The following is a 57671-nucleotide window of genomic DNA, read 5'->3' as shown; positions in this document are numbered from 1 at the left end:
AATGAATCGATGAAAAAGTCTAAATTTGCCTATTCAATGATGGCCGTGGTGTTGAGTTCTGCGCTGGTTGGCGGTAACGCCCTGGCTGAAACCATGACAAGCAAGACTGAGAACGCTGCGGACTCCGCAGGCGCGAAAATCGATAGTTCAGTCAACAAAGTCAGCAACTACATGGGCGACAGCGCCGTCACGGCGAAAGTGAAAAGCGCGCTGGTAGATAACGATGCGATCAAAAGCACCGATATCTCTGTCGACACCACCAACGGTGTGGTCACGCTGAGCGGCTTTGTCGGCAGCCAGGCTGAAGCCGACCAGGCCGTCGCCGCCGCCAAGAAAGTGGAAGGCGTGACCTCCGTCAGCGATAAGCTGCACGTGCGTGACGCAAAAGAGCAGTCTGCGAAAGCCTATGCAGGTGATTCCGCCACCACCGGCGAAGTCAAAGCCAAACTGCTGGCCGATGACATTGTCCCGTCCCGTAACGTGAAAGTGATCACCACCGAAGGCGTGGTACAGCTGACCGGTACGGTTGAGAACCAGGCCCAGTCTGAGCGCGCAGAAAGTGTTGCCAAGGCGGTTGACGGTGTGAAATCCGTTAAAAACGACCTGCAGATCAAACCATAAGCTCTGCTGAACTGATGATGTAACGGCTGCCTTGGTTGCAGGGCAGCCGGTAGCGTGACCAAAACCACAAGAAAATGTGCGCCCGGCAGCAGGAAAAGTGCGCGAAAGTCAGGCAGGATTCTGATTTAACGCTATCTTTTTTAATAAGGTTTCGCGTTCTGGCGACGAAACTTTGTGCTGTGCAAGGGCATCTCAAATTTTAATAAGGTAAGGAGAGATTTTATGTTTCGATGGGGCATTATCTTTTTAGTCATCGCACTGATTGCCGCAGCACTGGGCTTTGGTGGACTGGCAGGTACTGCGGCATGGGCTGCGAAAATCGTCTTCGTTGTCGGCATCATCCTGTTCCTGGTCAGCCTGTTTACCGGTCGCCGGCGCTCATAGCGACGCTGTAAAACACCTTTAACCTCTTGCCGTAACGAGTAAATCAGGCCAGGACGCAACGATTTATTCACCAATGTCATACAAGATGATTACGGCAAGAGCGAATACCGGGTATGCTCAACCCAGGATGGGGACGACCAGGTAACGGGGTAAAGGTTGGGATACAGAATACCGATCACGCTGGGGAACATTGAACCCCTGGCGTATAAACCCTACCAGCCGGGTAAAATCGCGCTGGTATGCGAAGGGGGCGGGCAACGCGGAATATTCACAGCCGGTGTGCTGGATGAATTTCAACGTGCCCGCTTCAATCCGTTTGACCTGCTGATCGGCACTTCTGCCGGTGCACAAAACCTCTCTGCGTTTGTCTGCCAACAACCCGGCTATGCCCGGCGTGTGATCTCCCGCTACACCACCGCTCCCCAGTTTTTTAACCCTTTGCGCTTTGTGCGCGGCGGGCACCTGATCGATCTCGACTGGCTGGTGGACGTGACGGGCCAACAGATGCCGCTGGCGCTGGAAGCGGCGGAAAGCTATCTCGGCAATGACCGGGAATTCCTGATGTGCGCCTGCCGCAGTGATGATTACAGCCCCACCTATTTCTCACCGACCCGTGAAAACTGGCTGTCGGTGCTGAAGGCCTCCAGCGCCATTCCCGGTTTCTACCGGATGGGCGTCGAGCTGGACGGCATCAGCTACCAGGATGGCGGCATCAGTGATGCGATCCCGGTGGAAGAGGCGTACCGGCGCGGTGCCGACACCATTATTGTTGTCCGCACTGTGCCGTCGCAGATGTTCTACGCGCCGCAGTGGATGAAGCGCATGGAGCAGTGGCTGAGTGAAAGCAGCCTGCAACAACTGGTGCATATGATGCAGCACCATGAAAAAAGCTACCGGCGCATCCAGCAATTTATTGAGAACCCGCCGGGCAACCTGCGCATCTTTGAAATTTACCCACCCAAACCGCTGGCCAGCCGGGCGCTGGGCAGTCGGCTGTCGGCGCTGAACCGCGATTATCACCTCGGGCGGCGGTGCGGGCGCTACTTCCTGGCGACCGTGGCGCACTGGCTGCTGCCGCGTGACGAACAGCCGGATCTGGCGGTGCAGGTACCGGCCGCCACGGTTCTTCCGGAAGAACCGGCGAATACGCCGCTGATCACCGATTCCCCGCTGGTGTCGGCCGTGAGTGATGCGGTCAGCGGCCTGCTGGTGGATGCGCCGCCGGTGGCAGAGAATGAAGAACCGGATGATGAGGAGCAGGCGGGATGAGCACAGCGCGTTACTTTATTGACACCCATTGCCACTTCGATTTCCCGCCGTTTGCCGATGACGCGGCCGCCAGCGTGGCCCGTGCCGCTGACCGGCATGTCCGGCAGATTATCGTCCCGGCGGTGACCGCGGATCGCTTTGACCGCGTGCTGGCGCTGGCGAACCAGCATGATGCCCTGTTCGCCGCGCTGGGGCTGCATCCGTTATTTATCCAACAGCATGATGATGCGGCGCTCTCCCGCCTGGCACAGAGCCTGAAGCAGCCGCACCCGAAGGTGGTGGCAATCGGTGAGGTCGGGCTGGATCTCTATATGGAGAACCCGCATTTTGAGCGGCAGAAAGCGCTGCTGGTGGATCAGCTCTCCCTGGCGAAACAGGCCAACCTGCCGGTGATCCTGCACTCCCGCCGCACCCATGATCAGCTGTTTTCCCTGCTGCGCAAGCAGGCGCTGCCCGCCACGGGGGTGGTGCATGGCTTTGCCGGCAGCCTCGCGCAGGCGCAGGCGTTTGTGAAACTCGGCTACGCGATTGGCGTCGGCGGCACCATTACCTATGAGCGGGCGCAAAAAACCCGCAACACCATCGCGGCGCTGCCGCTCTCCTGCCTGCTGCTGGAAACCGATGCGCCGGATATGCCGCTGGCCGGTTATCAGGGCCAGCCCAACCGGCCGGAGCGCGCTGCCCTGGTGTTTGAGGTGCTCTGCCAGTTGCGCCCGGAGCCGCCGGAAACCCTCGCCGCCGCCCTGAACGCCAATACCCGCCGGGTGTTTAACCTGCCGCTGCTGCCGGGCTAAAAACACCCCCTGCCCGAATCTGAAAATCAATGTGAAAATAATCACATTTACCGGGCAGTTATCCGGTTCACCTTGCGCAATCTTCAATGATTTTGGGCTGTGGCGCGGAAATCCGTTCTCTTCTTAATGTGACTATTATAACATCACGGCCAGAGAGCATGGCCGCCTGACCCGATCAGCGGCCTTCACACGCCGGGCCACTCTACCTGGTGTAAACTTATCATCATGGTCACTTTCTGAGCATAAAACGATTATCCTGTGACTCCTGTCACAGTTAATCTAAACGCGTTACAATTGGCTTTAAGATTTTGTGAATCAGAACACATAAGCGTCCCCTGTGCTCATGGTTCAATAGCCAGTACCGGCCCGGTGTTTGCCGGCTCGCGCGGTGAGAAGGAATTCAACCGTGGCCCGCTTTCAGGCAGGCTGCGGCCTCTTCATGGAACCAAGCCCGCTCGCCAACCTGTGGAACGCGTTGCCCATGAAACCTCAGAAGTGATCGTGGCCATCAGCAACGAAAATGTTGGAGAGTCATATGACTGATTTAACCGCCGCAGCGCAACGTGCGCTGAGCCTCATGGATTTAACCACCCTGAATGAAGACGATACCGATGAGAAGGTGATCGCGCTGTGCCGCCAGGCGAAAAGCCCGGCCGGTAACACCGCCGCCATCTGCATCTATCCGCGTTTCATCCCGGTGGCCCGCAAGGCCCTGCGTGAGCAGGGTACCCCGGAGATCCGCATCGCGACCGTCACCAACTTCCCGCACGGGAATGATGATATCGACATCGCGCTGGCAGAAACCCGCGCCGCTATCGCCTACGGGGCGGACGAAGTGGATGTGGTCTTCCCGTACCGCGCGCTGATGGCCGGCAATGAGCAGGTCGGCTTTGAGCTGGTGAAAGTGTGCAAAGAAGCCTGCGCCGCCGCCAATGTGCTGCTGAAAGTGATCATCGAAACCGGTGAGCTGAAGCAGGACGCGCTGATCCGCAAGGCGTCTGAGATCGCCATCAACGCCGGGGCTGACTTCATCAAAACCTCGACCGGCAAAGTGCCGGTGAATGCCACGCCGGAAAGCGCGGCGCTGATGATTCAGGTGATCCACGATCTGGGCGTGGGCGACCGCGTCGGCTTTAAACCCGCCGGCGGCGTGCGCACCGCAGAGGATGCCGCCGAGTTCCTGGCGATTGCTGACCGCATCATGGGTGAAACCTGGGCCGATGCGCGCCACTTCCGTTTCGGCGCCTCCAGCCTGCTGGCCAGCCTGCTCACCACGCTCGGCCACGCCACCGCGAAAAGCAACGGCGGCTATTGATCTGAATAATGCCGCGCCGGCCATACCGGTGCGGCCCTGTTATTTACTGCGTCATGCAGGGGGACACCTTGTTTCTGGCACAAGAAATTATTCGAAAAAAACGGGACGGCCAGCCGCTGACGGCAGAAGAGATTCGTTTCTTCGTCAACGGCATTCGCGACAACCAGGTTTCAGAAGGGCAGATCGCCGCGCTGGCGATGACGATCTACTTCCATGACATGAACATGGCAGAACGCGTGGCGCTGACGATGGCGATGCGTGATTCCGGCACCGTGCTGAACTGGGCGGAGCTGGGGCTGAACGGCCCGGTGGTGGACAAACACTCCACCGGCGGCGTGGGCGATGTGACGTCGCTGATGCTCGGCCCGATGGTGGCCGCCTGCGGCGGCTACGTGCCGATGATCTCCGGGCGCGGCCTCGGCCACACCGGCGGCACGCTGGACAAGCTGGAAGCGATCCCGGGGTTTGACATCTTCCCGGACGACCAGCGTTTCCGCGCCATCATCAAAGAGGTCGGTGTGGCGATTATCGGCCAGACCAACTCACTGGCCCCGGCGGACAAACGCTTCTATGCGACGCGTGACATCACCGCGACCGTGGACTCGATTCCGCTGATCACCGCGTCGATTCTGGCGAAAAAACTGGCCGAAGGGTTGGATGCGCTGGTGATGGATGTCAAAGTGGGGTCCGGCGCGTTTATGCCGACTTATGAAGCGTCAGAAAATCTGGCGCAGGCGATTGTCGGCGTGGCGAACGGGGCAGGTTGCCAGACCACCGCGCTGCTGACGGACATGAACCAGGTGCTGGCCTCCAGCGCCGGGAACGCCGTCGAAGTGCGCGAAGCGGTGCGCTTCCTGACCGGCGATTACCGTAATCCGCGCCTGTATGAGGTCACGATGGCCCTGTGCGTGGAAATGTTACTGTCGGGCGGGCTGGCGAAAGATGATGCCGATGCCCGCGCGAAATTGCAGGCCGTGCTGGACAATGGCGCGGCCGCAGAAATCTTTGGCCGGATGGTGGCAGCCCAGCGCGGCCCCACCGATTTTATTGAGCACTATGACCGTTACCTGCCGGCGGCAACGCTGAGCAAGCCGGTGTATGCGATGGAAAACGGCATCATCAGCGCGATGGATACCCGCGCGCTGGGCATGGCCGTGGTCGCGCTGGGTGGCGGACGCCGCCGGGCCAGTGACACCATTGACTACAGCGTGGGCCTCACCGGCATGGCGCGCCTGGGCGACCGGGTTGACACCCGGCAGCCGCTGGCGATGATCCATGCTGCCAGTGAAGAGGCGTGGGAACAGGCCGCGGCCGCTGTGCGCGCTGCCGTGACGCTGAGTGAACACGCCCCCGGGGCGACGCCGGTGGTCTGCCAACGTATCCGGGCATAATGGTCATCCTTTAGCACCCTCTGTGGCCCGGCTGTCAGCCCGCCGCAAAACGCGTGAATACGCAGGAGAGCAGAATGAAACGTACTTTTATCATGGTTTTAGACTCTTTCGGCATCGGCTACAGTGCTGATGCGGAGAAATTTGGCGACAAAGGTTCCGACACGCTGGGCCACATCGCTGAAGCCTGTGCGCGCGGCGACGCCGACGTCGGCCGCAAAGGGCCGCTGACCCTGCCGAACCTGAGCCGCCTGGGCCTCGGCAAGGCGGCCGAAGCCTCCACCGGGACGTTCCCGGCAGGGCTGGATGAGAAAGCAGATATCATCGGTGCGTATGCCTACGCCAGCGAACTCTCCTCCGGCAAGGACACGCCGTCCGGCCACTGGGAGATCGCCGGGGTGCCGGTCCTGTTTGACTGGGGCTACTTCAGCGACACCGAAAACAGCTTCCCGCAGGAACTGCTGGACAAACTGGTGGAGCGTGCCAACCTGCCGGGCTACCTCGGTAACTGCCACTCTTCCGGCACCGTGATCCTCGACCAGCTCGGTGAAGAGCACATGAAAACCGGCAAGCCGATTTTCTACACCTCCGCGGACTCCGTGTTCCAGATCGCCTGCCACGAAGAGACGTTCGGGCTGGAGAGACTGTATGAGCTGTGTGAAATTGCCCGTGAAGAACTGACCGAGGGCGGCTACAACATCGGCCGCGTGATTGCGCGCCCGTTCATCGGCAACAAGCCGGGCGAATTCCAGCGTACCGGCAACCGCCACGACCTGGCCGTCGAGCCGCCGTCCCCGACCATCCTGAAAAAGCTGGTGGACGAGAAGGGCGGTAACGTGGTGTCAGTGGGTAAAATCGCGGACATCTATGCGCAGGTCGGCATCACCAAAAAAGTGAAAGCCACCGGGCTGGACGCGCTGTTTGACGCCACCGTGGCAGAGATGAAGCAGGCGGGCGACAACACCATCGTCTTCACCAACTTCGTTGATTTCGACTCCTCCTACGGCCACCGCCGTGACGTGCCGGGGTATGCCGCCGCGCTGGAGCTGTTCGACCGCCGCCTGCCGGAGCTGATGGAGCTGGTCGGCCCGGATGACATGCTGATCCTCACCGCCGACCACGGCTGTGACCCGACCTGGACCGGCACCGATCATACCCGTGAGCACATCCCGGTGCTGATCTACGGCCCGAAAATCAAGCCGGGCTTCCTCGGCAAGCGCGACACCTTTGCGGATATCGGCCAGACCGTTGCCGCCTACTTCGGCCTTTCGCCGATGGAATATGGCAAATCGATGCTGTAACCTTTGCTTGCGCCGCCTCCGGGCGGCGCTTTTTTACCGATGATTAACGCCAGAATTGGCAGAATAAGGAATGAATTATGGCTACGCCGCATATCAATGCTGAAATGGGTGATTTTGCAGACGTGGTACTGATGCCGGGCGACCCGCTGCGTGCCAAGTACATCGCTGAGAACTTCCTGGACGATATCCGCCTGGTGAACGAAGTGCGCGGTATGCTGGGCTACACCGGCACCTACAAAGGCCGCCGCATCTCTGTGATGGGCCACGGCATGGGCATCCCGTCCTGCTCCATCTACGCCAAAGAGCTGATCACCGAGTTCGGCGTGAAAAAGATCATCCGTGTCGGCTCCTGCGGCGCAGTGCGCAGCGACGTGAAACTGCGTGATGTGGTGATTGGCATGGGTGCCTGCACCGACTCCAAAGTGAACCGTCTGCGTTTTAAAGATCACGACTACGCGGCGATCGCGGACTTCGACATGGTGCGCAATGCGGTAGACGCGGCGAAAGCCAAAGGCGTCCCGGCGCGTGTGGGCAACATCTTCTCTGCTGACCTGTTCTACACGCCGGACCCGCAAATGTTCGACGTGATGGAAAAGTACAACATCCTGGGTGTTGAGATGGAAGCCGCCGGTATCTACGGCGTGGCCGCCGAGTTCGGCGCAAAAGCGCTGACCATCTGCACCGTGTCTGACCATATCCGTACCCACGAGCAGACCACGGCTGAAGAGCGCCAGACCACCTTCAACGACATGATCGAAATCGCACTGGAATCCGTGCTGCTGGGCGACCAGGAGTAAGGGGTTCCCTGCCGATAAAAAAGCGCCCTGCGGGGCGCTTTTTTTATGCCGGCTATTTCCCCGGCGGGGCGTCTTCTGCCGGGTCGTCCTTCTCTTTCAGCGGGGTGCTGGCGGTGAGCAGGAAAGGGGACTGCTGCCAGCGGCTGCGGCGGTGCTGCAACAGGGTGCGGGCCAGGATGATGCCGATCGCCAGGGCCAGCAGCATCATCAGGCGCAGCAGGTTGGTGGTGTTATCCACCTGCTTCGATTCGGTGGCCAGCACGTGGGTGTCCAGCGTGATGCGCAAAAAGCCGCTCGGGTCGGCGCGGTCGCCCACCGGCTCCACAATCTGGTGGTTGAAATAGCTGCCGGCGCGCTTGCCGTCCAGCGCCAGCCGGTCACGCACCGGCACCGTCTCACCGGCATGGGCCACCAGTGCGCCGTCAAGCTGGTACACGGCGGCATCCAGAATGCGGCTGTTGTCATCCGTCAGGCGGGTGAGCAGCGCGTTGATCTTGTCGCTGTCCACGTTGTCATTGTCGTTATCCATCAGGGGTGCCAATGAATAGGCCACCTGCCGCGCCAGCGTCTGCGCCAGCTCCTCCGTCTGCTCTGAGCGCGCCATCTGGTGGCTCAGGCTGAAGTAGGAGGCACCCTGCATCAGCCCCACCAGCAATGCCAGGCAAATCAGCACGATAACCGTGCGGTGCAGGCGGAACGTAAATTTGGCTCGGGCCATGCCATTTCCTTCAGGGGGATTTCATCAGTTTCATGTTGCCAGAAGCAAGGGCGATAGGATAGCTTGATGCGGCGTTTTAACGAGAGCCACGTTCGCCGTGCCCTGTGGGCTGCCTGCTTTCCGCTTTATCAGTTAAATCCATGCCTGATCGTTTTGCATAATGAATGCATCGGCACTATCACCCAGTTTATCATGACCCCTCTGCACCCCTACAGGAGTTAACGATGTCTACCAGTCTGACCTATTGCGATCTTCCGGCGGAGATTGATCAATGGCCGGGGCTCCCCCTTTCATTAAGCGGTGATGAAGTGATGCCGCTTGACTATCGCGCTGGCCAGACCGGTTGGCTGCTGTACGGCACCACGCTGGATAAGCAGACCGTGACCCGTTTCCAGCGTGAACTGGGCAACGCGCTGGTGATTGTCAGCGCCTGGTGCATCGGGCACAACTGTGTGGCCCGCATTGCCGGTACCCTGACGCCGGAAATCGCCGCATTGGCAGACCGCTACCAGCTGGACGTCGCGCCGCTCGGCAAACTGCCGGACCTGCGGGTGCCGGGCCTGCTGGTGATGGACATGGACTCCACCGCCATTGAAATTGAGTGTATCGATGAGATTGCCAAACTGGCGGGCGTGGGCGAGCAGGTGGCCGAGGTCACCGAACGGGCGATGCGCGGCGAGCTGGATTTCACCGCCAGCCTGCGCCAGCGCGTCGGCACGCTGAAAGATGCCGATGCCAACATCCTGAAAACCGTGCGTGACCGCCTGCCGCTGATGCCGGGGCTGACTGAGCTGGTGGCCCGTATGCAGGGCTTTGGCTGGCATGTGGCGATCGCCTCCGGCGGGTTCACCTACTTTGCTGAACACCTGCGGGATACCCTCGGCCTGACGGCAATTGTGGCCAACGAGCTGGAACTGCGTGACGGCAAGCTGACCGGCAATGTGCTGGGGCCGATTGTGGATGCCCAATACAAAGCCGACACGCTGACTGCGCTGGCGGAAAAGCTGGAGATCCCACCGTCCCAAACCGTCGCCATCGGTGACGGTGCCAACGACCTGCTGATGATTGAAGCCGCCGGGCTGGGGCTGGCGTACCATGCCAAGCCAAAAGTCTATGCGCAGGCGCGCGTCAGCATCCGCCATGCGGATCTCACCGGCGTGCTGTGCGTATTGAGCGGCAGCTTCCGCGACGGCATTTAAAGACTGGTTATTTATACAGTTAACGGGGTATAATCGGGCCTTGTCCGGCGCAAAACGTGCCGGTTGTCAGGGCGCCCCGGCGCTGCAAAACGATGAGGTAAGCTGTGGCTAAAGCTCCAAAACGTGCGTTTGTCTGTAATGAATGTGGTGCGGATTACCCGCGCTGGCAGGGGCAGTGCAGTGCCTGTCACGCCTGGAATACCATTACGGAAGTGCGCGTGGCTGCCTCATCTTCCTCGTCGGCGCGCACCGAGCGCTTCAGCGGCTATGCCGGTGATGCCGGCATCAGCAAAGTGCAGAAGCTCTCCGACATCAGCCTGGAAGAGTTGCCGCGCTTCTCCACCGGGTTCAAAGAGTTTGACCGCGTGCTGGGCGGCGGCGTAGTGCCGGGCAGCGCCATCCTGATCGGCGGCAGCCCCGGTGCCGGTAAAAGTACCCTGCTGCTGCAGACGCTGTGCAAACTCTCAGAAAACATGAAAACGCTCTACGTCACCGGTGAGGAATCCCTCCAGCAGGTGGCGATGCGCGCCCACCGCCTCGGCCTGCCGACCGCCAACCTCAATATGCTTTCTGAAACCAGCATCGAGCAGATCTGCCTGATTGCTGAGCAGGAGCAGCCGAAACTGATGGTGATCGACTCCATCCAGGTGATGCACATGGCGGAGATCCAGTCCTCGCCCGGCAGCGTGGCGCAGGTGCGGGAAACCGCCGCCTACCTGACGCGCTTCGCCAAAACCCGCGGGGTGGCGATCATCATGGTGGGCCACGTCACCAAAGATGGTTCACTGGCCGGGCCGAAGGTGCTGGAGCACTGCATCGACTGTTCGGTGCTGCTGGACGGCGACGCCGATTCCCGCTTCCGTACCTTGCGCAGCCACAAAAACCGTTTCGGTGCGGTGAACGAGCTGGGCGTGTTCGCCATGACGGAGCAGGGCCTGCGCGAGGTGAGTAACCCGTCCGCCATCTTCCTCAGCCGCGGCGATGAGATCATGTCCGGCAGTGCGGTGGTGGTGATCTGGGAAGGCACCCGCCCGTTGCTGGTGGAGATCCAGGCGCTGGTGGACCACTCAATGATGGCGAACCCGCGCCGCGTGGCGGTGGGGCTGGAGCAGAACCGGCTGGCGATTCTGCTGGCGGTGCTGCACCGGCACGGCGGGTTGCAGATGTCCGATCAGGATGTGTTCGTCAACGTGGTCGGCGGGGTGAAAGTCACCGAAACCAGCGCTGACCTCTCGCTGCTGCTGGCGCTGGTCTCCAGCCTGCGTGACCGGCCGCTGCCGCAGGATCTGGTGGTGTTTGGCGAAGTGGGGCTGTCCGGCGAAATCCGCCCGGTGCCGAGCGGGCAGGAGCGCGTGTCGGAAGCAGCCAAACACGGCTTCAAGCGCGCCATTGTGCCGCACGCCAACGTGCCGAAAAAATTGCCGCCCAACATGCAGGTGTTCGGGGTGAAAAAACTGGCGGATGCGCTGTCGATCCTCGACGAATTGTAACGCCGGCGCTTCAACGTCGCCGTGGTTGTGATAGGGTGGTTTAATGCCCTGAACAAGAGGATCGGCGATGTCGCAGTTTGATTACCTGAAGGCGGCCATAAAGCATAAGGGATGCACCCTTCAGCAGGTGGCGGACGCCAGCGGAATGACCAAAGGCTATTTAAGCCAACTCCTTAATGACAAGATAAAAAGCCCCAGCGCGCAGAAGTTACAGGCGCTGCATCACTTCCTGGGGCTGGAGTATCCGCACCGCGAGAAAAAGATTGGCGTGGTGTTTGGTAAATTTTACCCGCTGCACACCGGCCATATCTACCTGATCCAGCGCGCCTGTAGCCAGGTGGATGAACTGCATATCGTGATGGGCTTTGACGAGCCGCGCGATCGCCAGCTGTTTGAAAACAGCTCGATGTCCCAGCAGCCCACGGTGAGTGACCGCCTGCGCTGGCTGCTGCAAACCTTCAAATACCAGAAAAACATCCGTATCCATGCCTTTAATGAAGAGGGCGTGGAGCCGTACCCGCACGGCTGGGATGTCTGGAGCCGCGGCATCAAGGCGTTTATGTCGGCGCAGGGCATCGAACCAAACACCATCTACACCAGCGAAGCGCAGGACGCGCCGCAATACCGTGAGCACCTCGGCATTGATACGGTGCTGATTGACCCGCAGCGCTCCTTTATGAGCATCAGCGGCACGCAGATCCGCCAGAACCCGTTCCGCTACTGGGACTACATCCCGACAGAAGTGAAGCCGTTCTTTGTGCGCACCGTGGCGATCCTCGGTGGGGAATCGAGCGGTAAATCGACGCTGGTCAACAAGCTCGCCAACATCTTTAACACCACCAGCGCCTGGGAGTATGGCCGCGATTACGTCTTCTCCCACTTGGGCGGTGACGAGATGGCGCTGCAATATTCCGACTACGACAAGATCGCGCTGGGCCAGGCGCAATACATCGATTTCGCGGTGAAATATGCCAACAAAGTGGCGATCATCGACACCGATTTCGTCACTACGCAGGCGTTCTGCAAAAAGTATGAGGGGCGGGAACACCCGTTTGTGCAGGCGTTGATTGATGAGTACCGGTTTGATCTGGTGATCCTGCTGGAGAACAACACGCCGTGGGTGGCGGACGGCCTGCGCAGCCTGGGCAGTTCAGTCGACCGGCAGAGCTTCCAGCAGTTGCTGGTGCAGATGCTCAACGAGAATAACGTGGAATTTGAGCACGTTGACTCCGCAGATTATGACCAGCGCTTCCTGCGCTGCGTCGAGTTGATCCAGCAATTGCTGGGGATGCCGCGCTGACCGGGCCGCATAAAAAAAGCCCGCATTGCGGGCTTTTTTATCAGCGGAGAAGGGCGCTTACTTGGCGATCTTCTTGTACTTGATGCGTTTCGGCTCCAGGGCTTCGGCACCCAGGGTACGCTTCTTGTACTCTTCGTATTCGGTAAAGTTACCTTCGAAGAATTCCACCTTGCCTTCATCCTGGTAGTCGATGATGTGGGTGGCGATACGGTCCAGGAACCAGCGGTCGTGCGAGATAACCATCGCGCAGCCAGGGAACTCCAGCAGGGCGTTTTCCAGCGCGCGCAGGGTTTCGATGTCCAGGTCGTTGGTCGGTTCGTCGAGCAGCAGCATGTTGCCGCCTACCTGCAACAGCTTCGCCAGGTGCAGACGGCCGCGCTCACCGCCGGAGAGTTCACCGACGCGTTTGCCCTGATCCACCCCTTTGAAGTTGAAACGGCCGACATAGGCGCGGCTCGGCATCTCAAAGTTGCCGATACGCATGATGTCCTGACCATTGGACACCTCTTCCCACACGGTTTTTGAGCCGTCCATGTTGTCACGGAACTGGTCAACAGACGCCAGTTGTACCGTCTCACCCAGGGTGATGGTGCCGTTGTCCGGCTGTTCCTGGTTGGAGAGCATCCGGAACAGGGTGGATTTACCGGCGCCGTTCGGGCCGATGATGCCGACAATCGCCCCTTTCGGCAGCGAGAAGCTCAGGTCATCAATCAGGACGCGATCGCCATAGGATTTGCTGAGGTGCTCAACTTCCAGCACTTTGTCACCGAGGCGTGGGCCAGGCGGAATGAACAGCTCGCTGGTTTCGTTACGCTTCTGGTACTCAACGCTGTTGAGCTCCTCAAAGCGGGCCAGACGCGCCTTGCCTTTGGACTGGCGGCCCTTGGCCCCCTGACGCACCCACTCCAGCTCTTTCTCAATGGATTTGCGGCGGGCGGCTTCTGCCGAGGCTTCCTGCGCCAGACGCTGATCTTTCTGCTCCAGCCAGGAGGAGTAGTTGCCTTCCCACGGGATGCCTTCGCCGCGGTCCAGCTCCAGGATCCAGCCGGCCACGTTGTCGAGGAAGTAACGGTCGTGGGTGATCGCCACCACGGTGCCTTCGTAATCGTGCAGGAAGCGCTCCAGCCAGGCCACGGACTCGGCGTCCAGGTGGTTGGTTGGTTCGTCGAGCAGCAGCATGTCCGGTTTTTCCAGCAGCAGGCGGCAGATTGCCACACGGCGGCGCTCACCCCCGGAAAGGTTGCTGATTTTGGCATCCCACGCCGGCAGGCGCAGCGCATCGGCGGCGCGCTCAAGCTGGTTGTCGAGGTTGTGGCCATCATGGGACTGGATAATCGCTTCCAGCTCGCCTTGCTGTTTTGCCAGCTTGTCGAAGTCGGCGTCCGGATCGGCGTACGCTGCGTAGACTTCGTCCAGACGGGTCAGGGCGTTTTTCACCTCGGCCACCGCTTCCTCGATGGATTCGCGGACGGTCTGCTCCAGGTTCAGCTGCGGCTCCTGCGGCAGGTAGCCGATTTTGATGCCGGGCTGCGGGCGCGCTTCGCCTTCGATGTCTTTATCGATGCCCGCCATAATGCGCAGCAGGGTCGATTTACCGGCACCGTTCAGGCCCAGCACACCAATTTTGGCGCCGGGGAAGAAGCTGAGGGAGATGTTTTTCAGGATATGACGCTTCGGCGGAACCACTTTGCCGACGCGATGCATGGTATAGACGTATTGAGCCACGTTGAATTGAGCCTCTTTATCAGACCGGGTATTGGAGTTCGGCTGCGGAGTGTAGCCCGTTTCCGGGCGCGATAACAGCCGAACGCATTGACCACCCAGTATAGCGTGGATGGTTGCCGCTTACCGCCGCTAAACGCGCGGCGAATGCCGGGCAACGCACAACATTGGGCTTTTTACCGGTGCTTAACGGCGGGTGACCTGGATGCCGCTGGTAAGTTGCCCGGCCAGCCGCGCAACGTGGTGGATCACCTGATTATTCATGCAGCCGACTTTGCGCCGGATATTGCCTTTATACAGCGACACGGTTTTTTGCTGGATGTTCAGCTGCCGGGAAATCACCGGGGTCGGCTGGCCCGCCATCCACATGTTCAGCACCTGGGATTCTGAGCGGCTCAGCAATAACGGGGTAAGGTCGATCTCATCTTCGTCGTCCGGCGTGGCAACCGCCGGCAGACACTGGCGCAGCAGCGGGTAAAGGGTGTGCGGCCGGGCCGATTTGGACAGGATCACAATATTGCGGCGGAGTGGAACAAACTCCCGGTAATTTGCCTGCTCATAGTCAATTAAAATCACAAACTGGGTGCCGGGGTAATTATCAATAATTTGCCGGAACTGCGCGGTACCCGCCGGGCTGCGGCAGAAACAGAGTTCATTAATAAACACGGCATGCGGCATCATCAGGCCGATATTCTCCCGCAGGGCGGAGAGAGTTCTTATTGCCAGCATCTCGTGTGTGTCCAGGCCCATATCAAGCAGGGTGGTGGAGAGCGCCAGCCGGGTAAAATGGCACGGATCTACAATAATGGCAGACATAGTATTTCCATGTAATGTCAGGGGCGGTGAAAACGCGCCAGGGTTATCCATCCACGATAAAAGGCAGGCAGGTGTGCGCAACCGGCCATGCGAGCAGTAATAGGGCAGGCCTGCGGCACTGTAAAGCGGGCAGGCCAGGATTGAGACAACCTGACGCCAGATTGAGACGTTATGAACGATCGCCGGTGGGTTCAGCCGCCGGTGATACGGGTTTTTTGATGCGCCCGAGCAACCACTTCTCCAGCTCGACGATCAGGAAGATCCCCACGCCGGCCAGCAGCGTGACGCCCCACCAGGTGGGCGGCAGCGGCACGGTGCCGAACAGGGTGTTCATAAACGGCAAGTACAGGATGGCCAGTTGCAGCAGCAGCAGAATGCCGGACACCACCCACAGCGCGCGGTTGGCAAACACCTTCCGGTTAAGGGCAAAGCCTTGCAGGGTGCGGCAGTTGAGCATGTAGGCCCACTGGGCGGTGACCAGCATCTGCAACAGCACGGTACGGATGAACTCAGGCGCATAACCGCGTGGTTGCAGCCAGGCTTCCAGCAGGAAGGCCGCGCAGGCGATCAACGTGCCGACAAAGCCGATGCGCCAGATCCCGTGCTGGTCGATCACATGCCGTCGCGGATCCCGTGGGCGGCGCTGCATCAGATCGGGTTCCGCCGGTTCAAACGCCAGCCCGAACGAAAGGGTGACGGAGGTCGCCATGTTCATCCACAGGATCTGGATCGGCGTCAGTGGGATCAACGCCCCGGCCAGAATGGCGATCACGATCAGCAAGCCCTGCGCCAGGTTGGTCGGCATGATAAACAGGATGGTCTTGCGGAGGTTGTCATAGACCCGGCGGCCCGCTTTCACTGCCTGGGCCAGGGTGGCAAAGTTATCATCGGTGAGCACCATATCTGCCGCTTCCTGCGTGACTTCGGTGCCCTTGATGCCCATCGCGATGCCGACGTCAGCCTGTTTCAGGGCCGGGGCATCGTTCACGCCGTCCCCGGTCATGCCGACCACTTCCCCGCGCTGTTGCAGGGCGCGCACCAGCCGCAGTTTATGGGCCGGGCTGGTCCGGGCGAAGATGTCGTAACGCTGGGCCGCGCCGGCCAGTGCCTCGTCACTCATCGTTTCCAGCTCCGCCCCGGTGATCGCCGTGGTGCCGTCCCCGATCCCCAGCATGGCGCCGATCGCCATCGCGGTCTCCGGGTGATCGCCGGTGATCATTTTGACGCGGATCCCCGCCTGGCGGCAGGTGGCGATGGCATCCACCGCCTCGGGCCGCGGCGGGTCCATCATGCCGGCGATACCGAGGAAGACCATGCCCTGATGCAGGTCAGCGTGATCGAGCGGGGCCGCGTCCGGCGTGGCCGGTTTGCTGGCGGCGGCGAGCATCCGCAGCCCCTGGCGGGCATAACGCGCCATCTCCCGCGCCCAGAATTCGCGCTCAAACGGCACCACGCCTGCGTCGGTGAGCTGGTATTCGCACAGGGAGAACAGCACATCCGGCGCGCCAGTCAGGAAGATCCGGTGCTCATCACCCAACTGGTGGTGAGTCGCCATGTATTTATAAGCGGAATCAAACGGGATCTTATCCACCAGCCGTGCGGTGGCGTGGGTGACCCCCGCTTTGGCGGCCAGCACTTTCATCGCCCCTTCGGTCGGCCCGCCGGTGATTGACCAGTCTCCGGCCGGATCCTGCGCCAACTGGCTGTCGTTACAGAGATGGGCGGCGGTAAGAAAGGCAGAGAGTGCGGTGTCCTGCGTGAGGCTGGCCGGGCGGCCGGAGGTTTCATGCACAATCTCGCCTTGCGGTGCATAGCTGTCACCGCTGACGCGCCATTGGCTGTCGGCCAGGATCACTGCGTTGACCGTCATCTCGTTGCGGGTCAGGGTGCCGGTTTTGTCGGAACAGACCACCGTCATTGCCCCCAGCGTCTCTACCGTGGGTAACTTGCGGATAATGGCATGGTTGCGTGCCATCGCCTGTACGCCGAGCGACAGGATAATCGAGATGATCGCCGGTAACCCTTCCGGCACCGACGCCACGGCCAGGCTGATCAGCGCCAGCAGCAGCTCGCCCAGCGGCATATCCCGCAGGATAAAGGCAAAGAGAAACAGGAAGGCCATCATCAGCAGGATAAGCCCCAGAATGCCTTTGCCGAGGCGATCCATCTGTTGCAGCAGGGGCGTGCGCTGGGCTTTCGCCTCACCCATCATCTGGTTGATCCGGCCGAGCTCGGTGGCCTGCCCGGTGGCCACCACCACCCCGGCGGCGCTGCCGGCGCTGACCATCGTGCCGGAGAACAGCATATTGCTGCGGTCGCCGATGCCCCTTTCGCCCTGAATCGGCGTGCAGGTTTTCTCGGCGGTAATCGATTCACCAGTCAGAATCGCTTCATCGGCCCGGAGATTATGGGCTGCTATCAGGCGCAGATCCGCCGGGACTTTATCCCCCGGCCGGAGCTGAACGATATCGCCTGGAACCAGCTCATCTGCCTCGATCGCCTGGACACGGCCTTGCCGCATAACCCGCGCCCGGCTGGAGAGCATGGCGCGGATGCCCTGCAACGAGCGCTCGGCACTGCTCTCCTGCAGGTAGCCGATCAGGGTGTTAATCACCGCCACGGCCAGGATCACGGCGGTGTCGACCCAGTGGCCCATCACGCCGGTGACCACGGCCGCCGCCAGCAGGATGTAAATCAAGACATCATTGAAATGCAGCAGGAAGCGCAGCCAGGCCGGTTTGCGCGGCGCGGCGGGCAGGCTGTTACGGCCATAGCGCGCCAGCCGGTCTTCCGCCTCCAGGGCAGTGAGGCCGGTTTCGCGGCTGTGGAGGCGTGCCAGGGTTTCATCGGCGCGGTACTGGTACCAGGCGGGCGAAAGGTTTGCGTGGCTATCCGGCGGGGAAGAGGGGGTGATCGCCATAAGGTCGTACTCCTGATCGTGGGATTAAAGGGGAATAACGGCATGACGACACAGCGAAAATAAAAGCCTGAATAAACCAGGGGTAAACAGTCAGGGAGAGAGAAGAAAATAACGCGCCTCTTTTTATTAACGTTTCATTAATAAAACGTAAACTGCCGCCGGATCTAAATTAATCATGCCGTGAATTTGTTACTGCTAAATTATTTGGAGGCGTGATGGTAAATGACCTGCCATTTCGCGTTTTGATCTGGATTAATAAAAAACCGCGTCGGGCTGCCTTATTCGCCCGGCTTTTTTGTTTTCTTTTCATCCCGGCAGGCACCAGGCCGGCGAAAAAGGGCGGTGTGGCGCGTGTAAATTTTGTGGCTTTACCGGGCGCGACCTTCAATTTTAGCGGTGAATAGATTAGCGTTACGGTTAGCCGGCACGGCAAAACGGCCGGCAGAGAATATGCGCAACGGGGGGCATTCCCCTGTTCGCCGACACACAGCGAGGGTAAGAGCACGTATGGTCAAGGTGGACAAAAGAGGGGTTCTGGCAGTAGGGGTGTGGCTGGCATTGCTGGCCGGGAGCGCCCATGCCGATTCGCTGGAGGCCCAGCGGCAGCGCTATCAGCAGATCAAACAGGCCTGGGACAGTAAGCAAATGGATACCGTCTATCAGCTGATGCCGACGTTGCAGGATTATCCGCTCTATCCCTACCTTGAATACCGCCAGCTGACGGAGGATCTCGGTACGGCCGTGTCCATGCGGGTGTCGGCCTTTATCAAGGCAAACCCGACGCTGCCGCCCGCGCGGTCACTGGCGTCGCGCTTCGTTAATGAGCTGGCGCGGCGTGAGGACTGGCGCGGCCTGCTCGCCTTCAGCCCGCAGCCGCCGAAACCGGTGGCGGCCCGCTGCAACTATTACTATGCCAAATGGGCGACCGGCCAGCAGCAGGTGGCCTGGGATGGCGCGAAGGCTATCTGGCTCTCCGGCAACTCGCTGCCGGGCAGTTGCGATAAGCTGTTCACCGTCTGGCAGCAGGCCGGCAACGTTACGCCAATTACCATCCTGGCGCGCATCGGCCTGGCGATGAAAGAGGGCAACACCAATCTGGTCAACTTCCTGGCGAAACAACTGCCGGAAGATTACCAGACGATGGCCACCGCGCTGACGACGCTGCAAAACCAGCCGGACAGCGTGGAGAGTTTTGCCCGCACCGTGGGGCCGACCGATTTCACCCGCCAGGCCGTGACCGTGGCGTTTGAGCGCGTGGCGCGTGAGGATGCGGAAAATGCGCGTTCCATGTTGCCGGTGATCGCCCGGCTGCAAAAAATGAGCGACAGCGAAAAGCTGGCGCTGGAGGAGGCGATTGCCTGGCGGCTGATGGGCAATGACGTCACTGCGGAACAGGCCGCCTGGCGCGACAACGTGATCCTGCGCGGGCACGCCACGGCCTTGCTGGAACGCCGCGTGCGTATGGCGCTGGGCGCGGGTGACCGCCAGGGGCTGGCCGTGTGGCTGAACCGTTTGCCGGAAGAGGCGCAGCAGAAAGATGAGTGGCGCTACTGGCGCGCGTCCGTGCTGATCGACCAGGGCCGCCGCAGTGAAGGTGAGGCGATCCTGCGCTCGCTGATGCAGGCGCGCGGCTTCTACCCGATGGTGGCGGCGCAGAAACTCAATGTCCCTTACACCATCAACGTGACGCCTTCCGCCGCACCGGACAGCCGCACCGCCGCGTTGCCGGGCATCGCGCGGGTGCGTGAGCTGATGTACTGGGGCATGGACAACCTGGCGCGCACCGAATGGAGTTATCTGGTCGCCAGCCGTGATAAAACCGAGCAGGGGCAACTGGCGCGCTACGCCTTTAATCAGGGCTGGGCGGATCTGAGCGTTCAGGCCACCATCACCGGCAAACTCTGGGATAACCTGGAGGAGCGGTTCCCGATGGCGTGGGTGAAAGAGTTCCGCACCAACACCGAAGGGAAGGGGATTACGCCAAGCTATGCGATGGCGATCGCCCGCCAGGAGAGCGCCTGGAACCCGAAAGCGCAGTCGCCGGTCGGGGCGGCCGGGCTGATGCAGGTGATGCCGCGCACCGCCGAGCATACGGTGAAAATGAGCAACATTCCCGGCTACTACAACAGCAGCCAGTTGCTTGATCCACAGACCAATATCCTGATCGGCACCAGCTACCTGGAGTACGTTTACCAGATGCTGGGCCGTAACCGCATCCTCGCCTCTGCCGGGTACAACGCCGGGCCGGGGCGGGTCACCACCTGGCTGGAGAACAGCGCCGGGCGGGCAGATGCGGTGGCGTTCATTGAAAGTATTCCTTTCTCTGAAACCCGAGGATATGTTAAAAACGTGTTATCATATGATGCGTTCTACCGCTATTTCATGCACCGGCCGGCAAAAGTGCTGACCGACGCAGAATGGCAGAGGCGTTATTGATTTTTACTGGGTTATGGTATGCTGCTGTACTAGTTAAATAGTATGGCAGCAGATTATGGCGCAATTAATCCTTAACGATCCGGCTCTTTCCCAACAAGGCAATGAAGACTGGCTGCGTTTTGTCGCGCTGCTCCAGCAGGCGTTTGCCGAAAACCGGCACCCGCAGCTGTTGCAGCTGTTTTTGACCCCGGACGAGCGCACCTCGCTGGGCACGCGGCTACGGATTATTGAAGAGCTGATGCGGGGCGAACTGAGCCAGCGTGAGCTGAAAGGGGAGCTGGGGGTCGGCATTGCGACCATCACCCGCGGCTCCAACAGTTTGAAAAGCGCCACGCCTGAACTCAAACAGTGGCTGACCGAGCAACTGCTCGACGACCCGGCCTGATCAGTGCGTGCGGCGGCGTTGCTGGTAGATCTCGTTATGGAACGGGGCCAATGCCAGCACCAGCGCCTGATGGTATACGCGGGTGCGGCTCAGCACCCCGGCAGTAAACAAGCCGATGGCACCGCCCCGGCGTTTTACATCGGCAATGCCGCTGAACCTGGCCATTTCGTCCCCGAGCTCACTGCCCTGGCGGATCCCCTGCAGGATGGTTTCCGGCAGCATCAGGCTGGCAGAGCGCGACTCCCCGCGTTGGTGCATGTTTTCGATCACCATCCACGCGAAAGTCATCTCCTCTTCTATCCCGGCTTCAATCCCGACCCAGAAATCCGCTTCCGGGCGCACCTGGCGGGCTGAAATAACCCGGTGACGCGCCCCGGTGCGGGTTTCCAGGTTACTCATTGGCTGGGACGGCACCCCGCTGTCGACGTTGACACCTTCTATACGGAACGTGCCTGCCCCGAAAATGTCTTCAAAAGCCAGTTGGACAGCGTCAAGTTTGGCGGGATTGGTTGTTGCGACGACCACGTGATACATAAAGATTTCAGCATTCTTTGGCAAATTTCACGCAGTATAACGGAAAACACACATGCTACAGGTATATCTTGTTCGCCACGGCGAAACCGAATGGAATGCGGCGCGCCGTATTCAGGGGCAGTCAGACAGCGCGTTGACCGCCAAGGGCGAGCTACAGGCCCGCCAGGTGGCGCAGCGCGCCCGCTCGCTCGGCATCACCCATGTGGTCACCAGTGATCTGGGCCGCACCCGCCGTACCGCAGAGATCATTGCCGATGCCTGTGGCTGCCCGGTAATCCTCGAACCGCGCCTGCGCGAGCTGCATATGGGCGTGCTGGAAGAACGGGAAATCGACAGCCTGACGGCTGAAGAGGAGACGTGGCGCAAACAGATGGTGGACGGCACGCCGGATGGCCGCATCCCGCAGGGCGAATCCATGACGGAGCTGGGCGCGCGGATGCATGAGGCGCTCAACAGCCTGCTGGAACTGCCGGCAGGCAGCGTGCCGCTGGTGGTCAGCCACGGTATTGCGCTGGGCTGCCTGCTGGGCACCATTATCGGCTTGCCGCCTTATGCGGAACGCCGGTTACGGCTGCGCAACTGCTCGATTTCCCGCGTGGACCACCAGCAAAGCCCGTGGCTGGCCCCCGGCTGGATTGTGGAGAGTGCGGGCGATGTCTCGCATCTGGACTTGCCCGCCCTGGATGAACTCCAGCGTTAACGCCGGATCGGGATCAGGTAGTCACACGCCACTTCTTTCGGAGGGCGTGTGCTCTGATCGCCTCTCGGAGAGAAGCGCTCAATGTCGTAGCCTTTGCGGCGGGTCATTTTCAGCAGCGGCAGGCAGGTGCTGTACAGCATCAGGATAAAGTCCTGGAAGGCGCTGATCGGCCCCTCGTAACGGAACATCGCGTATTCGCCGCCCTGCAATACCACCGGCTGCCCCTCCTGCACGCTCTCCGGCACATGCTCCGGCAACAGGGCAGTGGTGTAGAACACCTCCTGCTCATCATCTTTTTCCTGGCTCGGGCGGGAGTGGTGCAGGCCGTACAGCACCGGCGGCAGGGTGGAAACCTGGCCGAGGAACTGGCCCCAGAACTGCGAGCGCAATTCGCTGCGGAACCGGGAAAGCTGCTCCAGGGTGCAGGTGTAGCTTTGCGTCAGGCCCACCAGATGCTGCTCCGGCAAGGAGACATACTCCGGTTCCGGCAGTGGCTGGTTATCGAGCCTGATCGGCGGGCAGATGCCATAAGAGTGCCAGTCCTCCGCTCGGCGGTAGAGCGCCGGTGTCTGGGCAAACTGTTTTTTGAACGCGCGCGTAAACGTCTGCTGCGAATCAAAGCGGTATTGCAGGGCGATATCCAGGATCGGGCGGCTGGTCAGGCGAAGCGCGACCGCGGCTTTCGAAAGACGGCGTGCACGAATATAAGCACCAATCGCATTCCCTGTAACATCCTTGAACATACGTTGCAGATGCCATTTGGAATACCCGGCTTTGGCTGCCACATTATCAAGGGATAACGGCTGATCAAGGTGGCTTTCCAGCCAGCTAAGCAGATCGCGAATAATTCCGGCTTGATCCATAGATCGTCCTCATTGAACTAAGATTGGCGCAACTAAATTTGACGCCGCATGATAGCAATATTTTCAGACTAACACTTCTGAAGAATTTTTTGCCCGCACGTGCTATTGCGGGGTAAAAATGTAGAGAATTATCTGTTTTTGTGAGCACGGTACAGAGATGGCAGTGGTAAGCCGACCGCGTTACTTTATGGTAAAAGGGAGTAAGTAAATGAAAATAAGCTGGTTAATATGTTGCAGCCTGCTGTTGGGCAGTGCAGGGATGGCGCAGGCTGAACAGGTCGGCGAAGTGGATACCGTGTTTAAACTGTTCGGGCCGGACCACAAAATTGTTGTCGAGGCTTTTGATGATCCGGACGTCAATAACGTCACCTGTTATATCAGCCGGGCAAAAACCGGCGGGATCAAGGGGGGGCTGGGGCTGGCTGAAGACACCTCAGACGCGGCCATCTCCTGCCAGCAGGTCGGCCCGATTACGCTGAGTGACAAAGTCAAACAGACGCAGGATAAAGGCGTGGTGGTGTTCCAGAAGCGGACGTCGTTGATTTTCAAGAAGCTGCAGGTAGTGCGTTTCTATGATGAAAAGCGCAATGCGTTGATCTACCTGACCTATTCAGACAAAGTCGTGGACGGCTCACCGAAAAATGCCCTGAGCGCGGTGCCGATTATCCCCTGGAGCGGGCGATAACCCATAAAAAAAGCCAGCGCAGACGCTGGCTTTTTTGTTTCCGGCAGAGCCTTAGGCTTCCGGGATTTACTCTTCCAGGTCACCACAGAAACGGTAACCTTCGCCGTGGATTGTGGCGATGATTTCCGGGGTATCCGGCGTGGATTCAAAATGCTTGCGGATACGGCGGATGGTGACATCCACGGTACGGTCGTGCGGTTTCAGCTCACGCCCGGTCATTTTTTTCAACAATTCACCACGGGTCTGAATTTTGCCGGGGTTCTCACAGAAGTGCAGCATGGCGCGGAATTCACTGCGCGGCAGCTTGTAGTGATCGCCCTGGGGGCTTATCAGGGAACGGCTGTTGATGTCCAGCTCCCAGCCATTGAAACGATAGCTCTCCACCAGACGACGTTCTTCACCGGTGCTCGCCAGGTTCATGGTGCGGGAGAGCAGGTTACGCGCGCGGATAGTCAGTTCGCGTGGGTTGAACGGCTTGGTGATGTAATCATCCGCGCCGATTTCCAGGCCAAGGATCTTATCCACTTCATTATCGCGGCCGGTCAGGAACATCAGGGCGACACTCGCCTGTTCGCGAAGCTCACGGGCTAGCAACAAGCCGTTTTTCCCCGGCAGGTTGATATCCATGATAACGAGGTTGATGTCATTTTCAGACAGGATCTGGTGCATCTCCGCACCGTCATTGGCCTCATAGACCAGGTAGCCTTCGGCCTCAAAAATGGTCTTTAACGTATTACGAGTGACCAACTCGTCTTCGACGATCAGGATTTGCGGGGTCTGCATGTTTGCTACCTAAAATTGCCAACAAATAGAAAATAGGAAGTACAGAAGTCTTTGTTCTCATGGAGCTGTATGCGGCAATGGCCGTCAACTCACCTTACTACCCGACTAAAGTACGTAAACTCGTTCTTGATGCACTTTCCATCAACGTCAACAACATCGCCAGTCTGGTTGGGGAAGATACGCTAACCGCGCCAGGGAACCAAAAGAGGCGCACATCCTAGCCCCATTAACAGCAATATAACAGTGTGTATCGAATTTACCACCCAACAAAACTACGCTTTGTTGACATATATCAAATTCAATTGTAGCACGTTAACAGATTGGTGATAAACACTTCGTAGAATGCCGGGTTTAGTCACACTTTAACGATTATTCCTGCGCTTTTAATGACGATTAATGGTGGCAATTAATATTAATTATCTATGAAAAAGATAAACTATATCCGTTTGATTTATAAAAATTTCATCCGTATAAATAAAGCAATGTTATAACTTAAAGTTTTTTAATCATGAAGCGGATTATTCTGCACATCAGCCGGTGAAAATGGCCCCTGCTTTTATGTTAATGCACTGTAAAATTAGCGTAACTGGTCAGCATCCCACCGACAAGGTAAAGTAATGAACGTTTCTCTTTTTTGACCTGTTGAGCCTGTTATGCAACTGCATATTATTTTAGTTTCGCCCGCCCGCCCGGAAAATGTCGGCGCGGCGGCCCGCGCCATGAAGACCATGGGCTTCTCGTCACTGCGTATCGTTGACAGCGATACCCACCGGCAGCCGGAGGCCGGCTGGGTCGCCCACGGCTCCACCGACATCCTGGAGAAGGCCCGGCACTATCCCACCCTGGAGGCGGCGCTGGCCGGTATCGACCTGACCATCGCCACCACGGCGCGCAGCCGTTCACACTATCACTACTACTGCACCCCGCAGGAGCTCCAGGCACAACTGGAGGAAAAACAGCAGTGGATCCACCATGCGGCGCTGGTGTTTGGCCGGGAGGATTCCGGGCTGACCAACGAGGAGCTGGCGCTGGCGGATCTGCTGACCGGCGTGCCGATGCAGGCCGATTACCCGTCCCTTAACCTCGGGCAGGCGGTGATGGTCTACTGTTACCAGCTTTCCGCCCTGCATCAGCAGGCGCAGGCGGTGGCCCCGGCCGCCGAGCCGGGCCAATTGGCCGCGCTGCGCAGCCGGGCGCTGGGCCTGTTGCCGCAACTTGGCTGCGAGCAGGACCACAAAATGGTGGCCTGGATCAACCAGCGGCTGGGCAGTGTGTCTCAGCGGGACACGGCGATGTTGCACCGTTTGTTGCATGACATCGAAAAAAAACTCGCTGACTAAGCGCTGAGGATTCTCCTGCCCGGCGTGGATCAGGCAGTGGGATCGTCTGCACGTCTTGCGTGCATCAAGCGATATGCCGGAGCGCACGGGCTTTTGCAGTGAGAACGCTTTGCGGGCTGCCTCGCGCTTTCCGCCGGTGCCCGGAGAAATAATTTGACTTGAAAGGGCGATTGCTTTAGCTAATAGGGGGACAGATAAATCGGACAGACAGACTCCATGCGACACATCAGCCTGAACACCACAATTATTACCACCACCGGTACCACAGGTAACGGGGCGGGCTGACGCGTACAGGAAAAAACAAGAAAAAAGCCCGCACCTCACAGTGCGGGCTTTTTTTTCGGCATAAATTCAGGAGAAACCAGAAATGCGAGTGCTGAAATTTGGCGGGACCTCGGTAGCGAATGCGGAGCGCTTTTTACGCGTGGCCGATATTATGGAAAGCAACGCACGTCAGGGACAAGTCGCCACCGTCCTTTCTGCACCGGCGAAGATCACCAACCACCTGGTGGCCATGGTGGAAAAAACGGTCGCAGGGCAGGACATCCAGCCGAATATCAGCGATGCCGAGCGTATTTTCTCTGAGCTGCTCACCGGGCTGGCACAGGCGCAGCCGGGGTTCGATCTGGCCGGGGTGAAAGCGTTTGTGGAGCAGGAGATCGCCCAGCTTAAGCAGAAGCTGCACGGCATCGCCCTGCTGGGGCAGTGCCCCGACAGCGTCAACGCCGCGATCATCTGTCTGGGTGAGAAACTCTCCATCGCGATCATGGAGGCGGTATTCCGCGCGAAAGGCTTCCCGGTCACGGTGATCAACCCGGTCGAGAAGCTGCTGGCCCAGGGGCACTATCTGGAATCGACCGTGGACATCACCGAGTCCACCCTGCGGATCTCTGCCGCGGCCATTCCCGCTGACCATATCATCCTGATGGCCGGGTTTACCGCCGGCAATGAGAAGGGGGAACTGGTGGTGCTGGGCCGCAATGGTTCCGACTACTCTGCGGCGGTGCTGGCGGCCTGTTTGCGCGCCGACTGCTGTGAGATCTGGACGGATGTTGACGGCGTCTACACCTGTGACCCGCGCACCGTGCCGGATGCGCGCCTGCTGAAATCGATGTCCTATCAGGAGGCGATGGAGCTCTCCTATTTTGGGGCCAAAGTGCTGCACCCGCGCACCATCACGCCGATTGCCCAGTTCCAGATCCCGTGCCTGATCAAAAACACCGCCAACCCGCAGGCACCGGGCACGCTGATTGGGGGTGACAGCCATGACGAGGCCAACCCGGTCAAAGGCATCACCAACCTGAACAATATGGCGATGTTCAACGTCTCCGGGCCGGGCATGAAAGGCATGGTCGGCATGGCGGCGCGCGTGTTTGCCGTGATGTCCCGCGCCGGGATCTCCGTGGTGCTGATCACCCAGTCCTCGTCGGAATACAGCATCAGCTTCTGCGTGCCGCAGAGCGATATGGCGCGCACCCGTTACGCCCTGGAAGAGGAGTTTTATCTGGAGCTGAAAGATGGCCTGCTGGAACCGCTGGATGTGATGGAGCGGCTGGCGGTGATCTCTGTGGTGGGGGATGGGATGCGCACCTTGCGCGGCATCTCGGCTAAATTCTTCTCAGCGCTGGCGCGGGCCAACATCAATATTGTGGCGATTGCGCAAGGCTCCTCTGAGCGCTCGATCTCCGTGGTGGTCAACAATGATGACGCCACCACCGGCGTGCGTGTCAGCCACCAGATGCTGTTCAACACCGATCAGGTGATCGAGGTGTTTGTAATTGGCGTCGGCGGGGTCGGCGGTGCCTTGATCGAGCAGATCAACCGCCAGCAGGCGTGGCTGAAGCAAAAGCACATCGATTTGCGGGTCTGCGGCATTGCCAACTCCCGGGCGATGCTGACCAACGTGCACGGCATTGCGCTGGAGAGCTGGCGTGATGAGCTGGGTGCCGCGCAGGAGAGTTTCAACCTGGGCCGCCTGATCCGCCTGGTGAAAGAGTATCACCTGCTGAACCCGGTGATTGTGGACTGCACCTCCAGCCAGGATGTGGCGGACCAGTATGCCGATTTCCTGGCCGATGGGTTCCACGTGGTAACGCCGAACAAAAAGGCCAACACCTCGTCGATGAATTACTACCACCAGCTGCGCAAAGCCGCGCAAGGCTCCCGCCGCAAATTCCTCTACGACACCAACGTCGGGGCGGGGCTGCCGGTGATTGAAAACCTGCAAAACCTGCTGAATGCGGGCGATGAGCTTACCCGCTTCTCCGGTATTCTTTCCGGTTCGCTCTCCTTTATCTTCGGCAAGCTGGATGAAGGCATGTCACTCTCGGCGGCCACGTTGCAGGCGAAAGAGATGGGCTATACCGAACCCGATCCGCGTGACGATCTCTCCGGCATGGACGTGGCGCGCAAGCTGCTGATCCTGGCGCGTGAGGCCGGGTATACGCTGGAGCTGAATGAGATTGAGGTGGAACCGGTGCTGCCCGCCACCTTTGACAGCCAGGGTGACGTGGCCACCTTCCTGCAACGCCTGCCCACGCTTGACGACGCGTTCGCCCGCCGGGTGGCGGAGGCGCGGGACGCCGGGAAAGTGCTGCGTTATATCGGGGTGATTGAAGAGGGGCGCTGCAAAGTGAAAATCGCGGCCGTTGACGGCAACGATCCATTGTTTAAAGTGAAGAACGGTGAAAACGCCCTGGCGTTCTACAGCCGTTACTACCAGCCGCTGCCGCTGGTGCTGCGGGGTTACGGGGCCGGGAATGATGTCACGGCGGCCGGCGTCTTTGCAGATCTTTTACGCACACTGTCATGGAAGTTGGGGGTTTAATATGGTTAAGGTGTATGCACCGGCGTCAATCGGAAACGTCAGCGTAGGCTTTGATGTGCTGGGCGCGGCCGTGTCACCGGTGGACGGCACCCTGCTGGGCGACTGCGTCAGCGTTGAGGCGGCCGCCACATTCAGTCTGCGTAATGAAGGGCGTTTCGTCAGCAAACTGCCGGATGACCCGAAAGAGAATATCGTCTACCAGTGCTGGCAGCGTTTCTGCCAGGCCGTCGGCCGCGAAATCCCGGTGGCGATGACGCTGGAAAAAAACATGCCGATCGGCTCCGGCCTCGGCTCCAGCGCCTGCTCGGTGGTCGCCGGGCTGATGGCGATGAACGAATTTTGTGACCGCCCGCTGGATGAAACCACCATGCTCTCCCTTATGGGCGAGCTGGAAGGGCGCATCTCCGGCAGCGTGCATTATGACAACGTCGCCCCCTGCTACCTGGGGGGCCTGCAACTGATGCTGGAAGCGGACGGCATCATCAGCCAGCCGGTGCCGGCCTTTGATGACTGGTTCTGGGTGATGGCCTATCCCGGCATTAAAGTCTCCACCGCCGAGGCGCGTGCCATTCTGCCTGCGCAATATCGCCGGCAGGATTGCATCAGCCACGGGCGTTACCTGGCGGGGTTCATCCACGCCTGCCATACCCGCCAGCCGCTGCTGGCCGCCAAATTGATGAACGATGTGATCGCCGAACCGTACCGTACCCGCCTGCTGCCCGGCTTCGCCGAGGCGCGCAAAGCCGCGGGGGACATCGGCGCACTGGCCTGCGGAATCTCCGGCTCCGGCCCGACACTGTTTGCCGTATGCAATGAGGCCGCCACCGCGAAGCGCATGGCGGAATGGCTGCAAAACCATTACCTGCAAAATGATGAAGGTTTTGTTCATATATGCCGTCTGGATACCACCGGCGCACGACAATTAGGATAAGACATGAAACTCTACAACCTGAAGGATCATAACGAACAAGTCAGCTTCGCCCAGGCGGTTAAGCAGGGGTTAGGGAAACAGCAGGGGCTGTTTTTCCCGCTGGAACTGCCGGAGTTTGAGCTGACAGAGATCGACCGCCTGCTGGAGCAGGATTTCGTGACCCGCAGCACCCGCATCCTGTCAGCCATGATTGGCGATGAGATCCCGGTTGAGACGCTGGAAGCGCGGGTGCGTGCCGCCTTCGCTTTCCCGGCCCCGGTGGTGAACGTGGAAGAGGATATCGCCGCCCTGGAGCTGTTCCACGGCCCGACCCTGGCATTCAAAGATTTTGGCGGCCGGTTCATGGCGCAGATGCTGGCGCTGGTCTCCGGCAACCAGCCGGTCACCATCCTGACGGCTACCTCCGGTGACACCGGGGCCGCCGTGGCCCATGCGTTCTATGGCATGGAGAATGTGCGGGTGGTTATCCTCTACCCGCGCGGGAAAATCAGCCCGCTGCAAGAGAAGCTGTTCTGTACCCTGGGCGGCAATATCCACACCGTCGCGGTTGAGGGGGATTTCGATGCCTGCCAGGCGCTGGTGAAACAGGCGTTTGATGATGAAGAGCTGAAACAGCGCCTCGGCCTCAATTCCGCCAACTCGATCAATATCAGCCGCCTGCTGGCGCAGATTTGCTACTACTTCGAAGCCGTGGCGCAGTTGCCGCAAGAGGCACGTAACCAGCTGGTGGTGTCGGTGCCGAGCGGCAACTTCGGAAACCTGACCGCCGGGCTGCTGGCGAAATCCCTGGGCCTGCCGGTGAAACGCTTTATTGCCGCCACCAATGCCAACGACACGGTGCCGCGTTTCCTGCAAGCCGGGGCTTGGCAGCCGCAAACCACGGTGGCTACGCTGTCGAACGCGATGGATGTCAGCCAGCCGAATAACTGGCCGCGGGTAGAGGAGCTGTTCCGCCGTAAAACCTGGCAACTGAAAGAGCTGGGCTTTGGCGCAGTGGATGATGAAACCACCCGTGATACCCTGCGTGAGCTGGATGAAAAAGGCTATCTCTCTGAGCCGCACGCCGCCATCGCTTACCGTTTATTACGCGATCAACTCCAGGAAGGGGAATTTGGCCTGTTCCTGGGAACGGCGCACCCGGCAAAATTCAAAGAGAGTGTGGAAGCGATTCTCGGAAAAGAACTCGATTTGCCAGAGGCGTTAGCGGCACGTGCCGGGCTGGATTTATTGTCACACGACCTGCCTGCTGACTACCTGAAAATAAGAGAATTTTTACTGAATATTCCTGCATAAATTTTTTCCCCTCTCTTTTCAGATAAAGGCCATTTTTTAATGGCCTTTTTTTATACATAAAAATTATCCAACTTCGCCTGCCGCAAACTTCTCAATTTTAAATCTTTTTAGGTGAGTTAGGCTAAGTTATTTTACCCGGAGAGGGATGTAGCGATATCTAAAGTGATAACGTGCCTAAAACGCTCATGAGGCAGCAATGAAAGAAAGACGTTCCCCGTTATTCGACTACAACCTTATCCGAATTATGGATGAGGTGATCGCCGCAGGGAGCGCGTCTAAAGCCGCAAAGCGTTTGAACCTTTCCACTTCCGCCGTGAGCCTTTCTCTGAGCCGCCTGCAAAAGCATTTTGGTCAGGAGTTGTTCATTAGAACCGGCACCGGACTCAAGCCCACCCCGTCAGCATTGGAAATTAACCGTTCCTTCAGGCAAGCTATTGATATAGTTGATAATATAATTGAAGTCTATCAAAAGGAGGAGAGTCATTTAGAATTTTTGCGGATAACCGGATCAGATTTTACCGAGGCTTACTACGTCTCACAATTAATTGAGATGGGCTATTTACAGATAAACAATATCGTTTTTTATACCCTGATAAACCAGGACGAGTTTGAATTAACCGATAGCCTGTTACAGAATAAAAGTGATCTGGTGTTAACATTTTTGCCACTCGTTCACGAGTCAATAATATCGGAGAAAATAAATAGCCTGCAAAAGTTTGTCGCCATTTGCCGCTCAGATCACCTGCTGGCCGCCAATGAGGGGATCACCCTGGCAAATTATTATGCCCTGCCTCATGCAGGCATGAATGGGGAAATCTCCGATATGGACACCACTTTATTAGGCAGCCTTATGCATATTAACCATGAGTTTCGGGGAAAGCGTAAAATTGCTTATCGTTCCAACAGTTTTAGCGGAATTATTAATGCGATTGAAAAGAGTGATATGATTGCGATTGTCCCTGAGGATATTGCCCGTTTTTTGATAGATAAAGAAAAAAAGAAGCTGGCGACACTGTCGCTTCCTCCGGAATTAGAGCCTTATCCGGTTAATGTGTATGCCAGCCATTATGTTAATTCCGCTTACCATTCAACGATTGAAAGCTTGCTTACTAAATTAAAAGCCATTTAATATTGATTTAAGCCCTCCTTAAATATTTCTCTTTTACCCACTTGTTAAGAAATACGAGAGTAATGACTTCTCTGGTTAATCACATGTTGAACCCGGCTCAGGCTCACAGATAATTATTTTTATACACACGTCACATAGAAAACGAGAGGCAGCGTGATTTGCCGGCCCAGGTGCCGGGTCCTAAAATGCACCCCAGCAAGACAACTCCTTTTTAATGACTCAATGAGGTATCGGTTATGAACGCAACAATGGTAGAAAACTTTGCTTTTATGGAATTTGAATTACTGCTGGTCATTCTTATTATGGCCTCCTGGGGCGGTATTATCCGCGTACTGCTGCAGAAAGATGGCTTGTCCAAAGAGAACCTGGCGCGCCGTTGTATTGCGCAGGTGGTTATCTCCTGCTTCAGTGGCTTTATTCTGAGTGTGCTGGGGCTGGAGCGGGGATTAAGCTCACATATGATTATCATGATGGCCGGGCTGGGCGGGGCCTTTTCCGGTACGCTGTTAACCGTCGCCGGGGAGCGCATTAAAAATATCCTGGGGGGGAATGCGGTCGTGATTAAGTAAGAAAATGCAGCCTGAAAGACTAAAAAGGAGAACAGGACGTTCTCCTTTTTATCTCAGTCAGATTAATGCTACGCGTGTACTCATCCAGCCATAAATGAACGTTTCGTTCTTCTCCCTTTTCTCCACCAATTCCAGATAGTAATTTCCCTGACTGCAATTCAAAGAGGTTATCAAAACATTCTCACCATGCGGATTCCTTTTTTTCAGGAAGCTCTCAAGGGAAGAGAATGATTTTGGGCCTAACAGGCCGTCGACAACAATATCAGGATAATATTTTTGTTGGTTATTAAAGGCATTCAGCCAGCGCTGCAACCATTTCACCGGAAGAACGGTGCCGACATTCGTACCGGTATCACACAGCTCCAGGGCCAGGATCGGCGCCAGGTCATGCACCTTGTCAAACTTCGGTGTTCGCCAGTAGTCATCCTCCAGAATACTATAGGCTTTTTCTTTAGGGAGATCTTTCATCGCCCCCCTGTAACCATGCTTACGGGCGACGTCTTCCGTAATGCCCCAGCATGTCGGCCCACCCTTATCATGAGGGTGATCAACATAATGTCCTTCTTTTTCTATGATGCTGTTAATAACAGGATTAGTAAACATAAGGTTTCCCCTTGTTTATAACGACTAATAGAGGAAGAAAAGGGTGCCTACCGCAATTAAAAACAGAATTAAGGCACCCCCAGTGAGATAAAGTCCTTTGCGCGGATAGACGATCTCCGGCGCCTTCTCTAATTTCTCTATCTGCACTGTATCATTAACCCGGATACCAGAGCGCGGAACGGTAATAAAAAAGTCATCCAGCCCCAGGGTCTTGAGATCTTTCCGGATTAAATAGAGGGTTTGGGTCAGACTGGCATCGCTGGCAAATTGGCTGCGTTTCCCCCAGAGCGCCTGTGAAAGCGAGGATTTTTCAATCACGTCTTCATTGGCATGTTCAATGATATAGCTGAGGCAACGTGCCCGCATGGACGTGAGCTTTATAATGACATCACTGTCCACTAATTTCAGTTCTTTAGCATTCTCATTGAAAATACACATCTTATTCAGAAGATAGTTGCTCATCATATTAAGCTCTCTTATGTGTTGCGTTCATTGCAGGAACGGATGGACTTTTAAAAGCGTAATTGCGTTTGCACAATAATCTAGTTCTGAGATGGCTAAAACATTGTCGTTTATTTTATTCTGTGGAGCACTTCAATAAAAACCACCCTTTTTTAGTTTTACTAAATACCCTTTTGAGTTTTACTCAAATTATATTTTTTGAGTCGGATTTATCGCGATAATTATGTATTTGGACGTAACATAATATGTCAGGCTAAGAACAGGAAAATTAATGTTTCCTTCGGCAGAGATAGGTAAATGATGTCGGGGAAGCGCGGCCTGACAATGAAGGTGAGCGGGTTTTTCTTTTCTCAATACATGTGGGAAACTTTATTATCTGGGTGAGTGATTGTTCACATAATAATTTTGATGTGGTGTGATTTGTTTTCGTGGCGTGCAGAGCGAAAAATAACGTCCACAGCGCAAGGCTGTTTGATGTTTTCTCACACTACATAAGGTAAATAAAATGGCGACAAGTAAACTTATTCAAACTGACGATCTGTCAGAGCAGTCCTATAAGATGGATGGTTTTGATCCCGCGACCGAAACGATTAAATACAGCACCACCTCTGCCAGGGTGACTAAACCCGTTTACAATAAATATAACACCGCGAATAAACCTAAAGTATTTGGTTATTACACTGACTGGTCACAGTATGACGGCCGCTTACAGAGTGGTGGCTCCGCCGGGATTGAAGCGCGCGGACGTGGGTATGACCTGGCAAATGTTTCCCCGACCGCCTATGACAAAATTATTTTAGGTTTTATCGGTATTGTTGGCGATCAGGGTGAAAAGCAACAGACCGTGGCGAATGCGGCACAGCAGGCCAATAAAAAAGACAATGAAGTCACCTTCCTTGACCCGTGGGGTGATTTCGCGTCATCCACCAACTGCGGGCTGGATAATCCGGGCTGGGTAGAACTTTCTCTTTCCTCACTGACCCAGGCCAACGCCAAAGGGGTTGTCGGCGGGCTGCGCGATCTGCAGAAAAAAGCCAAGGCGCAGGGGCATAACCTGGTGCTGTCTTTGAGTATCGGTGGTTGGACGCTGAGTAACGGGTTCCACAATATGGCGAAAACCGCCGAAGGCCGCAGTGCCTTTGCCAAAAGCACCGCCGGCCTGTTCAAACGCTTCCCGATGTTCAGTGAGGTAGACCTTGACTGGGAGTACCCGAACAACATCGGGAACAACAACCCGCACGGCCCGGAAGACGGCGCAAACTATGCGCTGCTGATTGCCGAACTGACAAAAGAGTTTGCGGCGATTAACCGTAAAGACATCAAAATCAGTATCGCCTGCTCGGCGGTGCCCAGCACGCTGGAGCACAGCAACATCAAAGGCCTGCTGGAGGCCGGCCTGTACGGCCTTAACGTCATGACCTATGACTTCTTCGGTACACCCTGGGCAGAAACGCTCGCCCACCATACCAACCTCCATGCGCTGGAAAAAGACGGCTGGGGCGTGGACACCGCAGTGGACTACCTGATTGCACAAGGCGTGGCGCCCGATCGCATCAACGTCGGCTATGCCGCTTATACCCGTAACGGCCAGAATACCGAGATCGAAAGTTTCTCCCCGCTGAAAGGCACCTATAAGCCTACCGAAGGCGAAAAAACCACCGGTACCTTTGAGAGCGGCACCACTGAATGGTATGACCTGATCAAGAACTACATCGATCTGGAAAACCAGAAAGGGCGCAACGGCTTCAACGTCTACACCGATCAGGTGGCAGATGCCGATTACCTGTATAACCCGGAAACCAAGCTCTATATGTCATGCGAAACCCCGCGCTCCGTCAAAGCCAAAGGGGAATATGTGGCACAGAAAGGGCTGGGTGCCCTGTTTACCTGGACTATCGACCAGGATAACGGCGTGCTGGTTAACGCGGCGCGTGAAGGCCTGGGGTGCAGCATCAGCAAAAAAGTGATTGATATGTCGCCGTTCTATTTCGAAGGCATCAACGTCAGCGGCACCGTGCCGGATGAACCGGCACCGGAAGAAGAAGAACCGGGTGCTGAGAACCGTGCGCCGGTGGCGGCGATTGATCTTCAGGTTGTGGGCGGGTCAAAAGTGCGCCTGAATGGTGTGGGTTCCCATGATCCGGATGATGATGAAATCACGTACCTGTGGACGGTACCGGCGGCGATTTACGTGACGGACAAAACCGCCTCTGACATTGAATTCATCGTCCCGGATGTCGTCAGCGAAGCCAGCTTCACCTTCTCGCTGGAAGTGACGGACAGCAAAAACGCCAGCTCAACGCTGGAGACCTTTGTGCTGACGGTCATTGCCGCAGGGGAAGAGGCGTACCCTGACGAGGAGTATGAAGAAGAGGAGATCCCGGCGGAAGAACCGGAAGAACCTGCTGCACCGGCAGAGGACACGCCCAACCCGCTGTGGGACAAAACCAAAGCGTACAGCGGTGGCGAAACCGTCAGCTGGAAAGGCACCAACTACCAGGCCTCCTGGTGGACGCAGGGCGACGAACCGGGGACCGAACGCGGCACCGGCTCCGGCCGCCCGTGGGTGGCGAAAGGCACCTACTGATCGGTACGCATTGTTATCTGTACTTCTCCAGCCGGGCATTCGCCCGGCTTTTTATTTTATACCGCCGGGCCGGGTTACGGCTGGGCGCGGGTAAAGACATACTCGTTGCCCTGCGAGCGCGCCTCGTCGAAGCGGTAGCCTTCCAGGTCAAACGCTTTAAGCTGTTCCGGCTGCGTCAGCCGCCGGGTAATGATAAAGCGGCTCATCAGCCCGCGCGCCTTTTTGGCATAGAAGCTGATGACTTTATAACTGCCGTTTTTCTCGTCCAGGAACACCGGCTTCACGATCTCGGCCTGAAGCTGTTTCGGTTTCACGGCGCGGAAGTACTCATCCGAGGCCAGGTTCACCACCACATTATCCCCTTGCGCCGCCACCGCCTCATTCAGCGCCGTGGTGATGATTTCCCCCCAGAAGGCGTAGAGATCCTTGCCGCGCGGCGTGTCCAGTTTCGTGCCCATTTCCAGCCGGTAAGGCTGCATCAGATCCAGCGGGCGCAGCAGGCCATACAGGCCGGACAGCATCCGCAGATGTTGCTGGGCAAAGCTGAAATCCTGTTCGCTGAAGGTGTGCGCTTCCAGCCCGGTATAGACATCGCCTTTGAACGCCAGCAGCGCCTGGCGGGCATTGTCCGGGGTGAAGTCCGGCGTCCAGTTCTGGAACCGGCCGGCGTTGAGGTCAGCGAGCTTGTCGCTGATGCTCATCAGGCTGGCGATCTGGGCCGGGGTGAGCGCGCGGCAGCGTTCGATCAGCGCCTGGCTGTGGTCCAGCAGTGCCGGTTGGGTATAGTGGGTGGTCGCCAGCGGGCTTTCATAATCCAGCGTTTTGGCGGGGGAGATAATCATCAACATAACGGGCAGTCCTCTGTTTTCCTGGCGCTACTCTACCAAATGCCCGCGTAAAAAGGGGCGATGAGTTTGATAGGGCGCGCCGTGTCAGCGTTCGCGCTCCCAGATGCCGGGCGAAAGCTGTTTTTGCAGCGCCGGGAAGTGGGCGGCATTAAACACCGGCTCCCGGCCAATCTGGCGCTGGCGGTGATAATCTTTGATGAGGGTAAACGCCACCCCGGACAGCAGCAGCAGCGCCGTGAGGTTGGTGAGGGTCATCAGCGCCGTGGCGATGGTCGCCAGCGGGTAGAGCCAGCTGATATCCCAGAGGATACCTGTCGCCGCCGCCAACAGCACCAGCACGCGCAACAGCACCAGGCCAACCGGGCGGTGGCGGGTCAGGAACAGCAGGTTATTTTCGGCATAGGCATAGTTGGCCAGCATGGCGGTGAAGGCGAACAGAAACACCACCAGCGTCACCAGCGGGCCGCCCCACAGCCCGGAAAATGCCGCAAAAGCTTCCGGCGTTAAGGTCACACCCTGCGCCGGGTGGGCGCGGCCGGGCGTACCGGCCAGCAGCATGATCATCGCCGTGGCGCTGGAGATCATCAGGGTGTCCACCACCACGCCGAGCATCTGCATATACCCCTGGGAAACCGGGTGCAACGGCGTCGGGCGGGCCGAGGCCGCAGCATTCGGCACGGTCCCCAGCCCGGCCTCATTCGAGAACATCCCGCGCTGGGCGCCCTGGGTCATCGCCTGTGACATACCGTAACCCATCGCGCCGCCTGCGGCCTGTTCTGCGCCGAACGCCCCACGGAAAATGGCCGCGAACACCTGCGGCAATGCCGCGAGGTGGGTCGCCATCGTCCAGAGGGTCAGGGCCAGGTAGAGCAGCAGGAGCAGCGGCACCAGCAGGGCGCAACAGCGGGCAATCCGCGGTAGCCCGCCCGACAGCACCAGGCCGCCGGGCAGCAACAGGCCCAACGCCAGCACCAGCGGCGGGCAATTCAGCGCATAACGGTTCACCACCGCCATGGTGCCTGCCTGTAAGGTATTAAACGCGAAGCCAAAGGCAAAGATCAGCAGCAGGGCAAACACCACCCCCATCCAGCGCATTCCCAGCCCTTTTTCCATATAACAGGCCGGGCCGCCGCGCAGTTGCCCGTGGCTGTCACGGGTTTTATAGAGCTGGCCCAGTGTGCTCTCCACCAGCGCGGTGATCATGCTCAGCCAGCTTATTACCCACATCCAGAAAATTGCCCCCGGCCCGCCGGTATTGATGGCCACCGCCACCCCGGCGAGATTGCCGGCCCCGACGCGCCCCGCGAGGCTGAGGCACAGCGCCTGCCAGGCAGAGAGGCTGCCCGGCGGGTGGGCGCGGCGTTGCGTCAGCACGCGGAACATCTCCGGCAGGTGGCGCAGCGGCAGGCCGCCGGTGCGGTAGATAAAATAGAGACCGGCACCGATCAGCAGGTAAATCAGGATCGAATCCCAAAGCAGGGCGTTAAGAAAATCCAGCAATTCTGTCATGAAGGGCCTCATTGCGGGGGGCACACGCGCGGCCCGGTCATGATGTTAACCGGGCACCGGTATAAACCTGACATCCACCGCGACTTTACCACGAACTGCACGGCGCTGCCTGTCAGAACGATTGGCCCGATCTGGTTGAATTGCAGCGTCATTTTTGCAGGCGGAAGGTGTGTGGGAATCGGTAAGGTTTTCGCCCAGATCGTGCCTTGCGCGGCTTCGGTTGCATGTTATTATCAGGCAACGGCCAGGCCGCCCGGCCTCCATGAATACCCATCCTATGAGAAATGCCAACATGACCAATAAACTGACTGCCCTGCGCCAGCTGACGACCGTGGTTGCGGATACCGGCGACATCGCAGCGATGAAACTTTATCAGCCGCAAGATGCCACCACCAACCCTTCCCTGATTCTGAACGCCGCCCAAATCCCTGAATACCGCAAACTGATTGAAGAAGCCATTGCCTGGGCGCGTGACCAGAGCAACGATCACGATCAGCAAATCATGGATGCCTCTGACAAGCTGGCCGTAAACATCGGCCTCGAAATCCTGAAGCTGATCCCAGGCCGTATCTCCACGGAAGTGGATGCGCGCCTCTCCTATGACACCGAGGCGAGCGTCGCCAAGGCCAAGCGCCTGATGAAACTCTACAACGACGCCGGGATCAGCAACGATCGTATCCTGATCAAACTGGCCTCAACCTGGCAGGGCATCCGTGCTGCGGAGCAACTGGAAAAAGCCGGGATCAACTGTAACCTGACGCTGCTGTTCTCCTTCGCCCAGGCGCGTGCCTGTGCCGAAGCCGGTGCGTACCTGATCTCCCCGTTCGTGGGCCGTATCCTCGACTGGTACAAAGCCAACGGCGAGAAAAAAGAGTTCGAATCCCATGAAGATCCGGGCGTGGTGTCCGTTACCGAGATCTACAAATATTACAAAGAGCATGGCTACGACACCGTGGTGATGGGTGCCAGCTTCCGTAATATCGGTGAAATCATTGAGCTGGCCGGGTGTGACCGCCTGACCATCGCCCCGGCCCTGCTGAAAGAGCTGGCGGAAAGCGAAGGCACACTGGAGCGTAAACTCTCCTATACCGGTGAGATTAAAGATCGTCCGCAACCGCTGACCGAGTCTGAATTCTACTGGCAGCACAACAGTGACCCGATGGCCGTGGAAAAACTCACCGACGGCATCCGCAAATTCGCGGCGGATCAGGAAAAGCTGGAAAAAATGATCGCTGATCTGCTGTAAGGCGGAACAAGGCGCAGAAAAGGCGGCTCCGGCCGCCTTTTTTTATGCCGGAAGGATCGCAGCCGGGGCAGAATTCGTATACTAAAGCGCATAATGAAGCATGTGTGGAAAGGTGGAGTATGAATACATTACGCATTGGTCTGGTGTCGGTGTCCGACCGCGCCTCCAGCGGGGTTTATCAGGATAAGGGCATTCCCGCTTTACAGGCATGGCTGGCGACGGCGCTGACCACGCCGTTTGTGGTGGAAACCCGCCTGATCCCGGACGAGCAGACGCTGATTGAGCAGACCCTGTGCGAGCTGGTGGATGAGAGCGGCTGCCACCTGGTGCTGACCACCGGCGGCACCGGCCCGGCCCGCCGGGACGTCACGCCGGACGCGACGCTGGCGGTAGCTGACCGCGAAATGCCGGGCTTTGGCGAACAGATGCGCCAGATCAGCCTGAATTTTGTGCCGACGGCTATTTTGTCCCGCCAGGTGGCGGTGATCCGCAAACAGGCGTTAATCATTAACCTGCCCGGCCAGCCGAAGTCGATCCAGGAGACGCTGGAAGGGCTGAAAGATGAAAGTGGAAAGGTAGTTGTACACGGCATCTTCGCCAGTGTCCCTTATTGTATCCAGTTGCTGGACGGGCCGTACGTGGAGACCAACCCCCAGGTGACAGCAGCTTTCCGCCCTAAAAGTGCCATCCGCGAAACAAATAACTAAAGTTCAGGCTTTTCTGTCATAAGCTGCCTCAGCGCTGGTGTGTAAATAAATTGCCGATATAGTCATGTTAACTTTACAGACAATCGGCACTCTTTACCCCTGATTCGCGTGGTTAATTATGATCCCTGACGCTACCTCCCGCCTGAACCGGCAAGATTTCAAAACCCTCTCCCTGGCCGCCCTGGGCGGTGCGCTGGAGTTCTACGATTTCATTATCTTCGTTTACTTTGCGGCTGTTATCGGCGACCTGTTCTTTCCAGCGCAGATGCCGGAGTGGCTGCGGTTAGTGCAGACGTTCGGCATTTTCGCTGCCGGCTATCTGGCGCGCCCGTTGGGCGGCATCATCATGGCGCACTTTGGCGACAAAGCCGGCCGTAAGAAGATGTTCAGCCTGAGCATCCTGCTGATGGCGCTGCCGACACTGGCGATGGGGCTGTTGCCGACCTATGCCTCCATCGGCATTGCTGCGCCGTTGCTGCTGCTGTTACTGCGGATGTTGCAGGGCGCGGCGATCGGCGGCGAGGTGCCGGGGGCCTGGGTGTTTGTAGCGGAACATGTGCCGGATCGGCGCACTGGTTTTGCCTGCGGCACCCTGACGGCCGGGCTGACCGCCGGGATTTTATTAGGGTCGCTGGTCGCCGCCTTGCTGAACACCTGGCTGACGCCCCAGGCGCTGGCGCAGGGCGGCTGGCGCATTCCGTTCTTCCTCGGTGGCCTGTTCGGCCTTGGCGCCATGTACCTGCGCCGCTGGTTGAAAGAGACACCGGTCTTCACGGAGATGCAGCAACGCAAAACGCTGGCGCAACAGTTGCCGCTGAAAACGGTGCTGACGGCCCATAAGCGCGGCCTGGTGATCAGTATGCTGGTGACCTGGCTGCTCTCGGCCGGCATCGTGGTGGTGATCCTGATGACGCCGACCTACCTGCAAAAACAGCTGGGCGTCCCGGCGGCGCTGGCGTTGCAGGCCAACTGCCTGGCGACGGTGGCGTTGCTGGTGGGCTGTGTGGTGAGCGGGATGCTGGCGGACCGCATCGGCGGCGGCAAGACGCTGATCGGCGGCTCCCTGCTGCTGGGCGGCGGTTGCTGGGCGTTTTACCATCTCGCCTCGGCGGATGCGCCGACCCTGTTCGCCGCCTATACCCTGGCCGGGTTCAGCGTCGGGGTGGTGGGCGCGGTGCCGTATGTGATGGTGCGGGCCTTCCCGGCTGCGGTGCGTTTTACCGGCATCTCTTTCTCGTATAATGTGGCCTACGCGATTTTTGGCGGGCTGACCCCCATTTGCGTCACCCTGCTGATGACCCTGACGCCGATGGCACCGGCCTATTATGTGCTGGCGCTGGCCGCGATAGGGGTGGGGGTAGGGCTGGTGCTGAACCGGCGCTCATCAGAAGGCGCACAAAAAATCGCGCTGGCGCCGGAGCGATAAGCGCGCAGTAAAAGAAAAAGCAAAGAAAAAGCCCTGTCAGACAGGGCTTTTTTATTCCTCTATTATTTACGCCGATGTTTTATTCAGGCCGCTTCACCAATCGGCAACACCGTGCGCCCGAACTGCTCTTTCAGCACTTCCGCCATCGCCAGGTAGATGGCGCTCGCACCGCAGACGATGCCTTCAAACCCGGCAATGCGCAGCAGCCCGGCATTGCCGGTGAGATTACCCACAGCCAGCAGCGCAAACAGCAGCGCCAGGCTGGCGAAAACAAACTGCATCACCCGGTTGGCGCGCAGCGTGCCGAAAAACATAAACAGGGTAAAAACGCCCCACAGCGCCAGATAACCGCCCAGCGTTTCGCCGTCACTGGCCTGGGCCAGGCCCAGTTGCGGCAGCAATAAAATCCCGACCAGGCTGAGCCAGAACGCGCCGTACGAGGTAAAGGCGGTCATGCCGAAGGTGTTGCCTTTTTTGAATTCCAACAGCCCGGCGAGGATCTGTGCCAGGCCGCCAAAAAACAGCCCCATACTCAGGACAACGGCCGTCAGGTCGCAAAAGCCCGCGTTATGGAGATTAAGCAGGATCGTGGTCATACCAAAGCCCATCAGCCCAAGGGGCGCGGGGTTGGCGTAGTGCGTGGTGTGCATAGGTCCTCTGCATCACAAAAGAGTAAGTGGCCGGATTTGAAAACGGGAAAAATGCCCCGATAACCTTCTTCACGGTGCAGGGCGCGCCATCATAATCAGCGGCAAATGGGCAAACATTGATCCGGAAAGGAAGAAAACGCATTTTTTTTTCATCTCTGCCCCTTGATGCCGTCGCGCTTGGCCCCATCTTATTTGCAACCGCAGTTGCTAATCGCGGGCAAGCCGGACATATCGGGCGTTGAAAAGCAAAAAACCGCCCGCATATCTATTAGCAACCTGATCGAATATGAATATTTAGTGGAGACGTTTAGATGGGCAAAATTATTGGTATCGACCTGGGTACAACCAACTCTTGTGTGGCAATCATGGACGGCACTCAGGCTCGCGTGCTGGAGAACAGCGAAGGCGACCGTACCACGCCTTCTATCATTGCTTATGCGCAGGACGGTGAGACCCTGGTAGGTCAACCGGCTAAACGTCAGGCTGTCACTAACCCGCAAAACACCCTGTTTGCGATCAAGCGCCTGATCGGCCGTCGCTTCCAGGACGAAGAAGTCCAGCGCGACAAAGGCATCATGCCTTACCAGATCATCAGCGCAGACAACGGTGACGCCTGGATCGACGTAAAAGGCCAGAAAATCGCACCGCCGCAGATCTCTGCTGAAGTGCTGAAAAAAATGAAGAAAACGGCAGAAGACTACCTGGGTGAGCCGGTCACTGAAGCCGTTATCACCGTTCCGGCCTACTTCAACGATGCACAGCGTCAGGCGACCAAAGACGCCGGCCGTATCGCAGGTCTGGAAGTCAAACGTATCATCAACGAACCGACTGCTGCCGCACTGGCATACGGCATGGACAAAGGCACGGGCAACCGCACCATCGCAGTTTATGACCTGGGTGGCGGTACTTTCGATATCTCCATCATCGAAATCGATGACGTTGACGGCGAAAAAACCTTCGAAGTACTGGCAACCAACGGTGATACCCACCTGGGTGGTGAAGACTTCGACAGCCGTATGATCAACTACCTGGTGGATGAGTTCAAAAAAGAGCAGGGCATTGATCTGCGCAACGATCCGCTGGCGATGCAGCGCCTGAAAGAAGCAGCAGAAAAAGCGAAAATCGAGCTTTCCTCTGCACAACAGACCGACGTGAACCTGCCGTACATCACCGCAGACGCAACCGGTCCGAAACACATGAACATCAAAGTGACCCGTGCCAAACTCGAGTCGCTGGTAGAAGATCTGGTTGCACGTTCCATTGAGCCGCTGAAAGTGGCCCTGCAGGATGCCGGCCTGTCTGTGTCCGAGATCAACGACGTGATCCTGGTCGGCGGTCAGACCCGTATGCCGATGGTGCAGAAAAAAGTGGCAGACTTCTTCGGCAAAGAGCCGCGTAAAGACGTTAACCCGGACGAAGCAGTGGCCATCGGTGCTGCGGTTCAGGGCGGCGTGCTGAGCGGTGACGTGAAAGACGTGCTGCTGCTGGACGTGACCCCGCTCTCCCTGGGTATCGAAACCATGGGCGGCGTGATGACTCCGCTTATCACCAAAAACACCACGATCCCGACCAAGCACAGCCAGGTGTTCTCGACTGCGGAAGACAACCAGTCCGCCGTGACCATCCACGTGCTGCAGGGTGAGCGTAAACGTGCCGCGGACAACAAGTCCCTGGGCCAGTTCAACCTGGACGGCATCCAGCCGGCACCGCGCGGCATGTCACAGATCGAAGTGACCTTCGACATCGATGCGGACGGTATCCTGCATGTGTCGGCGAAAGACAAAAACACCGGTCGCGAGCAGAAGATCACCATCAAAGCCTCTTCCGGCCTGAGCGATGAAGAAGTGCAGAAAATGGTGCGTGAGGCGGAAGCCAACGCCGAGTCTGACCGTAAGTTCGAAGAACTGGTTCAGACCCGCAATCAGGCTGACCATCTGGTGCACAGCACCCGTAAGCAGCTGGAAGAAGCCGGTGACAAACTCTCTGCTGACGACAAAGCACCGATCGACGCCGCGCTGAAAGATCTGGAAGCCGCGCTGAAAGGCGAAGACAAAGCAGACATCGAAGCGAAAATCCAGGCGCTGGTGCAGGTTTCCGGCAAACTGCTGGAAGTGGCTCAGGCTCAGGCCGGTGCGGCTGAAGGCCAGCCAACTGACGGTGCCAAGAAAGAAGATGACGTTGTCGACGCTGAATTCGAAGAAGTTAAAGACAAAAAATAATCGCCCTTAAGCGGGCACAGCAGCGGTGAGGCCGGGGAAACCAGGAATATCACCCTGCTGCTGATAACCAGGCACGGGCGTCGGGGAAACTCTACGCCCGTGCACGCATGTTGAGGGCAGGACAACAGAATGGCGAAGAAAGACTATTACGAGATTTTAGGCGTTTCCAAAACAGCGGAAGAGCGTGAGATCAAAAAGGCCTATAAACGCCTGGCGATGAAATACCACCCGGACCGTAACCAGGGTGATAAAGAGTCGGAAGCCAAATTCAAAGAGATCAAAGAAGCGTACGAGATCCTGACGGACGCCCAGAAGCGTGCGGCCTACGATCAGTACGGCCATGCAGCCTTTGAACAGGGCGGCATGGGCGGCGGCGGCGGCTTCGGTGGCGGCGGTGCAGACTTCAGCGACATCTTCGGCGACGTGTTCGGCGACATCTTTGGCGGCGGCCGCCGTCAGCGTGCCAGCCGTGGCTCTGACCTGCGCTATAACATGGAGCTGACGCTGGAAGAGGCCGTTCGCGGCGTCACCAAAGAGATCCGCATCCCGACGCTGGAAGAGTGTGACATCTGCCACGGCAGCGGCGCGAAACCGGGCAGCTCCCCGGTCACCTGCCCAACCTGTCATGGTGCCGGTCAGGTGCAGATGCGCCAGGGCTTCTTCACGGTGCAGCAGGCATGTCCGCACTGTCAGGGGCGTGGCCAGATCATTAAAGACCCGTGCAACACCTGCCACGGCCACGGCCGGGTAGAGAAATCCAAAACGCTGTCGGTGAAAATCCCGGCCGGCGTGGACACCGGTGACCGCATCCGCCTGGCGGGTGAGGGCGAAGCCGGGGAGCACGGTGCACCGGCAGGCGATCTCTACGTTCAGGTGCAGGTGAAAGCCCACCCGATCTTCGAGCGTGAAGGCAATAACCTCTACTGTGAAGTGCCGATCAACTTTGCGATGGCAGCCCTGGGCGGGGAAATTGAAGTCCCGACCCTGGATGGCCGCGTGAAGCTGAAAGTGCCGACAGAAACGCAGACCGGTAAACTGTTCCGTATGCGCGGCAAAGGCGTGAAATCGGTCCGTGGCGGGGCGCAGGGTGACCTGCTGTGCCGCGTGGTGGTCGAGACGCCGGTCAACCTGAGCGAAAAACAGAAACAGCTGCTGCGTGAGCTGGAAGACAGCCTCGGTGGCCCGTCGGGTGAGAACAACAGCCCGCGGTCGAAATCCTTCTTCGACGGCGTGAAAAAGTTCTTCGACGATTTGACCCGCTAACCTGCGGCGCTGCTTGTTTCAAACAGCGGATTAAAAAGACGGCTGCGTAAAAGCGCACCTTACTTAACAAAACCAGATGACACGTCATCTGGTTTTTTTTACTTAACATTTTGTTCCGCCCGCCTTTTATTTATTTGTTCAATTCGTTTATCCCGAATCAAAGTTGTCTAAAAAGCTGCTTTTAACGATGAGTTGAAATGCGTAACCTCTAGGCTCCTGGTTCAACCTGATCATAAATATAAAGGATGGCATTCGTGCGTAACACCATCAGGCATTTCTTCAATATGGAAGCCTCCGGCGGCATTGTGCTGATCGTGGCGGCCATTATCGCGCTCATCATGGCAAACTCGCCGCTGCATGATACCTATTTATGGCTGATCAATACCCCGTTGCCACTGCATCTGGGCGGTGTTGATCTCAGCCATTCATCACTCTGGTGGATTAATGATGCGCTGATGGCGATCTTCTTCCTGCTGGTCGGGATGGAAGTTAAACGTGAATTGATGGAAGGAGCGCTGGCGGGCTGGAATAAAGCCATTTTCCCGGTGATTGCCGCGTTGGGCGGCATGATTGCGCCATCCCTGATTTACCTGTTGTTTAACGCCGCGGATGAGGTCACGCGTGTGGGCTGGGCCATCCCGGCCGCCACCGACATTGCCTTTGCCGTCGGCGTGATGGCGCTGCTCGGCAGCCGCGTCCCTGCCAGCCTGAAAGCCTTTTTGCTGGCGCTGGCGATCATCGATGATCTCGGGGCGATCGTGATTATTGCCCTGTTCTACACCTCCCATCTCTCCCTGACTGCGCTGGCCGGGGCGGCAGCGACCATTCTGGTGATGGCGGTGATGAACCGGCGCGGCGTTAATGCGCGCACACTCTATCTGCTGCTGGGGGCAGTTTTGTGGATCTTTATTCTACAGTCAGGCATCCACGCCACCCTGGCGGGCGTGATTACCGGCTTCCTGATCCCGCTTAACCGCGGCCACAAATTCTCCCCGCTGCGCGAGCTGGAGCACCAGTTGCACCCGTGGGTCGCCCGCCTGATCCTGCCGCTGTTTGCGTTTGCCAATGCCGGGATCTACCTGGGTGAAGTGTCGATGGGGGGGCTGCTGTCTGATTTGCCGCTCGGCATCATCGCCGGGCTGTTTATCGGTAAGCCGCTGGGGATCTCCCTGATCTGCTGGCTGGCGGTGAAAAGCGGCATTGCCCGGCTGCCGGATAACACGACGTTCAAACATATCGGCGCGGTGTCCGTGCTGTGCGGCATCGGCTTTACCATGTCGATCTTTATTGCCGGGCTGGCATTCGGCCATGATGACCCGGCGCTGATTAACTATGCCAAACTGGGCATCCTGAGTGGTTCCCTGCTGGCAGCCTGCTTCGGTTACCTGGCCCTGAGCCGGGTACTGCCGGCCAAACGCCCCGCCTGATCCGGGCATTATCCGGCAGACAGGAACGTCTGCCGGTTGTGAGGCTTTATCATGCGTATGTCTCATCTTAACTTTAACCATCTCTACTATTTCTGGCATGTCTGCAAAGCCGGGTCGGTGGCCGGGGCGGCGGAGGCACTGTTTCTGACCCCCCAGACCATCACCGGCCAGATCAAAGCACTGGAAGAGCGGCTGAACGGCAAACTGTTCAAACGGCAGGGGCGCGGGCTGGTGCCGTCTGAACTGGGGCAACTGGTGTTCCGCTATGCGGACAAGATGTTTATGCTCAGCCAGGAGATGCTGGATATCGTCAACTACCGCAAAGAGTCGAGCCTGCTGTTTGATGTCGGCGTGGCGGATGCGCTCTCCAAGCGGCTGGTCAGCCGGGTGCTGGAAACGGCGGTGGCGGAGGAGGGCCAGATTCACCTGCGCTGTTATGAATCAACCCATGAATTGCTGCTGGAGCAGCTGAGCCAGCACAAACTCGACATGATCCTGTCGGATTGTCCGGTGGATTCCAGCCAGCAGGCGGGGCTGTTTTCCCTGAAGCTGGGGGAGTGCGCAGTGGGCTTCTATTGCGCGGCACCGCTGCCGCCCCAGCCCTTCCCGGACTGCCTGCGGCACCGTAAGCTGTTGATCCCCGGCCGCCGTTCGATGCTTGGGCGCACGTTGCTCAACTGGTTCAGCTCGCAGGGCATCCAGCCGGAAATCCTGGGTGAGTTTGATGATGCGGCACTGATGGCGGCATTTGGCCGGCGTAACAATGCCATTTTTGTGGCACCGGCGCTGTATGCGGCGGACATGCAGGGCATGATGCAGGTGCATCAGCTGGGGCAGGTCGATTCGGTGAAAGAGGAGTATCACGTGATTTTCGCCGAGCGGATGATTCAGCACCCGGCAGTGCAGCGCATCTGCCACACGGATTTCTCCGGGCTGTTCAGCCACCGCGACCCGCAGGACGAGCGGCTGGCTGACGTCTCCTCGCCGATGCCATAAGCCCGGCGTTGCGGTGGCAGAAATAAAAAAACCGGCGTGAGCCGGTTTTTCAAGGTAACGCAGACGTAAAAAAACCGGCCAAGGCCGGTTTCTTTAACAAAGCAAACAGCGTAATGCGATTATTGCATTGCGTTGATTTGCGCGATCAGGTTTGACTTATGACGCGCAGCTTTGTTTTTGTGGATCAGGCCTTTAGAAGCCTGACGGTCCACAAGCGGTTGCATTTCGTTAAATGCTTTCAGTGCAGTTTCTTTATCGCCAGTAGCGATAGCCGCGTATACCTTCTTGATGAAGGTACGCATCATAGAGCGACGGCTTGCGTTATGCTTGCGACGCTTCTCTGACTGTACGGCGCGTTTCTTAGCTGATTTGATATTAGCCAAGGTCCAACTCCCAAAATATTCTATTGAGGACAATTCAAAGGCCGAGGAATATGCCCTTTTAGCCTTCTTTTGTCAATGGATTTGTGCAAATAAGCGCCGTTTGTACGGCCGGCACTTGTTACGTTGTGATGGCGCAGGATTTTAACAGCTTCGCCCCAGGGAATACAGCCTTTCCCACGAAAATTCGCCGCGGCACGCAGAAAGGATTGAGAAACAGGGCTAACCGGTTGTTTACATTCAGCCGCTCACCGGCAACCTGACGGCAGGCGGCAGCAAAAGGATTTTACCGCCTGCATATCTCCGGTATGGTAGGACATCATACTAAACCCCCAATCGCGGGTTAACCTTGACGGCTGTACAAGGTATAATCCGCCGATTTCCACTCTCTTGAGCCTGCTATGGAGCTTATTCGCGGCATTTACAATCTTCGGGCGCGCCATCACGGTTGCGTGCTCACTATTGGTAATTTTGACGGCGTGCACCGTGGCCACCGGGCGTTGCTGGAGCAGTTGAAATATGAAGGCAGGCGGCTGGGGCTGCCGGTGATGGTGATGGTGTTTGAACCGCAGCCGCTGGAGCTGTTTGCGGCGGACAAAGCACCGGCGCGCCTGACCCGCCTGCGTGACAAAGCCCGCTATCTGGCGGAGGCCGGGGTCGATTACCTGCTCTGTGTGCGGTTCGACCCGCGCTTCGCCGCCATGAGCGCCCAGGCGTTTGTCGCCCAGTTGCTGATTGAAAAGCTGGGCGTGAAGTTCCTGACCGTAGGCGATGACTTCCGCTTTGGGGCGGGCCGCCAGGGGGATTTCACCCTGTTGCAGAAGGCGGGGGTGGAGTACGGCTTTACCGTACAGAATACGCCGACCTTCCATGAGGGCGGCCTGCGCATCAGCAGCACCGCCATCCGCACCGCGTTGAAAAATGATGACCTGGGGCTGGCAGAGCGCCTGCTCGGCCATCCTTACAGCATTTCCGGCCGGGTGGTACACGGCGACGCCCTGGGCCGCACCATTGGCTTCCCCACTGCCAACCTGCCGCTGAAACGGCGGGTGGCACCGGTCAGCGGCGTCTATGCGGTGCAGGTGCACGGCCTGGGGCCGTCCCCGCTGCCCGGCGTCGCCAACATCGGCACCCGCCCCACCGTGTCGGGCGTGCGTCAGCAACTGGAAGTTCACTTGCTGGATGTTGCAATGGACTTATACGGGCGCCATATAGAAGTAGTATTGAGCGCCAAAGTGCGTAATGAACAGCGGTTTGCTTCACTCGATGCATTGAAACAGCAGATCGCCAACGATGTGGTGACTACCCGGAAATATTTCGGGCTGAAGGCACCGGTTTAACCTCTCTTGCCGAAAACGGAACCGAGAATCTGATGAGTGACTACAAAAATACCCTGAATTTGCCGGAAACAGGGTTCCCGATGCGCGGCGATCTCGCCAAGCGCGAGCCTGGCATGCTGCAACGCTGGTATGAGCAGGATCTGTACGGGATGATTCGTGCTGCCAAAAAGGGCAAAAAAACCTTTATCCTGCATGACGGCCCTCCGTATGCGAACGGCAGCATTCATATTGGTCACTCGGTTAACAAAATTCTCAAAGACATTATTATCAAGTCGAAAGGGATGGCCGGTTATGACTCGCCGTATGTACCGGGCTGGGACTGCCACGGCCTGCCGATCGAACTGAAAGTCGAGCAGCTGATCGGCAAGCCGGGTGAGAAAGTCACCGCGGCAGAATTCCGTGAAGCGTGCCGGAAATATGCCGCTGAACAGGTTGCCGGCCAGAAAGCGGATTTCATCCGCCTCGGCGTGCTGGGCGACTGGGATCGTCCTTACCTGACGATGGATTTCGGCACCGAAGCCAACATTATCCGTGCGCTGGGTAAAATCATCGCCAACGGCCACCTGCACAAAGGCGCGAAGCCGGTGCACTGGTGTACCGATTGCGGCTCTTCGCTGGCGGAAGCGGAAGTGGAGTATTACGACAAAACCTCGCCGTCGATTGACGTGATGTTCAACGCCACCGACGCCGCAGGCGTTGCCGCGAAATTTGGCGTGACGCAGTTCAACGGCCCGGTGGCGCTGGTTATCTGGACGACCACCCCGTGGACCATGCCGGCCAACCGCGCCATCTCCCTGAACCCGGAATTCGCCTACCAACTGGTGCAGGTGGAAGGGCGCTGCCTGATCCTGGCGACCGATCTGGTTGCGAGCGTGATGAAGCGCGCCGGCATCACCGACTGGACGGTGCTGGGCGAGTGCAAAGGGGCGGATCTGGAGCTGCTGCGCTTCCGGCATCCGTTCCTGGGCTTTGACGTCCCGGCCATCCTGGGCGACCACGTCACGCTGGACGCCGGTACCGGTGCAGTACACACCGCACCCGGCCACGGCCCGGATGACTACGTCATCGGCCAGAAATATGGCCTGGAAGTCGCCAACCCGGTTGGCCCGAACGGCTGCTACCTGCCGGGCACCTACCCGGCGCTGGACGGCCTGTTCGTCTTCAAAGCCAACGATGTGATCGTTAACTTGCTGCGTGAGCAGGGCGCCCTGCTGCACGTTGAGAAACTGACCCACAGCTACCCGTGCTGCTGGCGTCACAAAACGCCGATCATCTTCCGCGCCACGCCGCAATGGTTCATCAGCATGGATCAGCACGGCCTGCGTAAGCAGTCGCTGGGCGAAATCAAAGGCGTGCAGTGGATCCCGGACTGGGGCCAGGCGCGTATCGAAAACATGGTCGCCAACCGCCCGGACTGGTGTATCTCTCGCCAGCGTACCTGGGGCGTGCCGATGTCGCTGTTCGTCCATAAAGAGACGGAAGTGCTGCACCCGCGCACCATCGAGCTGATGGAAGAGGTGGCGAAACGCGTTGAAGAGAACGGTATTCAGGCCTGGTGGGATCTCGATCCGGCTGAGCTGCTGGGTGACGACGCCGCAGACTACGTGAAAGTGCCGGACACGCTGGACGTCTGGTTTGACTCCGGCTCCACCAGTTTCTCTGTCGTGGATGCGCGCCCGGAATTTGACGGCCACACGCCGGACATGTACCTGGAAGGCTCCGACCAGCACCGCGGCTGGTTTATGTCATCGCTGATGATTTCCACCGCGATGAAGGGCAAAGCGCCGTACAAAGAGGTGCTGACCCACGGCTTCACCGTGGATGGTCAGGGCCGCAAGATGTCCAAATCCATCGGCAACACCGTCTCCCCGCAGGACGTGATGAACAAACTGGGCGGCGACATCCTGCGCCTGTGGGTGGCATCAACCGACTACACCGGCGAGATCGCGGTGTCTGACGAGATCCTGAAGCGCGCCGCGGACTCCTACCGCCGTATCCGTAACACTGCCCGCTTCCTGCTGGCGAACCTGAACGGCTTCAACCCGGACACTGACATGGTCAGCCCGGAAGAGATGGTGGTGCTGGACCGCTGGGCGGTGGGCCGTGCGCTGGCTGCCCAGCAGGACATCGAACAGGCGTATGCCCGTTACGATTTCCACGAAGTGGTGCAGCGCCTGATGCAGTTCTGCTCGGTGGAGATGGGGTCGTTCTACCTCGACATCATCAAAGACCGCCAGTACACCGCGAAAAGCGACAGCGTGGCGCGCCGCAGCTGCCAGACTGCGCTCTACTACATCGTGGAAGCGCTGGTACGCTGGATGGCACCGATCATGTCCTTCACCGCGGATGAGATCTGGGGCTACCTGCCGGGCAAACGCGCGCAATACGTGTTCACCGAAGAGTGGTTCGACGGCCTGTTCGGGCTGGACGCTGCCGAGCCGATGGGCGACGCCTTCTGGGCTGAGCTGCTGAAAGTGCGCGGCGAAGTGAACAAAGTGATTGAGCAGGCCCGTGCGGACAAACGCCTCGGCGGCTCGCTGGAAGCGGCCATCACGCTGTATGCGGACAACGACCTGGCACCGAAACTGCACAGCCTGGGCGCGGAACTGCGCTTCGTGCTGCTGACGTCGGCGGCCACCGTGGCACCGCTGGCGGAGGCCCCGGCCGATGCACAGGCCAGCGAGCAACTCAAAGGGCTGAAAATTGGCCTGGCGAAAGCGGACGGTGAAAAATGCCCGCGCTGCTGGCACTTCACCACCGATGTCGGCCAGAACCCGGAGCACGCAGAAATCTGCGGTCGCTGCTATACCAACGTAGCCGGTCACGGCGAAGAGCGTAAATTTGCCTGATGCGTAAACCGTTACTTTCAACCGGACTGCGCTGGCTGTGGCTGACGATTGTGGTTTTGATCGTTGACCTCGGCAGCAAGCAGTGGATTGTGAACCACTTTATGTTGGGCGAAACGCAGCCGCTGTTTCCGTTCCTGAACCTGCACTACGCGCGCAACTACGGCGCGGCGTTCAGCTTCCTGGCGGACAAAGGCGGCTGGCAGCGCTGGTTCTTCGCAGGTATCGCGATTGCCATCGCGCTGGCCCTGCTGGTGATGATGTACCGCACCCGTGCGCAGAAGAAAATCGCCAACTGCGCGTATGCGCTGATTATCGGCGGGGCGCTCGGCAACCTGTTTGATCGCATGTGGCATGGCTTTGTGGTGGACTTCGTGGACTTCTACATCGGCAACTGGCACTTCGCGACCTTCAACATCGCTGACACCGCCATCTGTGTCGGCGCGGCACTGGTGGTGCTGGAGGGCTTCATCGCCCCCAACACCGATGACAAGGCTGCGGCCGGAAATAAGGGGTAATTGATGGCAGACCATGTTCAACCTGACAGCGCCGTGCTGGTGCATTTTACCCTGACGCTGGAAGATGGCTCAGTGGCGGAATCCACCCGCGGCAACGGCAAACCGGCGCTGTTCCGCCTGGGCGACGGCAGCCTCTCTGACGATCTGGAGGCGCACCTGCTGGGCCTTCAGGTCGGCGACAAGCGCGCCTTTACCCTGTCGCCGGAGTCGGCGTTCGGCCAGAAAAGCCCGGATCTGATCCAGTTCTTTTCCCGCCGTGACTTCATTGAAACCGGCATCCCGGAAGTGGGCACCATTATGATGTTCACCGCGATGGACGGCAGTGAAATGCCGGGCGTGGTGCGTGAGGTGGCGGAGGAGTCGATCACCGTCGATTTCAACCATCCGCTGGCCGGCCAGCACATCAGTTTTGATCTGGACGTGCTGGAGATTGACCCGGATCTGGAGGCCAATGATGCAAATCCTGCTGGCTAACCCACGCGGCTTCTGCGCGGGCGTTGACCGCGCCATCAGCATTGTGGAGCGTGCGCTGGAGATCTACGGTGCGCCGATCTACGTGCGCCACGAAGTGGTGCACAACCGCTACGTGGTAGACAGCCTGCGCGCCCGCGGTGCGGTGTTTATCGAGCAGATCAGCGAAGTGCCGGACGGCTCGATCCTGATCTTCTCCGCGCACGGCGTCTCCCAGGCGGTACGGGCGGAAGCGCGCAGCCGTGACCTCACGGTGTTTGACGCCACCTGTCCGCTGGTGACCAAAGTGCATATGGAAGTGGCCCGCGCCAGCCGCAAAGGCACCGAGGCTATCCTGATCGGCCATGCCGGCCACCCGGAAGTGGAAGGCACCATGGGCCAGTACAGCAACCCGGAAGGGGGCATGTACCTGGTGGAATCCCCGGCGGACGTGTTCGCCCTGCAAGTGAAAAATGAGGATAACCTCTGCTTCATGACGCAGACCACCCTGTCGGTGGATGACACGTCTGACGTGATTGACGCCCTGCGTGCGCGTTTCCCGAAGATTGTCGGGCCGCGCAAGGACGACATCTGCTACGCCACCACCAACCGTCAGGAAGCGGTACGCAACCTGGCCGATGGCGCGGACGTGGTGCTGGTGGTTGGGTCGCGCAACTCCTCCAACTCCAACCGTCTGGCGGAGCTGGCGCAGCGCATGGGCAAACAGGCCTATCTGATCGATTCCGCCGCCGACATCCAGGAAGCCTGGCTGAAAGGCGCGGCGAGCATCGGCGTTACCGCCGGGGCGTCCGCACCGGACGTGCTGGTGCAGGATGTGATCACACGCCTGCAGGCGCTGGGCGGCGGTGCGGCGATTGAGATGAGCGGCCGCGAAGAGAACATCGTGTTTGAAGTGCCGAAAGAGCTGCGGGTGGATGTAAAACAGATCGACTGATCCGGCTCCTGCTGCGTTCTACAGGGTCTGCCTCGGCAGACCCTTTTTTTATGGCGGCGTCAGGCGCGGCGCGCGCGATAGACCCGCTCCGGGCGGCCGACCCGGCCATACACCACTTCGGCCTCCAGGAAGCGCTCTTTCACGCCATGCTCCAGATAGCGCCTGGCGGTGGTTTTGCTGCTGCCGAGCAGGCGCGCCAGGCTGTCGGCGGTGTAGCTGCTCTCCCCGGTGAACAAATCGCGGATTTTTTGCAGCGTATTGCCCTCAATGCCGCGCAACGGTGCGGGCGCTTCCTCCGCCCATTCGCGTGACTGCATATTAAACAGCGCGTCCACATGCTGCTGGCTGGCCTGCTCGCTGGAGCGCAATGAACTGACATAACGGCTGAAGCGGCTCAGGGTATGGTGCAGCCGCTGGTAATGCACCGGCTTTATCAGGTAATCGAACACCCCGAGGCGGATTGCCTCACTGATGGTGTCCATATCATTGTCCGCCGTGATGAACACCACGCGGCTGGTGCTGTTCTCATTGACCAGATGTTTGATAAGCTCAATGCCGCGCCCGTCAGGCAGGAAATTATCCAGCAGGATCAGGTGGGGTTTATAGCGCCGGGTAATCATCCGCGCCTCATTCAGCGTGCCGGCGATGCTCACAATATGAAAATTAAAATGTTGTTTGATGTAGTCCGCCAGCAGCTCTGCCAGTTGCGGCTCATCTTCAACAATCAGCAGCGATAATACCGTCATAATTCATCCTCTTCTCACCACGGGATTGTCAGGGTAAAAATGGTGCCGGTCGGCGTATTGTCATCAATGAAAATGGTGCCCCCGGCCTGCCGTACATAACTGTCCACCAGCCACAGGCCGATGCCGTGATCGCCGGAGGTGCTGGTGGTGATGCCGCGTTCGAAAATCCGCGTACGGATCGCCTCCGGGATGCCGCAGCCGTGATCCGCCACTTCCAGCACCACGTCCTCCCCCTGCGCATTGAGGTAACACTCCACCACCCGCGGGCTGCCGGGCTGCTTTAACGTGGCGATAAAGGCGTTATCCAGCAGGTTGCCGACAATCGAGATCCACTCGTTGTGCGTCAGGCTCTCCGGCAACTCCGCCACCTCACAGCCGGGGTCGAAAATGAGTTCAATACCCAGTTCCTGCGCGCGGTAATATTTCCCGATTAACAGCCCGGCCAGCGGGTTATTCCGGAAATTCATCGTCACGTAATCCACTATTTTCTGGTGGCGCGCAGATTGCGCCTGAATCATGTTCACCGCATCATCATAGGCTTTTATATGCAGCAGCCCGGCCAGGGTCGATAACGTATTAATTTGCTCATGGCGCATGGCGCGTAAATTATCTGCATATTGCTGGATTTGGCTCAATTGCAGACTCAGGGTATTAATATCATCTTTATTACGGAAGCTGATAACCGACCCCTGCGGGATGCCGTTAATGCAAATGCTCATCCGGCTGGCAATCACCTTCACATTATTAAATGAGGCAATATCATCTTTTTTATCCTGCCCCGGTGCATCCAGGAAAAAACTGCCGGGGTGCACAATCTCCTGGACCGGCTCGCCAATCAGCAGATGCACCGGCTGCACCAGCCCCAGCATCCGCCGCGCCGCCTGATTGATGGCAGTGATGCGGTTCTCCGCGTCGATGGCAATCAGCCCCTCGAACACCGACTCGAACAGCACTTCCTGCTGGATCAGCAGCCGCGCCAGCGCATCCGGCTCCAGGCTGCGCATCTGCCGCTTGATATGCAGCGAAAAACACCAGGCGCACACCAGCAGGAACAGCAGCAGCAACAGCATCGGCAACAGCAGCGTCTGGCGTTGCAGGCAGATCCAGCTCTCCAGCTGGCTCAGGGTATAGCCCACCGACACAATCCCGATGATCCGGCCATCCGCCGCGCGTACCGGGGCTTTGCCGCGCAGCGACGTGCCCAGTGAGCCGCGCCGTTCAGAGAGGTAACTGCGGCCGTCTTTCAGCGCCGGGCCGCTGTCACCGCCCTCCATCTGCGCGCCGATTTTCTCCTCATCGACGTGGAACAGCCGCACGCCGCGGCTGTCACCGATGGTGATGTAGGTAGCATCTGACAGCGCGCGCAGCCGGGTCGCCAGCGTTTTGACGGCGTCGGTGTCCTGCTGCGCCACCGCTGCCGCCAGCGAGGGCATCGCGGCGATTTGCCGGGCCTGCACCAGCGCACGCTGGCCGACCTGATAATGCAGCCGCTCTTTTTCCATACGGCTGAAATAACCGGTCATCACCAAAAGGCTGATGGTTGAAGTAAACAGCAACAGCAGAAAAACGCGCGTCTGAAAGGTTTTCGGGCCGGCATATTTTCGCCAGCCTGCGGCTTTCCGCGTTGATGAATTAACCGCTTGGATAAATATTCTCCTTATAAAGGGGTGGAATGGATGAAATAGCGCGAAAGGCCGGGGTGAAATGCCTTGCTAATATAATCGCTGGAAAGGTGAAAACCGTGAAGGAATGCGTGGAGTGCTGAAAATTTTATGCACTTTATGCACGTTATGAATAATATTCGTTTATCACGCAGAAAGGGCGGCGCTATTTCGCCAGGTTGTATCAAACAATCGAGAATATTGTAAAGCGGCCGCGATGGACGGCCGCTTTTTTGTTACAGCGTGAGAAAGCAGCGGGTCACCGCGCCAGGATATAATTAATCATCACCCCGGCCGCAATCGCTGAGCCAATCACCCCGGCC

General features: G+C 58.3%; 52 protein-coding genes and 1 other annotated feature (1 of these 53 only partly in view). Of the genes, 36 read left to right on the top strand and 16 right to left on the bottom strand.

Annotation, left to right across the window (positions count from 1 at the left end):
- Window positions 1–9 precede the first annotated feature (9 nt).
- The 8 genes from osmY to deoD all read left to right on the top strand — a co-directional run bounded on the left by osmY (window position 10) and on the right by deoD (window position 7869).
- Window positions 10–621, top strand: a complete 612-nt coding sequence (gene osmY / locus CYR52_RS04295) for a molecular chaperone OsmY (RefSeq protein ID WP_072928639.1) — start codon at window positions 10–12, stop codon at window positions 619–621.
- Between the two features lie 222 nt (window positions 622–843).
- On the top strand, window positions 844–1005 hold the full coding sequence (locus CYR52_RS04290; protein WP_072928640.1) for a DUF1328 domain-containing protein: 162 nt from the start codon (window positions 844–846) through the stop codon (window positions 1003–1005).
- A 156-nt stretch (window positions 1006–1161) separates the two neighbouring features.
- Complete coding sequence (locus CYR52_RS04285; protein ID WP_072928641.1) at window positions 1162–2274, top strand: patatin-like phospholipase family protein; 1113 nt, start codon at window positions 1162–1164, stop codon at window positions 2272–2274.
- Complete coding sequence (locus CYR52_RS04280; protein WP_072928642.1) at window positions 2271–3068, top strand: TatD family hydrolase; 798 nt, start codon at window positions 2271–2273, stop codon at window positions 3066–3068. The genes CYR52_RS04285 and CYR52_RS04280 overlap by 4 nt, the downstream gene beginning before the upstream one ends.
- Window positions 3069–3603: 535 nt before the next feature.
- Window positions 3604–4383, top strand: coding sequence for a deoxyribose-phosphate aldolase (deoC, locus tag CYR52_RS04275; protein ID WP_072929062.1), 780 nt, complete (start codon window positions 3604–3606; stop codon window positions 4381–4383).
- A gap of 68 nt (window positions 4384–4451) precedes the next feature.
- Window positions 4452–5774: a thymidine phosphorylase gene (deoA, locus tag CYR52_RS04270; protein ID WP_072928643.1), complete on the top strand. Its 1323-nt coding sequence runs from the start codon at window positions 4452–4454 to the stop codon at window positions 5772–5774.
- A 74-nt stretch (window positions 5775–5848) separates the two neighbouring features.
- Complete coding sequence (gene deoB / locus CYR52_RS04265) at window positions 5849–7072, top strand: phosphopentomutase (protein WP_072928644.1); 1224 nt, start codon at window positions 5849–5851, stop codon at window positions 7070–7072.
- 77 nt (window positions 7073–7149) lie between these two features.
- Window positions 7150–7869: a purine-nucleoside phosphorylase gene (gene deoD, locus CYR52_RS04260; protein ID WP_072928645.1), complete on the top strand. Its 720-nt coding sequence runs from the start codon at window positions 7150–7152 to the stop codon at window positions 7867–7869.
- Between the two features lie 52 nt (window positions 7870–7921).
- Here deoD and CYR52_RS04255 read toward each other — a convergent pair whose 3' ends face one another.
- Window positions 7922–8587 carry a YtjB family periplasmic protein gene (locus CYR52_RS04255; RefSeq protein ID WP_072928646.1) on the bottom strand — a complete coding sequence of 222 codons (666 nt, stop codon included), beginning with the start codon at window positions 8585–8587 and terminating at the stop codon, window positions 7922–7924.
- 224 nt (window positions 8588–8811) lie between these two features.
- Between CYR52_RS04255 and serB the strand changes: the two genes are divergently transcribed.
- From serB to nadR, 3 genes are all read left to right on the top strand, one after another.
- Window positions 8812–9786, top strand: a complete 975-nt coding sequence (serB, locus tag CYR52_RS04250) for a phosphoserine phosphatase (RefSeq protein ID WP_072928647.1) — start codon at window positions 8812–8814, stop codon at window positions 9784–9786.
- A 104-nt stretch (window positions 9787–9890) separates the two neighbouring features.
- On the top strand, window positions 9891–11276 hold the full coding sequence (gene radA, locus CYR52_RS04245; RefSeq protein WP_072928648.1) for a DNA repair protein RadA: 1386 nt from the start codon (window positions 9891–9893) through the stop codon (window positions 11274–11276).
- 67 nt (window positions 11277–11343) lie between these two features.
- Complete coding sequence (gene nadR, locus CYR52_RS04240; RefSeq protein WP_072928649.1) at window positions 11344–12576, top strand: multifunctional transcriptional regulator/nicotinamide-nucleotide adenylyltransferase/ribosylnicotinamide kinase NadR; 1233 nt, start codon at window positions 11344–11346, stop codon at window positions 12574–12576.
- A gap of 57 nt (window positions 12577–12633) precedes the next feature.
- Here the strand turns inward: nadR and ettA are convergent, their stop codons facing one another.
- From ettA to CYR52_RS04225, 3 genes are all read right to left on the bottom strand, one after another.
- Window positions 12634–14301, bottom strand: a complete 1668-nt coding sequence (ettA, locus tag CYR52_RS04235; protein WP_072928650.1) for an energy-dependent translational throttle protein EttA — start codon at window positions 14299–14301, stop codon at window positions 12634–12636.
- 183 nt (window positions 14302–14484) lie between these two features.
- Complete coding sequence (gene rcsA, locus CYR52_RS04230) at window positions 14485–15114, bottom strand: transcriptional regulator RcsA (RefSeq protein WP_072928651.1); 630 nt, start codon at window positions 15112–15114, stop codon at window positions 14485–14487.
- A gap of 169 nt (window positions 15115–15283) precedes the next feature.
- Window positions 15284–18034, bottom strand: a complete 2751-nt coding sequence (locus tag CYR52_RS04225) for a cation-transporting P-type ATPase (RefSeq protein WP_101828011.1) — start codon at window positions 18032–18034, stop codon at window positions 15284–15286.
- A 215-nt stretch (window positions 18035–18249) separates the two neighbouring features.
- On the opposite strand from CYR52_RS04225, the gene CYR52_RS04220 reads away from it, so the two are divergent.
- The 3 genes from CYR52_RS04220 to trpR all read left to right on the top strand — a co-directional run bounded on the left by CYR52_RS04220 (window position 18250) and on the right by trpR (window position 20855).
- Window positions 18250–18438: a hypothetical protein gene (locus CYR52_RS04220; protein ID WP_101828010.1), complete on the top strand. Its 189-nt coding sequence runs from the start codon at window positions 18250–18252 to the stop codon at window positions 18436–18438.
- Between the two features lie 103 nt (window positions 18439–18541).
- Entirely contained in the window at window positions 18542–20470 is a 1929-nt protein-coding gene (sltY, locus tag CYR52_RS04215; protein ID WP_072928653.1) for a murein transglycosylase, read from the top strand.
- A 55-nt stretch (window positions 20471–20525) separates the two neighbouring features.
- On the top strand, window positions 20526–20855 hold the full coding sequence (trpR, locus tag CYR52_RS04210; RefSeq protein WP_072928654.1) for a trp operon repressor: 330 nt from the start codon (window positions 20526–20528) through the stop codon (window positions 20853–20855).
- Here the strand turns inward: trpR and yjjX are convergent, their stop codons facing one another.
- A complete protein-coding gene (gene yjjX / locus CYR52_RS04205) occupies window positions 20856–21389 on the bottom strand; it encodes an inosine/xanthosine triphosphatase (RefSeq protein ID WP_072928655.1) in 534 nt (177 codons plus the stop codon). It lies immediately after the preceding gene.
- 52 nt (window positions 21390–21441) lie between these two features.
- On the opposite strand from yjjX, the gene gpmB reads away from it, so the two are divergent.
- The gene (gpmB, locus tag CYR52_RS04200; RefSeq protein ID WP_072928656.1) at window positions 21442–22089 is read left to right on the top strand and encodes a 2,3-diphosphoglycerate-dependent phosphoglycerate mutase GpmB; all 648 of its coding nucleotides are present in this window, start codon (window positions 21442–21444) and stop codon (window positions 22087–22089) included.
- On the opposite strand, the gene robA is transcribed toward gpmB, so the two are convergent.
- Window positions 22086–22952, bottom strand: coding sequence for an MDR efflux pump AcrAB transcriptional activator RobA (robA, locus tag CYR52_RS04195; protein ID WP_072928657.1), 867 nt, complete (start codon window positions 22950–22952; stop codon window positions 22086–22088). The two genes, gpmB and robA, sit on opposite strands and share 4 nt — an antisense overlap.
- 208 nt (window positions 22953–23160) lie before the next feature.
- Between robA and creA the strand changes: the two genes are divergently transcribed.
- Entirely contained in the window at window positions 23161–23637 is a 477-nt protein-coding gene (gene creA / locus CYR52_RS04190; RefSeq protein ID WP_072928658.1) for a protein CreA, read from the top strand.
- Between the two features lie 66 nt (window positions 23638–23703).
- Here creA and arcA read toward each other — a convergent pair whose 3' ends face one another.
- Window positions 23704–24420, bottom strand: coding sequence for a two-component system response regulator ArcA (gene arcA / locus CYR52_RS04185; protein ID WP_072928659.1), 717 nt, complete (start codon window positions 24418–24420; stop codon window positions 23704–23706).
- Between the two features lie 653 nt (window positions 24421–25073).
- Here arcA and CYR52_RS04180 point away from each other — a divergent pair.
- The 7 genes from CYR52_RS04180 to CYR52_RS04150 all read left to right on the top strand — a co-directional run bounded on the left by CYR52_RS04180 (window position 25074) and on the right by CYR52_RS04150 (window position 32509).
- A complete protein-coding gene (locus CYR52_RS04180; protein WP_101828009.1) occupies window positions 25074–25760 on the top strand; it encodes a tRNA/rRNA methyltransferase in 687 nt (228 codons plus the stop codon).
- 216 nt (window positions 25761–25976) lie between these two features.
- The gene (thrL, locus tag CYR52_RS04175; protein WP_072929064.1) at window positions 25977–26045 is read left to right on the top strand and encodes a thr operon leader peptide; all 69 of its coding nucleotides are present in this window, start codon (window positions 25977–25979) and stop codon (window positions 26043–26045) included.
- Window positions 25984–26102: a sequence feature (Thr leader region), on the top strand. It overlaps the preceding gene by 62 nt.
- Before the next feature lie 25 nt (window positions 26103–26127).
- Window positions 26128–28587: a bifunctional aspartate kinase/homoserine dehydrogenase I gene (gene thrA / locus CYR52_RS04170; protein WP_072928661.1), complete on the top strand. Its 2460-nt coding sequence runs from the start codon at window positions 26128–26130 to the stop codon at window positions 28585–28587.
- Window position 28588: 1 nt separating this feature from the next.
- Window positions 28589–29518: a homoserine kinase gene (thrB, locus tag CYR52_RS04165; RefSeq protein WP_072928662.1), complete on the top strand. Its 930-nt coding sequence runs from the start codon at window positions 28589–28591 to the stop codon at window positions 29516–29518.
- A 3-nt stretch (window positions 29519–29521) separates the two neighbouring features.
- Window positions 29522–30811 carry a threonine synthase gene (thrC, locus tag CYR52_RS04160; protein WP_072928663.1) on the top strand — a complete coding sequence of 430 codons (1290 nt, stop codon included), beginning with the start codon at window positions 29522–29524 and terminating at the stop codon, window positions 30809–30811.
- 196 nt (window positions 30812–31007) lie between these two features.
- On the top strand, window positions 31008–31940 hold the full coding sequence (locus CYR52_RS04155) for a LysR family transcriptional regulator (RefSeq protein ID WP_101828008.1): 933 nt from the start codon (window positions 31008–31010) through the stop codon (window positions 31938–31940).
- A gap of 236 nt (window positions 31941–32176) precedes the next feature.
- Entirely contained in the window at window positions 32177–32509 is a 333-nt protein-coding gene (locus CYR52_RS04150; RefSeq protein ID WP_079205232.1) for a phage holin family protein, read from the top strand.
- Between the two features lie 57 nt (window positions 32510–32566).
- Here the strand turns inward: CYR52_RS04150 and CYR52_RS04145 are convergent, their stop codons facing one another.
- Entirely contained in the window at window positions 32567–33112 is a 546-nt protein-coding gene (locus tag CYR52_RS04145; protein WP_072928665.1) for a glycoside hydrolase family 108 protein, read from the bottom strand.
- Window positions 33113–33136: 24 nt separating this feature from the next.
- Entirely contained in the window at window positions 33137–33577 is a 441-nt protein-coding gene (locus CYR52_RS04140) for a winged helix-turn-helix domain-containing protein (RefSeq protein WP_079205233.1), read from the bottom strand.
- A gap of 502 nt (window positions 33578–34079) precedes the next feature.
- Here CYR52_RS04140 and CYR52_RS04135 point away from each other — a divergent pair.
- Window positions 34080–36161: a glycoside hydrolase family 18 protein gene (locus CYR52_RS04135; protein ID WP_072928666.1), complete on the top strand. Its 2082-nt coding sequence runs from the start codon at window positions 34080–34082 to the stop codon at window positions 36159–36161.
- Window positions 36162–36235: 74 nt separating this feature from the next.
- On the opposite strand, the gene yaaA is transcribed toward CYR52_RS04135, so the two are convergent.
- On the bottom strand, window positions 36236–37009 hold the full coding sequence (gene yaaA / locus CYR52_RS04130) for a peroxide stress protein YaaA (RefSeq protein WP_072928667.1): 774 nt from the start codon (window positions 37007–37009) through the stop codon (window positions 36236–36238).
- 84 nt (window positions 37010–37093) lie between these two features.
- The gene (locus CYR52_RS04125; protein WP_101828007.1) at window positions 37094–38518 is read right to left on the bottom strand and encodes an alanine/glycine:cation symporter family protein; all 1425 of its coding nucleotides are present in this window, start codon (window positions 38516–38518) and stop codon (window positions 37094–37096) included.
- Between the two features lie 292 nt (window positions 38519–38810).
- Between CYR52_RS04125 and tal the strand changes: the two genes are divergently transcribed.
- From tal to CYR52_RS04110, 3 genes are all read left to right on the top strand, one after another.
- A complete protein-coding gene (gene tal, locus CYR52_RS04120; RefSeq protein ID WP_072929070.1) occupies window positions 38811–39764 on the top strand; it encodes a transaldolase in 954 nt (317 codons plus the stop codon).
- 119 nt (window positions 39765–39883) lie between these two features.
- The gene (mog, locus tag CYR52_RS04115) at window positions 39884–40471 is read left to right on the top strand and encodes a molybdopterin adenylyltransferase (RefSeq protein ID WP_101828006.1); all 588 of its coding nucleotides are present in this window, start codon (window positions 39884–39886) and stop codon (window positions 40469–40471) included.
- 118 nt (window positions 40472–40589) lie between these two features.
- Window positions 40590–41897, top strand: coding sequence for an MFS transporter (locus CYR52_RS04110; protein ID WP_101828005.1), 1308 nt, complete (start codon window positions 40590–40592; stop codon window positions 41895–41897).
- Between the two features lie 83 nt (window positions 41898–41980).
- Here CYR52_RS04110 and satP read toward each other — a convergent pair whose 3' ends face one another.
- Window positions 41981–42547, bottom strand: coding sequence for an acetate uptake transporter (satP, locus tag CYR52_RS04105; RefSeq protein ID WP_101828004.1), 567 nt, complete (start codon window positions 42545–42547; stop codon window positions 41981–41983).
- A gap of 311 nt (window positions 42548–42858) precedes the next feature.
- On the opposite strand from satP, the gene dnaK reads away from it, so the two are divergent.
- The 4 genes from dnaK (at window position 42859) to nhaR (ending at window position 48452) form a co-directional block, all read left to right on the top strand.
- Window positions 42859–44766, top strand: a complete 1908-nt coding sequence (gene dnaK, locus CYR52_RS04100; protein ID WP_101828003.1) for a molecular chaperone DnaK — start codon at window positions 42859–42861, stop codon at window positions 44764–44766.
- 129 nt (window positions 44767–44895) lie between these two features.
- The gene (dnaJ, locus tag CYR52_RS04095) at window positions 44896–46029 is read left to right on the top strand and encodes a molecular chaperone DnaJ (protein WP_072928673.1); all 1134 of its coding nucleotides are present in this window, start codon (window positions 44896–44898) and stop codon (window positions 46027–46029) included.
- 284 nt (window positions 46030–46313) lie between these two features.
- Complete coding sequence (gene nhaA, locus CYR52_RS04090) at window positions 46314–47456, top strand: Na+/H+ antiporter NhaA (RefSeq protein WP_241506064.1); 1143 nt, start codon at window positions 46314–46316, stop codon at window positions 47454–47456.
- A 51-nt stretch (window positions 47457–47507) separates the two neighbouring features.
- Entirely contained in the window at window positions 47508–48452 is a 945-nt protein-coding gene (gene nhaR, locus CYR52_RS04085) for a transcriptional activator NhaR (RefSeq protein ID WP_072928674.1), read from the top strand.
- A gap of 119 nt (window positions 48453–48571) precedes the next feature.
- Here nhaR and rpsT read toward each other — a convergent pair whose 3' ends face one another.
- On the bottom strand, window positions 48572–48835 hold the full coding sequence (gene rpsT / locus CYR52_RS04080; protein ID WP_072929074.1) for a 30S ribosomal protein S20: 264 nt from the start codon (window positions 48833–48835) through the stop codon (window positions 48572–48574).
- 398 nt (window positions 48836–49233) lie between these two features.
- Here rpsT and ribF point away from each other — a divergent pair, with 398 nt between their 5' ends.
- From ribF to ispH, 5 genes are read left to right on the top strand one after another with little or no spacing between them, the layout of a single operon-like run.
- Window positions 49234–50172: a bifunctional riboflavin kinase/FAD synthetase gene (gene ribF / locus CYR52_RS04075; protein ID WP_072928675.1), complete on the top strand. Its 939-nt coding sequence runs from the start codon at window positions 49234–49236 to the stop codon at window positions 50170–50172.
- Between the two features lie 32 nt (window positions 50173–50204).
- Entirely contained in the window at window positions 50205–53021 is a 2817-nt protein-coding gene (gene ileS, locus CYR52_RS04070; RefSeq protein ID WP_072928677.1) for an isoleucine--tRNA ligase, read from the top strand.
- Entirely contained in the window at window positions 53021–53536 is a 516-nt protein-coding gene (lspA, locus tag CYR52_RS04065) for a signal peptidase II (protein WP_072928678.1), read from the top strand. Before ileS ends, lspA begins: the two co-directional genes overlap by 1 nt.
- 3 nt (window positions 53537–53539) lie before the next feature.
- Window positions 53540–54010, top strand: a complete 471-nt coding sequence (gene fkpB, locus CYR52_RS04060; protein WP_072928680.1) for an FKBP-type peptidyl-prolyl cis-trans isomerase — start codon at window positions 53540–53542, stop codon at window positions 54008–54010.
- Window positions 53991–54941 carry a 4-hydroxy-3-methylbut-2-enyl diphosphate reductase gene (ispH, locus tag CYR52_RS04055; RefSeq protein ID WP_072928682.1) on the top strand — a complete coding sequence of 317 codons (951 nt, stop codon included), beginning with the start codon at window positions 53991–53993 and terminating at the stop codon, window positions 54939–54941. The genes fkpB and ispH overlap by 20 nt, the downstream gene beginning before the upstream one ends.
- Window positions 54942–55000: 59 nt before the next feature.
- Here the strand turns inward: ispH and CYR52_RS04050 are convergent, their stop codons facing one another.
- The 3 genes from CYR52_RS04050 to CYR52_RS04040 form a co-directional block, all read right to left on the bottom strand.
- A complete protein-coding gene (locus tag CYR52_RS04050) occupies window positions 55001–55687 on the bottom strand; it encodes a response regulator (RefSeq protein ID WP_072928684.1) in 687 nt (228 codons plus the stop codon).
- A gap of 14 nt (window positions 55688–55701) precedes the next feature.
- Window positions 55702–57210 carry an ATP-binding protein gene (locus CYR52_RS04045; protein WP_079205242.1) on the bottom strand — a complete coding sequence of 503 codons (1509 nt, stop codon included), beginning with the start codon at window positions 57208–57210 and terminating at the stop codon, window positions 55702–55704.
- A gap of 397 nt (window positions 57211–57607) precedes the next feature.
- On the bottom strand, window positions 57608–57671 hold the end of the coding sequence (locus tag CYR52_RS04040; protein ID WP_072928688.1) for a sodium ion-translocating decarboxylase subunit beta. It continues 1238 nt past the right edge of the window; the window shows 64 of its 1302 coding nt (coding positions 1239–1302); the start codon falls outside the window, past its right edge; its stop codon occupies window positions 57608–57610.

Origin of the sequence: Chimaeribacter arupi (assembly GCF_002858805.1) — a bacterium.
In the GTDB taxonomy this organism is placed as follows: domain Bacteria; phylum Pseudomonadota; class Gammaproteobacteria; order Enterobacterales; family Enterobacteriaceae; genus Chimaeribacter; species Chimaeribacter arupi.
Note: the sequence above shows the minus strand (reverse complement) of the source record. Positions and strands in the feature narration are given on the sequence as shown.

Excerpts from the sequence above, each read along its gene's own strand:
- nadR (WP_072928649.1), top strand. The coding sequence starts at position 11,344 with ATGTCGCAGTTTGATTACCTGAAGGCGGCCATAAAGCATAAGGGATGC.
- yjjX (WP_072928655.1), bottom strand. The coding sequence starts at position 21,389 with ATGTATCACGTGGTCGTCGCAACAACCAATCCCGCCAAACTTGACGCT.
- nhaA (WP_241506064.1), top strand. The coding sequence starts at position 46,314 with ATGGAAGCCTCCGGCGGCATTGTGCTGATCGTGGCGGCCATTATCGCG.
- thrB (WP_072928662.1), top strand. The coding sequence starts at position 28,589 with ATGGTTAAGGTGTATGCACCGGCGTCAATCGGAAACGTCAGCGTAGGC.
- yaaA (WP_072928667.1), bottom strand. The coding sequence starts at position 37,009 with ATGTTGATGATTATCTCCCCCGCCAAAACGCTGGATTATGAAAGCCCG.
- thrC (WP_072928663.1), top strand. The coding sequence starts at position 29,522 with ATGAAACTCTACAACCTGAAGGATCATAACGAACAAGTCAGCTTCGCC.
- CYR52_RS04155 (WP_101828008.1), top strand. The coding sequence starts at position 31,008 with ATGAAAGAAAGACGTTCCCCGTTATTCGACTACAACCTTATCCGAATT.
- deoC (WP_072929062.1), top strand. The coding sequence starts at position 3,604 with ATGACTGATTTAACCGCCGCAGCGCAACGTGCGCTGAGCCTCATGGAT.
- creA (WP_072928658.1), top strand. The coding sequence starts at position 23,161 with ATGAAAATAAGCTGGTTAATATGTTGCAGCCTGCTGTTGGGCAGTGCA.
- thrA (WP_072928661.1), top strand. The coding sequence starts at position 26,128 with ATGCGAGTGCTGAAATTTGGCGGGACCTCGGTAGCGAATGCGGAGCGC.
- CYR52_RS04145 (WP_072928665.1), bottom strand. The coding sequence starts at position 33,112 with ATGTTTACTAATCCTGTTATTAACAGCATCATAGAAAAAGAAGGACAT.
- tal (WP_072929070.1), top strand. The coding sequence starts at position 38,811 with ATGACCAATAAACTGACTGCCCTGCGCCAGCTGACGACCGTGGTTGCG.
- CYR52_RS04135 (WP_072928666.1), top strand. The coding sequence starts at position 34,080 with ATGGCGACAAGTAAACTTATTCAAACTGACGATCTGTCAGAGCAGTCC.
- nhaR (WP_072928674.1), top strand. The coding sequence starts at position 47,508 with ATGCGTATGTCTCATCTTAACTTTAACCATCTCTACTATTTCTGGCAT.
- serB (WP_072928647.1), top strand. The coding sequence starts at position 8,812 with ATGTCTACCAGTCTGACCTATTGCGATCTTCCGGCGGAGATTGATCAA.
- arcA (WP_072928659.1), bottom strand. The coding sequence starts at position 24,420 with ATGCAGACCCCGCAAATCCTGATCGTCGAAGACGAGTTGGTCACTCGT.
- CYR52_RS04110 (WP_101828005.1), top strand. The coding sequence starts at position 40,590 with ATGATCCCTGACGCTACCTCCCGCCTGAACCGGCAAGATTTCAAAACC.
- mog (WP_101828006.1), top strand. The coding sequence starts at position 39,884 with ATGAATACATTACGCATTGGTCTGGTGTCGGTGTCCGACCGCGCCTCC.
- CYR52_RS04225 (WP_101828011.1), bottom strand. The coding sequence starts at position 18,034 with ATGGCGATCACCCCCTCTTCCCCGCCGGATAGCCACGCAAACCTTTCG.
- CYR52_RS04255 (WP_072928646.1), bottom strand. The coding sequence starts at position 8,587 with ATGGCCCGAGCCAAATTTACGTTCCGCCTGCACCGCACGGTTATCGTG.
- gpmB (WP_072928656.1), top strand. The coding sequence starts at position 21,442 with ATGCTACAGGTATATCTTGTTCGCCACGGCGAAACCGAATGGAATGCG.
- ileS (WP_072928677.1), top strand. The coding sequence starts at position 50,205 with ATGAGTGACTACAAAAATACCCTGAATTTGCCGGAAACAGGGTTCCCG.
- fkpB (WP_072928680.1), top strand. The coding sequence starts at position 53,540 with ATGGCAGACCATGTTCAACCTGACAGCGCCGTGCTGGTGCATTTTACC.
- CYR52_RS04280 (WP_072928642.1), top strand. The coding sequence starts at position 2,271 with ATGAGCACAGCGCGTTACTTTATTGACACCCATTGCCACTTCGATTTC.
- robA (WP_072928657.1), bottom strand. The coding sequence starts at position 22,952 with ATGGATCAAGCCGGAATTATTCGCGATCTGCTTAGCTGGCTGGAAAGC.
- CYR52_RS04140 (WP_079205233.1), bottom strand. The coding sequence starts at position 33,577 with ATGATGAGCAACTATCTTCTGAATAAGATGTGTATTTTCAATGAGAAT.
- dnaK (WP_101828003.1), top strand. The coding sequence starts at position 42,859 with ATGGGCAAAATTATTGGTATCGACCTGGGTACAACCAACTCTTGTGTG.
- CYR52_RS04220 (WP_101828010.1), top strand. The coding sequence starts at position 18,250 with ATGGTAAATGACCTGCCATTTCGCGTTTTGATCTGGATTAATAAAAAA.
- ispH (WP_072928682.1), top strand. The coding sequence starts at position 53,991 with ATGCAAATCCTGCTGGCTAACCCACGCGGCTTCTGCGCGGGCGTTGAC.
- satP (WP_101828004.1), bottom strand. The coding sequence starts at position 42,547 with ATGCACACCACGCACTACGCCAACCCCGCGCCCCTTGGGCTGATGGGC.
- deoD (WP_072928645.1), top strand. The coding sequence starts at position 7,150 with ATGGCTACGCCGCATATCAATGCTGAAATGGGTGATTTTGCAGACGTG.
- deoB (WP_072928644.1), top strand. The coding sequence starts at position 5,849 with ATGAAACGTACTTTTATCATGGTTTTAGACTCTTTCGGCATCGGCTAC.
- osmY (WP_072928639.1), top strand. The coding sequence starts at position 10 with ATGAAAAAGTCTAAATTTGCCTATTCAATGATGGCCGTGGTGTTGAGT.
- CYR52_RS04125 (WP_101828007.1), bottom strand. The coding sequence starts at position 38,518 with ATGACAGAATTGCTGGATTTTCTTAACGCCCTGCTTTGGGATTCGATC.
- CYR52_RS04045 (WP_079205242.1), bottom strand. The coding sequence starts at position 57,210 with ATGACCGGTTATTTCAGCCGTATGGAAAAAGAGCGGCTGCATTATCAG.
- lspA (WP_072928678.1), top strand. The coding sequence starts at position 53,021 with ATGCGTAAACCGTTACTTTCAACCGGACTGCGCTGGCTGTGGCTGACG.
- dnaJ (WP_072928673.1), top strand. The coding sequence starts at position 44,896 with ATGGCGAAGAAAGACTATTACGAGATTTTAGGCGTTTCCAAAACAGCG.
- CYR52_RS04180 (WP_101828009.1), top strand. The coding sequence starts at position 25,074 with ATGCAACTGCATATTATTTTAGTTTCGCCCGCCCGCCCGGAAAATGTC.
- CYR52_RS04150 (WP_079205232.1), top strand. The coding sequence starts at position 32,177 with ATGAACGCAACAATGGTAGAAAACTTTGCTTTTATGGAATTTGAATTA.
- rcsA (WP_072928651.1), bottom strand. The coding sequence starts at position 15,114 with ATGTCTGCCATTATTGTAGATCCGTGCCATTTTACCCGGCTGGCGCTC.
- sltY (WP_072928653.1), top strand. The coding sequence starts at position 18,542 with ATGGTCAAGGTGGACAAAAGAGGGGTTCTGGCAGTAGGGGTGTGGCTG.
- trpR (WP_072928654.1), top strand. The coding sequence starts at position 20,526 with ATGGCGCAATTAATCCTTAACGATCCGGCTCTTTCCCAACAAGGCAAT.
- CYR52_RS04050 (WP_072928684.1), bottom strand. The coding sequence starts at position 55,687 with ATGACGGTATTATCGCTGCTGATTGTTGAAGATGAGCCGCAACTGGCA.
- CYR52_RS04290 (WP_072928640.1), top strand. The coding sequence starts at position 844 with ATGTTTCGATGGGGCATTATCTTTTTAGTCATCGCACTGATTGCCGCA.
- ribF (WP_072928675.1), top strand. The coding sequence starts at position 49,234 with ATGGAGCTTATTCGCGGCATTTACAATCTTCGGGCGCGCCATCACGGT.